The 54426-nt window shown below is 72.4% G+C and carries 54 protein-coding genes and 1 pseudogene (2 of these 55 running past the window's edge); 33 read left to right on the top strand and 22 right to left on the bottom strand.

All coding sequences use genetic code 11. The features are described from left to right. Nucleotides 1-800 carry the 3' portion of a hypothetical protein gene (locus ACIPSJ_RS45660; RefSeq protein WP_359226207.1) on the top strand. Its footprint begins 220 nt before the window's first position, so only the last 800 of its 1020 coding nucleotides appear in the window; its start codon lies beyond the left edge, outside the window; its stop codon occupies nt 798-800. Here the strand turns inward: ACIPSJ_RS45660 and ACIPSJ_RS45655 are convergent. After that, complete coding sequence (locus tag ACIPSJ_RS45655) at nt 763-1707, bottom strand: LysR family transcriptional regulator (RefSeq protein ID WP_401355215.1); 945 nt, start codon at nt 1705-1707, stop codon at nt 763-765. The genes ACIPSJ_RS45660 and ACIPSJ_RS45655 overlap by 38 nt on opposite strands. Before the next feature lie 137 nt (nt 1708-1844). On the opposite strand from ACIPSJ_RS45655, the gene ACIPSJ_RS45650 reads away from it, so the two are divergent. The 5 genes from ACIPSJ_RS45650 (at nt 1845) to ACIPSJ_RS45630 (ending at nt 6081) form a co-directional block, all read left to right on the top strand. Further along, entirely contained in the window at nt 1845-1928 is an 84-nt protein-coding gene (locus ACIPSJ_RS45650; RefSeq protein ID WP_350284076.1) for a putative leader peptide, read from the top strand. A 110-nt stretch (nt 1929-2038) separates the two neighbouring features. Beyond that, the gene (gene sfnG, locus ACIPSJ_RS45645; protein ID WP_359226211.1) at nt 2039-3139 is read left to right on the top strand and encodes a dimethylsulfone monooxygenase SfnG; all 1101 of its coding nucleotides are present in this window, start codon (nt 2039-2041) and stop codon (nt 3137-3139) included. 28 nt (nt 3140-3167) lie between these two features. Next, a complete protein-coding gene (gene ssuE, locus ACIPSJ_RS45640; RefSeq protein WP_359226213.1) occupies nt 3168-3722 on the top strand; it encodes an NADPH-dependent FMN reductase in 555 nt (184 codons plus the stop codon). Between the two features lie 4 nt (nt 3723-3726). Further along, nucleotides 3727-4911 (top strand): SfnB family sulfur acquisition oxidoreductase, encoded by a 1185-nt coding sequence (locus ACIPSJ_RS45635; RefSeq protein ID WP_401355212.1) that lies wholly within the window; start codon nt 3727-3729, stop codon nt 4909-4911. Between the two features lie 27 nt (nt 4912-4938). After that, complete coding sequence (locus tag ACIPSJ_RS45630; protein WP_401355209.1) at nt 4939-6081, top strand: LLM class flavin-dependent oxidoreductase; 1143 nt, start codon at nt 4939-4941, stop codon at nt 6079-6081. Here ACIPSJ_RS45630 and ACIPSJ_RS45625 read toward each other — a convergent pair whose 3' ends face one another. The 5 genes from ACIPSJ_RS45625 to ACIPSJ_RS45605 all read right to left on the bottom strand — a co-directional run bounded on the left by ACIPSJ_RS45625 (nt 6082) and on the right by ACIPSJ_RS45605 (nt 10817). Further along, nucleotides 6082-6801 carry an NADPH-dependent F420 reductase gene (locus ACIPSJ_RS45625; RefSeq protein WP_401355207.1) on the bottom strand — a complete coding sequence of 240 codons (720 nt, stop codon included), beginning with the start codon at nt 6799-6801 and terminating at the stop codon, nt 6082-6084. Nucleotides 6802-6805: 4 nt separating this feature from the next. Further along, a complete protein-coding gene (locus ACIPSJ_RS45620; protein WP_401355205.1) occupies nt 6806-7837 on the bottom strand; it encodes an LLM class flavin-dependent oxidoreductase in 1032 nt (343 codons plus the stop codon). 201 nt (nt 7838-8038) lie between these two features. Then, nucleotides 8039-8626 (bottom strand): hypothetical protein, encoded by a 588-nt coding sequence (locus ACIPSJ_RS45615; RefSeq protein WP_401355203.1) that lies wholly within the window; start codon nt 8624-8626, stop codon nt 8039-8041. Then, nucleotides 8623-10062, bottom strand: coding sequence for a sensor histidine kinase (locus ACIPSJ_RS45610; RefSeq protein WP_401355457.1), 1440 nt, complete (start codon nt 10060-10062; stop codon nt 8623-8625). The genes ACIPSJ_RS45615 and ACIPSJ_RS45610 overlap by 4 nt, the downstream gene beginning before the upstream one ends. Before the next feature lie 62 nt (nt 10063-10124). Beyond that, the gene (locus tag ACIPSJ_RS45605) at nt 10125-10817 is read right to left on the bottom strand and encodes a response regulator transcription factor (RefSeq protein WP_359226224.1); all 693 of its coding nucleotides are present in this window, start codon (nt 10815-10817) and stop codon (nt 10125-10127) included. Nucleotides 10818-10956: 139 nt separating this feature from the next. Here ACIPSJ_RS45605 and ACIPSJ_RS45600 point away from each other — a divergent pair, with 139 nt between their 5' ends. Continuing rightward, a complete protein-coding gene (locus tag ACIPSJ_RS45600) occupies nt 10957-11829 on the top strand; it encodes a DUF3152 domain-containing protein (RefSeq protein WP_401355201.1) in 873 nt (290 codons plus the stop codon). A gap of 94 nt (nt 11830-11923) precedes the next feature. Here the strand turns inward: ACIPSJ_RS45600 and ACIPSJ_RS45595 are convergent, their stop codons facing one another. After that, complete coding sequence (locus ACIPSJ_RS45595) at nt 11924-12313, bottom strand: cold shock domain-containing protein (RefSeq protein ID WP_355711605.1); 390 nt, start codon at nt 12311-12313, stop codon at nt 11924-11926. 211 nt (nt 12314-12524) lie between these two features. On the opposite strand from ACIPSJ_RS45595, the gene ACIPSJ_RS45590 reads away from it, so the two are divergent. Further along, a complete protein-coding gene (locus ACIPSJ_RS45590) occupies nt 12525-13325 on the top strand; it encodes an SAM-dependent methyltransferase (RefSeq protein WP_359226228.1) in 801 nt (266 codons plus the stop codon). 25 nt (nt 13326-13350) lie between these two features. On the opposite strand, the gene ACIPSJ_RS45585 is transcribed toward ACIPSJ_RS45590, so the two are convergent. The 4 genes from ACIPSJ_RS45585 to ACIPSJ_RS45570 form a co-directional block, all read right to left on the bottom strand. Beyond that, on the bottom strand, nt 13351-14604 hold the full coding sequence (locus ACIPSJ_RS45585; protein ID WP_401355196.1) for a hypothetical protein: 1254 nt from the start codon (nt 14602-14604) through the stop codon (nt 13351-13353). Beyond that, on the bottom strand, nt 14601-15737 hold the full coding sequence (locus ACIPSJ_RS45580) for a dolichyl-phosphate beta-glucosyltransferase (protein WP_401355193.1): 1137 nt from the start codon (nt 15735-15737) through the stop codon (nt 14601-14603). The genes ACIPSJ_RS45585 and ACIPSJ_RS45580 overlap by 4 nt, the downstream gene beginning before the upstream one ends. A gap of 82 nt (nt 15738-15819) precedes the next feature. After that, complete coding sequence (locus tag ACIPSJ_RS45575) at nt 15820-16377, bottom strand: hypothetical protein (RefSeq protein ID WP_401355190.1); 558 nt, start codon at nt 16375-16377, stop codon at nt 15820-15822. Between the two features lie 10 nt (nt 16378-16387). Next, the gene (locus ACIPSJ_RS45570; protein WP_355711597.1) at nt 16388-16894 is read right to left on the bottom strand and encodes a SigE family RNA polymerase sigma factor; all 507 of its coding nucleotides are present in this window, start codon (nt 16892-16894) and stop codon (nt 16388-16390) included. A 210-nt stretch (nt 16895-17104) separates the two neighbouring features. Here ACIPSJ_RS45570 and ACIPSJ_RS45565 point away from each other — a divergent pair, with 210 nt between their 5' ends. The 3 genes from ACIPSJ_RS45565 (at nt 17105) to ACIPSJ_RS45555 (ending at nt 21070) form a co-directional block, all read left to right on the top strand. Further along, nucleotides 17105-18430 (top strand): hypothetical protein, encoded by a 1326-nt coding sequence (locus ACIPSJ_RS45565; RefSeq protein WP_401355188.1) that lies wholly within the window; start codon nt 17105-17107, stop codon nt 18428-18430. A gap of 136 nt (nt 18431-18566) precedes the next feature. Next, nucleotides 18567-19832, top strand: a complete 1266-nt coding sequence (locus tag ACIPSJ_RS45560) for an AAA family ATPase (protein ID WP_401355185.1) — start codon at nt 18567-18569, stop codon at nt 19830-19832. Next, on the top strand, nt 19829-21070 hold the full coding sequence (locus tag ACIPSJ_RS45555) for a VWA-like domain-containing protein (protein WP_401355183.1): 1242 nt from the start codon (nt 19829-19831) through the stop codon (nt 21068-21070). The genes ACIPSJ_RS45560 and ACIPSJ_RS45555 overlap by 4 nt, the downstream gene beginning before the upstream one ends. Nucleotides 21071-21104: 34 nt before the next feature. Here ACIPSJ_RS45555 and ACIPSJ_RS45550 read toward each other — a convergent pair whose 3' ends face one another. Beyond that, complete coding sequence (locus tag ACIPSJ_RS45550; RefSeq protein ID WP_401355180.1) at nt 21105-21788, bottom strand: transcriptional regulator; 684 nt, start codon at nt 21786-21788, stop codon at nt 21105-21107. Between the two features lie 110 nt (nt 21789-21898). On the opposite strand from ACIPSJ_RS45550, the gene ACIPSJ_RS45545 reads away from it, so the two are divergent. Next, nucleotides 21899-22867, top strand: a complete 969-nt coding sequence (locus ACIPSJ_RS45545) for a threo-3-hydroxy-L-aspartate ammonia-lyase (protein WP_401355177.1) — start codon at nt 21899-21901, stop codon at nt 22865-22867. 382 nt (nt 22868-23249) lie between these two features. Here ACIPSJ_RS45545 and ACIPSJ_RS45540 read toward each other — a convergent pair whose 3' ends face one another. Together ACIPSJ_RS45540 and ACIPSJ_RS45535 are read right to left on the bottom strand one after the other, a co-directional pair. Next, complete coding sequence (locus ACIPSJ_RS45540) at nt 23250-23642, bottom strand: SCO5389 family protein (RefSeq protein WP_393658621.1); 393 nt, start codon at nt 23640-23642, stop codon at nt 23250-23252. A gap of 67 nt (nt 23643-23709) precedes the next feature. Beyond that, nucleotides 23710-24669: an ATP-binding protein gene (locus tag ACIPSJ_RS45535; protein ID WP_401355174.1), complete on the bottom strand. Its 960-nt coding sequence runs from the start codon at nt 24667-24669 to the stop codon at nt 23710-23712. A 246-nt stretch (nt 24670-24915) separates the two neighbouring features. On the opposite strand from ACIPSJ_RS45535, the gene ACIPSJ_RS45530 reads away from it, so the two are divergent. From ACIPSJ_RS45530 to ACIPSJ_RS45520, 3 genes are read left to right on the top strand one after another with little or no spacing between them, the layout of a single operon-like run. Then, nucleotides 24916-26391, top strand: coding sequence for a purine-cytosine permease family protein (locus ACIPSJ_RS45530; protein WP_401355171.1), 1476 nt, complete (start codon nt 24916-24918; stop codon nt 26389-26391). Next, a complete protein-coding gene (locus tag ACIPSJ_RS45525; RefSeq protein ID WP_401355168.1) occupies nt 26388-26954 on the top strand; it encodes a cysteine hydrolase family protein in 567 nt (188 codons plus the stop codon). Before ACIPSJ_RS45530 ends, ACIPSJ_RS45525 begins: the two co-directional genes overlap by 4 nt. Further along, the gene (locus ACIPSJ_RS45520) at nt 26951-27661 is read left to right on the top strand and encodes a Type 1 glutamine amidotransferase-like domain-containing protein (protein ID WP_401355165.1); all 711 of its coding nucleotides are present in this window, start codon (nt 26951-26953) and stop codon (nt 27659-27661) included. The genes ACIPSJ_RS45525 and ACIPSJ_RS45520 overlap by 4 nt, the downstream gene beginning before the upstream one ends. A 6-nt stretch (nt 27662-27667) precedes the next feature. Here the strand turns inward: ACIPSJ_RS45520 and ACIPSJ_RS45515 are convergent, their stop codons facing one another. Then, nucleotides 27668-29083: a family 2B encapsulin nanocompartment shell protein gene (locus tag ACIPSJ_RS45515; protein WP_401355163.1), complete on the bottom strand. Its 1416-nt coding sequence runs from the start codon at nt 29081-29083 to the stop codon at nt 27668-27670. A 337-nt stretch (nt 29084-29420) separates the two neighbouring features. Here ACIPSJ_RS45515 and ACIPSJ_RS45510 point away from each other — a divergent pair, with 337 nt between their 5' ends. From ACIPSJ_RS45510 to pqqB, 3 genes are all read left to right on the top strand, one after another. Next, nucleotides 29421-29822: an SseB family protein gene (locus ACIPSJ_RS45510; protein ID WP_359217349.1), complete on the top strand. Its 402-nt coding sequence runs from the start codon at nt 29421-29423 to the stop codon at nt 29820-29822. Between the two features lie 50 nt (nt 29823-29872). Continuing rightward, complete coding sequence (locus ACIPSJ_RS45505) at nt 29873-30985, top strand: hypothetical protein (RefSeq protein WP_401355160.1); 1113 nt, start codon at nt 29873-29875, stop codon at nt 30983-30985. A 62-nt stretch (nt 30986-31047) separates the two neighbouring features. After that, on the top strand, nt 31048-31938 hold the full coding sequence (gene pqqB, locus ACIPSJ_RS45500) for a pyrroloquinoline quinone biosynthesis protein PqqB (protein WP_359217354.1): 891 nt from the start codon (nt 31048-31050) through the stop codon (nt 31936-31938). A 7-nt stretch (nt 31939-31945) separates the two neighbouring features. On the opposite strand, the gene ACIPSJ_RS45495 is transcribed toward pqqB, so the two are convergent. The 6 genes from ACIPSJ_RS45495 to ACIPSJ_RS45470 form a co-directional block, all read right to left on the bottom strand. Then, a complete protein-coding gene (locus ACIPSJ_RS45495; protein ID WP_365689056.1) occupies nt 31946-32344 on the bottom strand; it encodes a MarR family transcriptional regulator in 399 nt (132 codons plus the stop codon). Nucleotides 32345-32428: 84 nt separating this feature from the next. Beyond that, on the bottom strand, nt 32429-32779 hold the full coding sequence (locus ACIPSJ_RS45490; RefSeq protein WP_359217360.1) for a VOC family protein: 351 nt from the start codon (nt 32777-32779) through the stop codon (nt 32429-32431). A gap of 217 nt (nt 32780-32996) precedes the next feature. After that, a complete protein-coding gene (locus ACIPSJ_RS45485; protein WP_359217363.1) occupies nt 32997-34031 on the bottom strand; it encodes a LacI family DNA-binding transcriptional regulator in 1035 nt (344 codons plus the stop codon). After that, a complete protein-coding gene (locus tag ACIPSJ_RS45480) occupies nt 34028-34933 on the bottom strand; it encodes a carbohydrate ABC transporter permease (protein WP_393798294.1) in 906 nt (301 codons plus the stop codon). Before ACIPSJ_RS45480 ends, ACIPSJ_RS45485 begins: the two co-directional genes overlap by 4 nt. Beyond that, the gene (locus tag ACIPSJ_RS45475) at nt 34930-35868 is read right to left on the bottom strand and encodes a carbohydrate ABC transporter permease (RefSeq protein ID WP_401355154.1); all 939 of its coding nucleotides are present in this window, start codon (nt 35866-35868) and stop codon (nt 34930-34932) included. Before ACIPSJ_RS45475 ends, ACIPSJ_RS45480 begins: the two co-directional genes overlap by 4 nt. Continuing rightward, nucleotides 35865-37181, bottom strand: coding sequence for an ABC transporter substrate-binding protein (locus tag ACIPSJ_RS45470; RefSeq protein ID WP_401355151.1), 1317 nt, complete (start codon nt 37179-37181; stop codon nt 35865-35867). Before ACIPSJ_RS45470 ends, ACIPSJ_RS45475 begins: the two co-directional genes overlap by 4 nt. Nucleotides 37182-37426: 245 nt before the next feature. On the opposite strand from ACIPSJ_RS45470, the gene ACIPSJ_RS45465 reads away from it, so the two are divergent. The 15 genes from ACIPSJ_RS45465 (at nt 37427) to ACIPSJ_RS45395 (ending at nt 53600) form a co-directional block, all read left to right on the top strand. Further along, a complete protein-coding gene (locus ACIPSJ_RS45465; RefSeq protein WP_401355148.1) occupies nt 37427-39448 on the top strand; it encodes a beta-galactosidase in 2022 nt (673 codons plus the stop codon). 137 nt (nt 39449-39585) lie between these two features. Then, nucleotides 39586-41145 (top strand): arabinogalactan endo-beta-1,4-galactanase, encoded by a 1560-nt coding sequence (locus ACIPSJ_RS45460; RefSeq protein WP_401355454.1) that lies wholly within the window; start codon nt 39586-39588, stop codon nt 41143-41145. Nucleotides 41146-41354: 209 nt separating this feature from the next. Then, a complete protein-coding gene (locus ACIPSJ_RS45455; protein WP_355711547.1) occupies nt 41355-41642 on the top strand; it encodes an ArsR family transcriptional regulator in 288 nt (95 codons plus the stop codon). Nucleotides 41643-41671: 29 nt separating this feature from the next. Continuing rightward, complete coding sequence (locus ACIPSJ_RS45450) at nt 41672-42625, top strand: SMP-30/gluconolactonase/LRE family protein (RefSeq protein ID WP_401355144.1); 954 nt, start codon at nt 41672-41674, stop codon at nt 42623-42625. 69 nt (nt 42626-42694) lie between these two features. Further along, nucleotides 42695-43156, top strand: a complete 462-nt coding sequence (gene crcB, locus ACIPSJ_RS45445) for a fluoride efflux transporter CrcB (RefSeq protein WP_401355142.1) — start codon at nt 42695-42697, stop codon at nt 43154-43156. Continuing rightward, nucleotides 43153-43533 (top strand): DUF190 domain-containing protein, encoded by a 381-nt coding sequence (locus ACIPSJ_RS45440; protein ID WP_359217385.1) that lies wholly within the window; start codon nt 43153-43155, stop codon nt 43531-43533. Before crcB (ACIPSJ_RS45445) ends, ACIPSJ_RS45440 begins: the two co-directional genes overlap by 4 nt. Then, nucleotides 43530-43904: a fluoride efflux transporter CrcB gene (gene crcB / locus ACIPSJ_RS45435; protein ID WP_401355139.1), complete on the top strand. Its 375-nt coding sequence runs from the start codon at nt 43530-43532 to the stop codon at nt 43902-43904. The genes ACIPSJ_RS45440 and crcB (ACIPSJ_RS45435) overlap by 4 nt, the downstream gene beginning before the upstream one ends. Before the next feature lie 72 nt (nt 43905-43976). After that, nucleotides 43977-44813, top strand: a complete 837-nt coding sequence (locus ACIPSJ_RS45430; RefSeq protein WP_359217391.1) for an undecaprenyl-diphosphate phosphatase — start codon at nt 43977-43979, stop codon at nt 44811-44813. Nucleotides 44814-45000: 187 nt separating this feature from the next. Beyond that, nucleotides 45001-45678, top strand: coding sequence for a FadR/GntR family transcriptional regulator (locus ACIPSJ_RS45425; protein WP_355711635.1), 678 nt, complete (start codon nt 45001-45003; stop codon nt 45676-45678). Further along, the gene (locus tag ACIPSJ_RS45420) at nt 45675-47114 is read left to right on the top strand and encodes an amino acid permease (protein ID WP_401355136.1); all 1440 of its coding nucleotides are present in this window, start codon (nt 45675-45677) and stop codon (nt 47112-47114) included. Before ACIPSJ_RS45425 ends, ACIPSJ_RS45420 begins: the two co-directional genes overlap by 4 nt. Before the next feature lie 43 nt (nt 47115-47157). Beyond that, nucleotides 47158-48174 (top strand): asparaginase, encoded by a 1017-nt coding sequence (locus ACIPSJ_RS45415; RefSeq protein ID WP_401355133.1) that lies wholly within the window; start codon nt 47158-47160, stop codon nt 48172-48174. A gap of 136 nt (nt 48175-48310) precedes the next feature. Then, a complete protein-coding gene (aspA, locus tag ACIPSJ_RS45410) occupies nt 48311-49714 on the top strand; it encodes an aspartate ammonia-lyase (protein ID WP_401355131.1) in 1404 nt (467 codons plus the stop codon). 45 nt (nt 49715-49759) lie between these two features. Then, on the top strand, nt 49760-50689 hold the full coding sequence (locus ACIPSJ_RS45405; RefSeq protein ID WP_401355128.1) for a glutaminase: 930 nt from the start codon (nt 49760-49762) through the stop codon (nt 50687-50689). Nucleotides 50690-50844: 155 nt separating this feature from the next. Then, nucleotides 50845-52239, top strand: coding sequence for a polyprenol phosphomannose-dependent alpha 1,6 mannosyltransferase MptB (gene mptB / locus ACIPSJ_RS45400; protein WP_355711527.1), 1395 nt, complete (start codon nt 50845-50847; stop codon nt 52237-52239). Next, nucleotides 52236-53600, top strand: a complete 1365-nt coding sequence (locus ACIPSJ_RS45395) for a glycosyltransferase family 87 protein (protein WP_401355125.1) — start codon at nt 52236-52238, stop codon at nt 53598-53600. Before mptB ends, ACIPSJ_RS45395 begins: the two co-directional genes overlap by 4 nt. 89 nt (nt 53601-53689) lie before the next feature. Here ACIPSJ_RS45395 and ACIPSJ_RS45390 read toward each other — a convergent pair. Then, nucleotides 53690-54426, bottom strand: a pseudogene (locus tag ACIPSJ_RS45390) (D-alanyl-D-alanine carboxypeptidase family protein) (its annotated part continues 109 nt past the right edge of the window); the annotation flags it as partial.

Raw genomic sequence — 54426 nt, 5'->3', positions numbered from 1 at the left:
ACGCGGGCCTGGACGCGAAGCTCCTGGCCACGGTCGAGGGCGGCCAGGCCTATGCGATGGACCAGGCCACCTACGCCCTCGCGCCGACATGGTCGGCCAAGGACAAGAAGGCCTACCGCACGCCGTTCCACTACCAGGACCGCCAGTACGTGATCCCGGCGAAGGGCAGCTGGTTCGCGGTCGGCGCCACGTCCAGCGAGGACGGCCACTCCTCGGTGCTGCTGGTCTTCGACAAGGTGGACGGCGCCTACAAGATGGTGATGTCCGTGTGGGCCGACGACGGGCAGCCCCTGCCGAAGCCCGCCCTCGACGCGCACGGCCTGGCCGAGGCCGTCGACCCCGCCGCCAAGGTCGGCGCGTTCGCCCCGGCCGGTGTCGGCGCCGCCTTCGACGACCTGTACGCGACCGGAGGCGCCAAGGCCGGCAAGAACCTCGCCACCACCAAGCTGGTCGACGAGGCCGCCAAGATCTACCGGGACAGCACCGCCCACGGTACGGCCGACGGCATCGCCACCAAGCGGTTCTTCACCAAGACCCCGGCCGACACCGGCGTGTACGCGCTGCGCACCGCCGACGGCGGCGTCCTCGCGCTGTTCCCGGTCGCGCACAACCAGGAGCAGCTGGTGAAGGAGGTCTACCGGTCCAGCCGTGAACTGGTGCCCACCGACGAGGAGTCCACGCTGGGAGCGCACCGGGGCCCGGTGATCACCGATGTGTTCCAGGGCCAGGGCGCGGCCGTACTGACGGCGAAGGCCACCAAGGTCACGGCGATGAGCTGGCAGCAGGTCGACTCCCACTGACCGGGCCGCCGCCCAGCTCGCCCGCCCGGCGCACGAACGTCTCGTGCAGGTCCCGCGCCGCCTGCGGGACCGACTCGGCCCGTCGCCGCTGGAGCATCAGCAGCACCCGGGTGGCGTCCCCGGCGAGCGGCCGGCACACCAGCGTGCCGGCGCGCTCCAGTGGGTCCCCGACCACGCTGAAGTCCGGCAGCACCGTCGCCCCGAGCCCCTCCGCGACCATCAGCTTGCCCATCTCGGCACCGTCGGTCGAGTACGAGAAGGCCGGGGCACGGCCCGCCAGCAGCCGGTGCACATAGCGGTGCATCACATAGCCCGTGCGCATCGCGATCAGCGGCACGGTGAGCAGATCGTCGGCCGACACCTCGTCCCGGCCGGCGAGCGGGCTGTCCGACCGTACGCACACCACCGGCCGCCCGCGCAGCAGTTCGGTGGCCTCGAACCCGGCGGGCACGTCGTCGCCGTCGAGCTGGTTCACCAGGCCCAGGTCGAAGCCGCCCTCGGTGAGACCCCGGTGGATCTCGGTCTGCTGCGCGCCCACCACCTCGACCTGGGTGACCGGATGCGCGGCCCGGAAGTCCCGCAGCACCGGGATGAGCAGCGGCACGGTCGCCGCGTTGACGGTGCCGACGCGCACCATCCGGCTGATGCGGTGCTGCTCGCCGGCCGCCACCCGCAGCCGGTCCACCGCCTCCAGCACATCGACGATGCGCGGCATCAGCTCCTGCCCGGCCGCGCTCATCGTCGCCCCGGTGCGTTTGCGCTCCAGCAGGTCGACGCCCAGCTCCCGCTCCAGGTTCCGCACGGTCTCGCTCAACGCGGGCTGCGACAGGCGCAGTTCGTCGGCCGCCCGGCGCAGTGAGCCGAGCCGGGTCACGGCTGCTATGTATTCCAGCTGTTCGGTCCGCACCCCGGCAGAATGCGCGGCTTATCGGGGTGCGTTCAAGGGTTTCCCTGTCACACGTTCGTGAAATCCCATGGTCCGCGATGCGAGAACGGTCGGGTTTTCCTTGACGGCTCTGAACGCCGACTGCGACCATCGACGACATGAAGATGCGACTGGACCTCACGCGGCGACGCCACGTCGACCTCGCGCGCGTCTCCAGCGCCTCCTGTCGCGCCGCGGCCTGATCATCCCCCTGGGATCCGCCGCGTTCCCTCCTTTTCCCGCCTGAATTCACCGTGCTCGCGCACCCCTTGAATTCGGCGCGCCCGAAAACATTCCGCAGCAGGAGTTCCGCATGCCCGCACCCGTGAAATTCGCCTATTGGGTCCCCAACGTCAGCGGAGGACTCGTCACCAGCAAGATCGAACAACGGACGGACTGGGGGTACGACTACAACCGCGAACTCGCCGTCCTCGCGGAGAACAACGGCTTCGAGTACGCGCTCAGCCAGGTCCGCTACATGGCCAGCTACGGCGCCGAGTACCAGCACGAGTCGACCAGCTTCAGCCTCGCGCTGCTGCTCGCCACCGAACGCCTGAAGGTCATCGCCGCCGTCCACCCCGGCCTGTGGCACCCCGGTGTCCTCGCCAAACTCGGCGCCACCGCCGACCACCTGTCGAACGGCCGCTTCGCCGTGAACGTCGTCTCCGGCTGGTTCAAGGGCGAGTTCACCGCACTCGGCGAGCCCTGGCTGGAGCACGACGAACGCTACCGCCGCGCCGAGGAGTTCATCACCGCGCTGCGCCGGATCTGGACCGAGGACCACACCGAACTCGCCGGTGACTTCTACCGGTTGCGGGACTTCTCGCTCAAGCCCAAGCCGCTGAACACCCCCGGGCGCCCGCACCCGGAGATCTTCCAGGGCGGCAACTCGACGGCCGCCCGGGCCATGGCCGGCCGGGTCTCCGACTGGTACTTCTCCAACGGCAAGGACTTCGACGGCGTCGTCGAGCAGCTCAACGACGTCCGCAAGTCCGCCGCCGAAGCGGGCCGCCCGGCACCGAAGTTCGGCCTCAACGGCTTCCTCATCGCCCGCGACACCGAGGCCGAGGCCCGCGACACCCTCCGCGAGATCATCGCCAAGGCCGACAGCGAGGCCGTCGAGGGCTTCGGCGCCGCCGTCAAGCAGGCCGGGCAGTCCGCCGCCGACGGCAGGGGCATGTGGCAGGACTCCACCTTCGAGGACCTCGTCCAGTACAACGACGGCTTCCGCACCGGCCTGATCGGTACCCCCGAGCAGATCGCCGAGCGGATCGTCGCCTACAAGAAGCTCGGCGTCGACCTCCTCCTGCTCGGTTTCCTCCACTACCACGAGGAGGTCGAGTACTTCGGCAAGCGCGTGCTGCCCCTGGTCCGGGAGCTGGAGGCCCGCGAGGCCGCCGGCGCGTCCGTCTGACCGACCCCTCACCACGAAAGAGGCACCCATGGCCACCGTTCTCTCCGTCTCCGGCAGCCCCTCCGCCTCCTCGCGGACCGGGAAGCTGCTGCGCCACCTGGACCAGTGGCTGACCGCCCAGGGGCACGAGGTCGTCCCGCTGGACGTGCGCACCATCCCGGCCGAGGCCCTGCTCGGCGCCGACTTCCGGCACCCGGCGATCGTCGAGGCGACCGAGCTGTTCGCGCGGGCCGACGGGGTCGTGGTCGGCACCCCGGTCTACAAGGCCTCCTACTCCGGCGTCCTCAAGGCCCTGCTGGACCTGCTCCCGCAGTACGCCCTCACCGGCAAGACCGTGCTGCCGCTGGCCACCGGCGGCACCACCGCGCATGTCCTCGCCATCGACTACGCGCTCCGCCCGGTCCTCAACTCCATGGGCGCCGCCCACATAGTCCAGGGCTGGTTCACCCTCGACAAGGACATCACCGTGCGGGAGGACGGCACGCTGGCCCTCGCACCGGCCGTCGTCGAGGCGCTCACCCCGGTCGTCGACCGGTTCTCCGCCGCGCTCGGCGGCACGCCCGTCCTCGCCGCGGCGAGCTGAACCGGTGACCGCCCACGTCATCGCCGACGACACGGAGGCCCTCGCCGTGGCGGCTGCCCTCGCCGACACGTTCCGCGCCGGGGCCGCCGTACGGGACACCGAACGCAGGCTGCCCCGCGCCGAGCTGGACCGGCTGTCGGCCTCCGGCCTGCTCGCCGTGACCGTGCCCGCCGAGCACGGCGGCGCCGACGTCAGCGCCCTGACCCTCGCGGAGATCTTCCGGCTGCTCGGCTCGGCCGACGCCAGCCTCGCCCAGATCCCGCAGAGCCATTTCGCGTACGTCAACGTGATTCGCCGTCAGGGCACCGAGGAGCAACGGAAGTTCTTCTACGCGGAGCTGCTCGCCGGCGCCCGGTTCGGGAACGCGCAGTCCGAGGCCGGCACCAAGCATGTCCAGGACATCCGGACCCGGCTGGAGCGGTCGGCGGACGGGTCGTACGTGCTGCGGGGCGTCAAGCACTACTGCACCGGCGCCCTGTTCGCCGACTGGATCCCGGTCCTGGCCCGCGCCGAGGACGACCACCTCCAGGTGGCCTACGTCCCCCGGGACGCCCCCGGCCTCACCGTCGACGACGACTGGGACGGCATGGGCCAGCGGACGACCGCCAGCGGAACGGTCCGCCTGGACGGGGTCCCGGTGCCCGCCGACCGGGTGCTGCCCCACTACCTCACCTTCCAGGGACCCCAACTGCACGGCGCTGTCGCCCAGTTGCTGCATGCCGCCATCGACGCGGGGATCGCCGGGGGAGCGCTGGCCGAGGCCGTGGAGTTCGTCCGCACCAGGAGCCGGCCCTGGTTCGAGAGCGAGGTGGAGACCGCAGCCGAGGACCCGCTGCTGATCCAGCGGTTCGGTGAACTCGCCCTGCGGGTCCGGGCGTCCGAGGCGCTGCTGCGGGAGGCCGCCCGCGCGGTCGACGCGGCCCGCGCGGACCTCACCGACGCGTCGGCCGCCGAGGCGTCCATCGCCGTGGCCGCCGCGAAGGTGACCGCGGCCGACGCCGCCGTCGAGGTGGCCGGGGCGCTGTTCGAGGTGTCCGGCACCCGCTCGGCCCTCAACTCCCTGAACCTGCACCGGCACTGGCGGGACGCCCGCACCCACACCCTGCACGATCCGACCCGCTGGAAGATCCAGCACATCGGCCGGTACGTACTGGGCGGCACTCCGCCGCCCCGCCACGGCCTGCTCTGACGGACACTCACGAACGGAGAGCCCCTCGTGTCCCTCACCTTCCACTGGTTCCTGCCCACCAACGGCGACAGCCGCCATGTCGTCGGCGGCGGCCACGGCACCCCGGCGACCGCCTCCGGACGGGACCGGCCGCCGACGGTCGCCTACCTGAGCCAGATCGCCAGGGCCGCCGAGGACCTCGGCTTCGTGGGCGCGCTCACCCCCACCGGCGCCTGGTGCGAGGACGCCTGGCTGACCACCGCCATGGTCAGCCAGCACACCGAACGGCTGAAGTTCCTGGTCGCCTTCCGGCCGGGCTTCGTCTCGCCCACGCTCGCCGCGCAGATGGCGTCCACCTTCCAGCGGCAGACCGGCGGACGGCTGCTCCTCAACGTGGTGACCGGGGGCGAGAGCCACGAACAGCGCGCCTACGGCGACTTCCTCGACAAGGACGCGCGATACCGTCGTACCGGTGAATTCCTCGACGTCGTACGGGGGTTGTGGGAGGGCAGGACCGTCGATCTGGCGGGGGAGCACCTCCGGGTCGAGGACGCCAGGCTGGCGCGGGTGCCGGAGCCGGTGCCCGAGGTGTACTTCGGCGGATCCTCGCCGGTCGCGGGGGAGATCGCGGCCCGGTACGTGGACGTGTATCTGACCTGGGGGGAGCCGCCGGCCCAGGTGGCGGAGAAGATCGCCTGGATCCGCGGGCTGGCGGCGAAGGAGGGGCGCACCCTCCGGTTCGGGATCCGGCTGCACGTCATCACCCGGGACACCTCCGAGCAGGCCTGGAGCGAGGCGAACCGGCTGCTGGACGGCTTCGACGCGGAGACCGTGCGGTCGGTGCAGGCGGGGCTCGGCCGGAGCGAGTCCGAGGGGCAGCAGCGGATGCTGGCCCTGCACGGCGGCCGGCGGGACGCGCTGGAGATCCACCCCAACCTGTGGGCGGGCATCGGGCTGGTACGGGGCGGCGCCGGGACCGCGCTGGTCGGCTCGCACGACGAGGTGGCCGCGCGGATCAAGGAGTACGCGGCGCTGGGGATCGAGGAGTTCGTCCTCTCCGGGTATCCGCACCTGGAGGAGGCGTACTGGTTCGGCGAGGGGGTGCTGCCCCGGCTGGCCGCCGAGGGGGTGTGGCGGCATCCCGCCGGGCGGGACGAGGCCCCGGCGGGTCTGGTGCCGTTCGCGTCCTGATCAGGCGGCGGGCTCGGCGGCCGCCCGGGCGGCGATCACCGTGCGGCCGCGGTCGGACTCCGGGAACCGGTCGAGCATCCCGCGCAGTTCCGCCGCGCCGGTGTTGGCGCCGAAGGGCTCGGTGCCCGGTTCCAGCCGCACCCCCGCGGCGAGCGGGCCCGCCACCACCGGGTCGAAGCCGAGCGCGTCGACGAGGTGCGCGACGGCGGCGAGGCCGTCCGGATCGTCGCCGGCGATCGCGATCGCCCTGCGCCCGGGCGTCCCCGCCGGCCGCGCCCCGTCCTCCAGGTCGTGGTAGCCCATGTGGTTGAACGCCTTGACCACACGCGCCCCGGGCAGGAACGCCCGCACGGTCTCGCTCGACGAGGTGAGCGGGTCGGTGAGGTCCTCGCGGACGCCGTCCACCTCCCACCAGTAGTTCATCGCGTCGACGACGAGCCTGCCCCGCAGCGCGTCGGCGGGCACGGTGCGGTACTTGCCGAGCGGCAGCGCCAGGACGACCAGGTCCGCCTCCGCCGCGGCCCGCGCGGCCGTGACCGGGACCGCGCCGGGGGTGAGCACCTCGACGGTGAGGGCGATCTCGGCGGGATCACCCGAACCGGCGATGAGCACCCGGTACCCGGCCGCCACCGCGAGCCGCGCCAGCACGGTGCCGACCTTGCCCGCGCCCAGGATGCCGACGGTGCGGACGCCGGTGGTCTCCCTGTCCTCTCCGTTCACGGCGTCAGTCCGCGAGGAGTTCGCGGACCATCGGGATCACCTTGGTGCCGTACAGCTCGACGGCGCGCAGGCGGGCGCTGATCGGCTGGTTCCCGCTGGTGTAGATGAGGTCGAAGCGGCCGACGCCGAGCGCCTTGACCGCGCGGGCGATCTTGCGGGCGACCGTCTCGGGCGAGCCGACGTAGAGGGAACCGTGCTCGATCTCCCTCGCGTACTCCTCCTCGCGCACCGGCGGCCAGCCGCGCTGCGCGCCGATCCGGTCCCGGATCACCCGGTAGTACGGCCAGTGCCGCTCCCGGGCCTCCTCGTCGGTGTCGGCGATGAAGCCGGGCGAGTGCATGCCGACCGGATGGGCGGTCGTACCGAACTGCTCGGCGGCGCGCTCGTACAGGTCGATGTACGGCGCGAACCGCTCCGGGCTGCCGCCGATGATGGCGATCATCAGCGGGAAGCCGTAGCGCGCGGTGCGGATGACCGACTGGGGTGTGCCGCCGACCCCGACCCAGGTGGTCAGGCGGCCGGACTCGGTCTTGGGGAAGACGTCGGCGTTCTCCAGCGGAGCCCGCTTGGTGCCGCTCCAGGTGACGGGTTTCTCCTCCAGCAGCTTGGCGAAGAGCTCGATCTTCTCCTCGAACAGCACGTCGTAGTCGGCGAGGTCGTAGCCGAAGAGCGGGAAGGACTCGGTGAACGAGCCGCGTCCGAGGATGACTTCGGCGCGGCCGCCGGAGAGCGCGTCCACGGTGGCGAAGCGCTGGAAGACCCGGACCGGGTCGTCGGAGCTGAGCACGGTCACGCCGGAGGCCAGCCGGATCCGGCTGGTGCGCGTGGCGATCCCGGCGAGGACGGTCTCCGGCGTCGAGATCGCGAACTCCGGGCGGTGGTGCTCCCCGAGGGCGATGACGTCCACGCCGGTCTCCTCCGCGAGCACCGCCTCGTCGACGACCTGCCGGATGGCCCGGGCGTCGGACACCCGTTTCCCCGAGTCGTCCCGCGGCACATCGCCGAAGGTGTCGAGGCCGAAGACGAGTTCAGACATGGAGGGGGCTCCTTGGTGAGCAGTTCCTGCACCCGCGGGGCGACTTCGCGGCCCAGCAGCTCGATGGTGCGGGCCATCGTGGCGATCTTACGGGCGACGGTCCCGGGCGATCCGACGAAGCGGGCGCCCGTGTCGGCTTCCCGCGGACGGCCGGGGAACCGCGCGCGTACGTCAAGGGCCAGGCCGCCGCCTACGGGCCGGTCAGGTGGCGGGGCAGCGCGCGGAGGCGCCCCCGATGCGCCGGCCGTCCGCCGCCGTGACCGTCACCGGATCGGGTTCGGCATCGGGGGCGGCCACCCGCTGTGCCGCCTCGGCCGTACAGACGAGCTGCGCCGCCGCGAGCCGGGGATCGTCCACCTCGCGTGCGGACACCGAAAGTTCGACGGAGATCCGGTGGTCGCGGACCGTCACCGTCACGGTGTCCGCCGAGCCGGTCGCCTCCGGTACGGCGGAGGCCGCGCCGCCGGTGACCGGGACCGCGGGGACCGCCGTCGGCAGTCCGGTACGCAGCGGCAGCCGGGTGGTCAGCCCCTTGCCCAGCTCCGCGTCGGTCGGGCCGCGCAGCAGGTCCCGCAGCGCCGACTCGACGTCACCCGGCGCGTCGGTCCCGCGCCGGACCCCGACCAGGGCACCGTCCCGCACGAAGTACAGCCGCGTCATCGGCACGACCCCCACGGCGGGACCGCCCGCCTGCACCACACCGGTCGTGGGGATCCCGCACGAGGTCAGGGCGCACACCGCCACCGCCGGCAACAGCAGTGCGGAGCGGGCCCCGCGTCGCAAGGTCACCACTGGTCCTCCAGAGGGGGCTCGTCGGCCGGCAGGGGCAGCCGTACGGTGAAGACGGCACCCCCCTCGGGCCGGTTCGCGGCGCGGACGGTGCCGCCGTGCACCCGGACGTTCTCCGCGGTGATCGCGAGGCCCAGCCCGCTGCCCTCGGTGCGGGTGCGGGCGGCGTCCGACTTGTAGAACCGCTCGAAGACGTAGGGCAGTACGTCGTCCGGGATGCCCGGTCCGCTGTCCAGCACCTCGATCACCGCGACCCGCGCCCCACCGGGCTCCCCGGCCTCGTACAGGCGCAGGGTCACGGGCCGGGCGCCGTGCCGCAGGGCGTTGCCGACCAGGTTGGCGACGACGACGTCCAGCCGGCGCGGGTCGACAAGGCCGCGCAGGGCGGCGGGGGCCGGCAGGTCGGCGCCGATCAGGCCGGTCCAGGCGCGGGCGTCGAGCGTGCGCCGCAGCGACTCGGCGAGATCGATCTCGTCCAGGTGCGGTACGGCGGCACCCGCGTCGAAACGGGAGATCTCCATGAGGTCGTCCACCAGCCGGGCCAGCTTCACGGTCTCCTCGCTGATCAGGCGGACGGCGGTGGCGGTGTCCGGGTCCAGGCCGGCGGCGTCCTCGTCGAGGACGTCGGTGACGGCGGACATCGCGGCGAGCGGGGTGCGCAGTTCGTGCGACACGTCGGCGGCGAACCGCCGGGCCCGGGCCTCCATGCCGCGCAGCTCGGCCACCGACTTCTCCAGCGCGGCGGCCGTCTCGTTGAACGTGTGGGACAGATCGGCGAGTTCGTCGGACCCGTCGACGGCGAGCCGGGTGTCGAGGTGCCCCTCGGCGATGCTGCGGGTGGCGCGGCGCAGGGCCCGTACCGGGCGCAGCACCCCGCGCGCGGCGAGCAGCGCCAGCAGCACGGCGAGCGTCAGCGCGGGCACGGCGGCCCGTTCGGCGGCGGTGACCAGGGCGTCGACGTAGGCGCGTTCCGTGGTCTGCGGCACCGTCAGGAAGACATGGATCCCCGAGGCGTACACGCCCGTGGCGGGGGCCTCGGCGAAGGTGACCGACATGCCGACGACGAGCGCGGTGCGGTCGCCGACGGCCACCCGCTGGAAGACGGTGGCCATGCTGGACTCCACGGACCCGCGCAGCGCGGGCGTCAGCTCCTGGAAGGGGTCGCCCTGGACGGAGGTGGCGCTCAGATCGCCGTACGTGACCAGGACCCGCCAGCTCCCGGAGGGGTCGGCGCGGGCCACGTCCGCCGCGAGCCGCCCCACTTCCCCCTGGCCGGGCGGGAAGACGACGTCCGGGGCGAGGCGGCCGACCTGGGCGCGCAGCTGCTGGATCACCGCGTCCTGGCTCTGCTGGAGCACGCCGGTGCGGGCCTCGCGGAAGGTCAGGGCGCCGGTGGTGGCCGCCGTGACGGCGGCGACGAGCGTGAAGGCGAGCACCAACCGGACCCGCAGACCGCGCAGTTGGGGGAGCCGGGGACGCCGGGGGAGCCGGGGGCCGCTCACCGCGCCGCGAACCGGTAGCCGAAGCCGCGCACGGTCTGGATGTACCGCGGCTCGCGCGGCGGCTCGCCCAGCTTTGCGCGCAGCCGCCGGACGCAGGCGTCCACCAGCCGGGCGTCCCCGTGGTAGCTGTGCTCCCAGACCGCCTCCAGCAACTGCTGACGGCTGAACACCTGGCCGGGTGAGGCGGACAGCAGGAGCAGCAGCCGGAGTTCGGACGGGGCGAGCGGGACCGGTTCGCCGCCGCGGGTGACCGAGAGCCCGGCCCGGTCGACGGTCAGGTCCCCGTAGGCGTCGATCTTCGGGATGCCGCCGTCCGCGGGCGGGCCGCCAGCGCGGCGCAGCACCGCGCGGATCCGGGCCTCCAGCACCCGCGCCCGCACGGGCTTGACCACATAGTCGTCGGCGCCCGCCTCCAGCCCGACGACGATGTCCTCGTCGTCGCCGCGCGCGGTCGCCATGACGATCGGCAGGGTCGGGTCGAGGGCGCGGATCCGTCGGCACACGTCCAGTCCCGGCAGCCCGGGCAGCATCAGGTCCAGCACCACGACGTCCGGCCGGAAGGACCGTACCCGCTCCAGCCCGTCCTCCCCGGTCGCGACGGCGGCGGCCTCGTGGCCCTGGCGGCGCAGGGCGAGGGCCACCCCCTCCCGCACGGCACGGTCGTCTTCGATCAGCAGAACGCGTGGCATGCGCTCAGTATCCGCAGGGGATCCGCACAGCTGTGCGTTTGTTACGGGATGATCATATAGTCGCGCGCCATCCTGTCCGTTATCTTTTCGTTATCATTTGCGCCAGGTCCGATCACATTCCGATCACAGCCTGACGGTCATGACCACGCGTACCGCACGTTCCTCCCGTGGCCGTCGCCGCGGCGGCTCCTCGCACGCCGTCGCCCGCGGACGGTCGTACAAGGGTCCGCTCTGGGGAGCCCTGGCCGCGCTGACCGTCCTGGGTGCCGCCGGGTTCGTGGCCGTGGACGCGGGCTCGTCCGGTACGGGCGTCCGGAGCGGGCCCACCGAGCGGGCCCGCGCCGGCCGTTTCGGCTCCACCGCGCCGACGTCCGCCCCGCCCACCGCCTCCGCCTCGGCCTCCGCCTCACCGAGCCCGCACACCTCGCCCACCCCCACACCCGACATCCCGGCCACGGGGCCCGGCACGTTCATCACCGCGGCCGGCGGCAGCGGTGCGGTCGGGTCGGGAACCGTCCTGCGCTACCGGGTGGACGTCGAGACCGGTATCAACCTGCCGCCCACGGACGTCGCCCGGCAGGTCGACCGGATCCTGGCCGACCCGCGCGGCTGGACCGCCGACGGCCGCTCGGCCTTCGAGCGGGTGTCGAGCGGTCCGGCCGACTTCGTGGTCCGGGTGGCCACCCCCGGGACGGTGGACAAGATCTGCGGACAGTACGGGCTGGACACCGGAGGCGAGGTCAACTGCGACGTGGCGAAGAACGTCATGGTGAACCTCCGGCGCTGGCTGCTGGCGACCCCCGTCTACGCCCACCGGGTCAAGGACTACCGGGCCCTGATCATCAACCACGAGGTCGGCCACTTCCTCGGCCACGGCCACGTCGGCTGCCCCGGCGCGGGGCGGCCGGCCCCCGTGATGATGCAGCAGATCAAGGGCATGCACGGCTGCCTGCCCAACGTCTGGCCGTACGACGACCGGGGACGGTACGTGACCGGGCCGGCCGTGTCCTGACCCCGGCCCTCCCGGGACGACCGCCCCGGAACGCTCACGGCACCGACGCCCAACGCCCGTACATCCGCGCTGTGTTGGGTGTGCTGTGGGCGGGTCAGCCCTCGATCCAGCCGTGGTTCTTCGCGAACTGGGCGAGCGCGCCCCGGACCCGCACGATCTCCTCGGCGGTGAGCGTGGGCGCCGACGCCAGCAGCGTCTCGGTGACCTCGCGGGTGAACTCCTCCGCGCTGAGCAGGTCGCACAGCGAGTCGTCGTCCGGGCCGAGCGTCCTGACGTCGGCGCCGCGGGCGAGCCGCACGCCGGACGCCTTCGGCCCGCGCTCACCGGCCTCGATCTCGAACTCCACCGCCACACCGGGGCGGACGTACGACTCCGACATCTGCATGTCGTTCACATGGAGGAAGACGTCCTCCCCGCCCCCGTCCGGAGCGATGAACCCGTACCCGCGCGAGCTGTCGAACCGCACCACACGACCAGTGACCATGCGAAACCCCCAACCAAACCAAACCGGGCCACCTGCCCGGACACCTGGGCCCGATGGTAGTCAAGACGGCCCCGGCCGGGCGACTCCCCCCACCGTCAGCGACTCGCGCGGCAGGGGAACTCGGTGCGCGGACACCGAAGTTGATGTGTAAAGCTGTCGCCAGCCGTCGGTGGGCCAAGGGGAGCCGGGGCGGTCGTTGAGAGGAGCGCACGTGACGCAGGACGGCATCGGGTCCGTGGAGATCGACACCAGCAAGCCGCATCCGGCCCGGATCTACGACTACCTGCTGGGCGGCAAGGACAACTACGAGGTGGACCGCAAGGCAGGCGACCAGCTCGCCTCCGTCGCCCCCGAGGTCTGGATCTCCGTACGGGCCAACCGCGGTTTCCTGCAGCGGGCGGTCCGGCATGTCATCCAGAGCGGCGTCCATCAGATCCTCGACGTCGGCACCGGGCTGCCCACCTCGCCGAACGTGCACGAGATCGCCCAGGAGCTGGCCGCGGACGTCCGCGTCGCCTACGTCGACAACGACCCGATCGTGAAGGCCCACGGCGACGCGCTGCTCAGCCGGGCCGGTACCACCAGCATCGTCCTCGCCGACCTGCGCGACCCGCGGTCCGTCGTGGACCACCCCGAGGTCCGCCGGATCATCGACTTCGGGCAGCCGGTGGCCCTGTTCCTGGTCGCCATCCTCCACTTCGTCCGGGACGAGGAGGAGCCCGAGCGGATCGTGGCCACCCTGCGCGACGCCCTCCCTCCCGGCAGCTTCCTGGTGCTCTCGCACGCCACGGACGACTTCGCCGACGACCGCAGCGACGCCCAGGCCGTCTACAACAACGCGACCGCGACGATGAACCTGCGCCCCCGCGCCCGCATCGAGGGGTTCTTCGAAGGGTTCGAGCTGGTCGAACCCGGCGTGACCCAGGTCCCGTTCTGGCGTCCGGACGCCACCCCGCCGGAGGGGTCCGAGCAGATCGGCTTCTACGGCGGCGTGGCGGTCAAGAAGGGCTGAGCCGTCGCTGGGCCGGGCGCGGCCGCTAGGGCACTCCGAGCTCGAACAGGGCGTAGCCCGCGTACGAGCCGGAGGCCAGTGCCGCCAGGCCCAGCACAAGGCACAGGCAGGGAAGGCTGATCCGGCGCAGCGCCACCGCGAGCGGCACGAACAGCGGGAAGGCGGGCAGCAGATAGCGCGAGACGTTCGCGAAGTACTGCTGGCTGCCCAGCACCAGGGCCAGGGTGAGCACCGTGTGGACGACCAGCACCGCCGGCGGCCGCAGCCGGAACAGCAGCGGCAGCAGCGCGAGGTCCAGCAGGACGACACCGACCCCGATGACGTCCGCGAAGGGGAGCGCGAAGAGATACGAGAAGTGGCCGACGGGGACGGACGTCAGGACGTCCAGGGTCTGCCTGCCGTAGTCGAACTCGTGCCCCCACGCGCCTGATTGCAGCCTGAAGTAGCCGCCGTAGTCGCCCATGCGGTGGCCCACCCAGCCCAGGTAGCCGAGCAGGCCCAGCGGGGCCACGAGCAGGGCGGTCAGCGGACGGGCGACGCCGTCCTCGCGGCGGCGCAGCGCGAGCAGCGCGGCCAGGGCGAGCGCGGCGATCAGCGCGACCGCGGTGGGCCGGTTGAGACCGGCGGCGAAGGCGAGGACACCTGCGGTGAGCCAGCGGCGGGTCAGCACGGCGTACAGGGCCCAGGCGGCGAGCGCCACGTACAGCGAGTCCGAGTACACCGCCCACTCCACGCCGGAGCCCGGCCACACGGCCCACAGCCCGGCCGCCGCCAGCCCCGCCCGCCCGCCCCCGAACCATTCGGCGACCGCGAAGATCCCCAGCGCCGCCGCGAACGAGGCCACCACCGACACCAGCAGTCCGGCGCCGAACGGGCCGAGCCCCGTGACCTCCATCGCCACCCGCATCAGCGCCGGGTAGAGCGGGAAGAACGCCGCCGAGTTGCCCTGCAGGGTGATCAGGCCGGTGGCGCCGGGGACCGGGACCAGCGCGGGGTGGTAGCCGTGCAGGGCGATCTGCTGGTACCACCAGCCGTCCCAGGTGCCCAGCACGTCCCAGACGTGCGCGCCGCCGCCGAAGCGCGGATGCTTCCTGCGGAAGTCGCCGGCCGAGTCCAGCAGATACATGAACGAACCGAAGCCGACGAGCTTCAGGGCGCCGTACATCGCGAGCGCCGGGCCGTAGCGGCGGATGCGCTCCCGGAAGCCGGGCACTTCCGGAATCCCGGGGGCGGGTGTCGCGGTCAGTGCCGGGAGCGGGGTGTCCAAGGGGGTCGTCATGGGGCCGTGCGCTCCGTCCGGTTCCGCCCGGACGCCGACCGCGCCAGGACGAGGGACAGGACGAGGGAGAGGACGAGGGACAGGTGGACGGCGGCGAGCACGGCGAGTTCGGTGCGGTGTCCGGTGGTGGGCACCGCGTGCCGCAGGGCGGCGAGCGCCCCGGCGGTGAGGGCCAGCCGGGTGGCCAGGGCGGGCGGCGGGAGCGGGCCGAACACCGTCTGCCCGGCGACCCAACAGGCCAGCAGCGCGAGGGCGTTGGCCACCTGCGCGCCGGCGGCCGGGCGCAGTGCCGCGTACAGGAGGAGGTGGGTGAACGCGATGAGGGCCGCCGGTGCCAGGAACGGCCGTCCCCGGCGGGGCAGCGCGCCCCGGGCCAGCTCGCGTCCCAGCCGCGCGATGCCGCGCAGGTCGGCGAGGGCCGTGGACAGCAGCGCGACCCGGCTGTCCGGGTCGTCCACCCAGTCGACCGGCACCTCGTGGATCCGCAGCCCGGCCCGCTCCGCGACCACCAGCAGCTCGGTGTCGAAGAACCACGCGGAGTCCCTTACCAGCGGCAGGAGTTGCTCCGCCGCCTCCCGTCGTACGGCCTTGAACCCGCACTGCGCGTCCGAGAAGCCCACGGACAGGGTGCAGCGCAGCAGGACGTTGTAGCAGCGGGAGATCACCTCCCGCCGGGGCCCGCGCACCACCCGGGAGCCGGGCGCCAGCCGGGTGCCGACGGCGAGGTCGGAGTGGCCCGAGAGCAGCGGGGCGACGAGCGGCAGCAGCGCCGTGAGCCCGGTCGACAGGTCCACGTCCAGATAGGCGACGACCGGCGCCGACGAGCCCGACCAGGCGGCCCGCAGCGCCCGGCCGCGCCCCTTCTCGGCCAGCCGGATGAACGCCACCTCGGGCAGCTCGGCCGCGAGCCGCGCCGCGATGTCCGGGGTGGTGTCGGTGCTGGCGTTGTCGGCGACGGTGATCCGGAAGGGGTACGGGAACGTGTCCCGCAGATGGGCGTGGAGCCGACGCACGCTCGGCGCCAGGTCCCGCTCCTCGTTGAACACCGGGACGCACAGGTCGAGGACCGGGTCGTCGGGGTGCGGGAGGGGCGTCGAGGCCGCGATCGGCAAGGTGACCTGAGGGTGCTTCATGGCGTTTTTTCGCATTCGTTCTCGATTTCGGGGCATGCCGAGGGCACGCCCGGCGAAGGGGTGGGGGACGGGGGACCGCCGGCTAGCCGGCCGAGCCGGTCGAGGCCGACGCCCCGCCCGACGGGTCGGATCCCTCGGTCACGGGCGCCGACGGCGGTGACGTGGTGGCGGTGTCGCTCCCGGACGTGCCCCGCGTGGCGCCCCCGGTCGTGCCCGGGTCCGGGGTCGTCGTCGCGGACGGGGTCGACGAGGAAACGGCCGTGTACCCGTGGGTGGCCGACGGGATGTCATCGGGCGTGGACGAGTTCGTGGGCGGTGGGGCCGAGGTCGTGGCGCCGGAGGACGGTGCGCCGGGGGAGGGGCCCGGCGCCGGAGCCGTGGTGGTGCCGGGACCGGGGCTGACGGCGGGCCGCGGGTGGGGCGCGCTCGGCTCGTCGCGGGCGTCCGCGTGGGGCCACAGGAAGAGCCCCAGGCCGAGCCCCGCGACCGCGAGGACACCGCCGGCCGCCCGCCGGGCCGCCCGGGCGCGGCGCCGCGCCCGCACCCCGGCCCGCAGCCGGTCCCGGTGCCGGGGCTGGAACGCCGTCGTCTCCCGGTCGTCCTGCATCAGCCGCGTCAACTGCCGTTCGAAGTGATCCATGACCTCCCCCTCAGCCGACCGGCTCGATGACGTCCGACAGCAGCTCCCGCAGCCGGGCCACTCCGCGCGCCGCGTGCGAGCGGGCGGTGCCCACCGGGCACCCCAGCACCTCGGCGACCTGCCGGTCCGGCAGGTCCTGGTAGTAGCGCAGGACGACCGCGGCCCGCTGACGCGGGGTCAGCAGCGCCAGCGCGGCCTCCAGCCGGGACCGCTCGGCGACGAGCGCCGACATGTCACCGGCCGCCGCGACCTCGGGCAGCTCCTCGACGGGGCGCTCGCCCCACCACCGCCGCCGCGCGGAGCGCGCCGCCGCCCGGGCCAGCACCTTGCGGACGTACGCCTCCGGCGCCTCGTCGGCGATCTTCGGCCAGACGAACCACAACCTGACCAAGGACTCCTGCAACAGATCCTCGGCCCGATGCCGATCGCCACCGGTGAGCAGACGGGCCAGATGGAACAACCCCGACCAGCGGGCCGCCACGAACTCGTCGTACTCACCGGCCCGAGCCTGCTCCATTCCCACGGTCCCCGCTCTCCCCGGCTGCCTACACCTGGGAAAAGGCCCTGGAGCCCGCGGAACGCTGCACTCGATGAGGGTGATCCGCATCACGCGCGGACCGGGGCCGTAATTGGCTCGCCGACGGGGGCGGGGACGTCGTACGCTCCCCGTGATGACCACTCACTCTGTTCACAGAATGGGGGTCCCGTCCGCGCAAGGTGAGTGCTGATGGCCACTCATCCCGCGCACGGGGACACCCGTCTCTCCCTCTGGCAGCGTGTACGCGAGTTCGCCGTACCGCCCGCCATGATCGATACCGCGACCGCCCGCCGGACCGCCGGGGACTGGGCGGGCGCCTGTGCCGCCGCCGGCTTCGACGTCGATCTCGACCTGCGCCTCCTGGCCCGCACTTGGGGCCGGGACGTGGTGCGGCGGATCCGGGCCGACCTGCGGGGGCTCGCTCCCGACCTGCTGCGCTGGCATCTGCCGAGGGTCGCCCCCGACGGGCTGCTGCGGCCCGGGCTGACCGTCGCGCTCGCCCGCCACGACGTCGGCGACAGCGCCCTGTTCTTCGTCGCCCGGACACCGCCGGCCTGGGCGGACGCCGGGCAGCGGATCAGCCTGGCGCTCTGGGACGGCACACCGGGCGGGCCCGCCGCCAGGGGGCATCCGCACCCGCGGCCCAGCCGGCGGTTCCGCTTCGACCTGCACCGCCACCTCTGGCACGCGGGCGCCGCCGGCGACCTGCGGACCCGCTCCGGCGCCGACCAGCCCTCCGACGGCGAACCGTCGCCGTGCGCCACCGGCCGCTGGGCGGACGAGGCCCGGATCGTGCTGCGCGCCGAAGGACGGGACAGCGGAGGCGTCGTCGTGCGCCTGGGCGGCAGGCAGCGGCTAGCTCTGCACGTCGCGGCGGACGGAACGACGACCACCGGCACCGGCGACAAGGACACCGGCGCGCTGCCCGTGCTGCCCGACGCGGCGACCTGGATCCTCCCCGATCTGGAACTGCTGCGCGCCGGACTGATCGACGCCGACCGACTGCACCCGCTGGTCGCCCCGGCACTCGTCCCCGGTCATGTTCCGGGTGCCCGCGACCGGAGCCCGGACCCGGCCGGGCAGGCCCGCCTCGTGAAGTGCCGGGGTGCCCGGCACCGGATCGGCCTGGTCGACGGGGTGCTGTCCCCGCTGGACCACTCCCCGGACGAACTGCGGCGCGAGGAACTGCTGTTGGCGTTCGGCGGCCCGCCGCTGCCCTGTCTGCGGGTCATCGACGCGGCACACCGCCGCCCGGACTGCCTCACCGGCGTCCGCGAACGCCTCGACCACGGGGACATCGCCGGCGCGCTCGCCGTCGTGGAAGGACTGCTCGGCCCCGAAGCCGTCCTGCGCGACGGCCCGTTGAAGGACGAACTGGAGTCGGCGGCGCGACGGCGCATCGACTACGGCCTCTACCGGGCGGGCCTCGCCGGTTCCCGCGACGCCCCCGTCCGCACCCGGCACCGCGAGCGCCACGACCCGCGGCTGGGCCCACGCCCCGCCGGCCGGCGCTGAACCACACCCCTTTGCTTTCTCGCACCCCTTTGCTTCCTCGCACCCCCTTGCTTCCTCGCACCCCCTTGTTTTCTCGCACCTCCATGCCTTGCCTTCTCGCACCCCTTTGCCTTCTCACACCCCAAGGTGATCAGACATGCCCACCCAGATGACCGACCAACTCGCCGTCGCGGACTCCCTGTTGACCCTGCTCGGCGACTCCTCCACCGAATCTCGCACCGACATCCAGCTGGAGGCGCTCACCCTCGCCGTCGCCGCTGACCTGCCCGTCCTGCTGTGGGGCGAGCCCGGCATCGGCAAGACCGCGGCCCTCACCCAGCTGGCCGAGACCCTCGAACTGCCGCTGACCACCGTGATCGCCAGCGTGCACGAGCCGTCCGACTTCTCCGGGCTGCCCGTCGTGGGGGACGACCCCGCCGTCCAGGGCGTCCCGATGGCCCCGCCGGACTGGGCGATCCGGCTGGTGAAGGCCGGCCGGGGCCTGCTGTTCCTCGACGAACTGTCCACCGCGCCACCGGCCGTCCAGGCCGCCCTCCTCCGGCTGGTCCTGGAGCGGCGCGTCGGCGCCCTGCGGCTGCCGCCCGGCGTACGGATCGTGGCCGCCGCCAACCCTCGTTCCTCCGCGGCCGACGGCTGGGAACTGAGCCCGCCGTTGGCTAACCGTTTCGTGCACCTGCAGTGGGCCCACGACCACGAGGTCGTCGTACGCGGCCTCGGCGGCACCTGGCCCCGGGCCGTCCTGCCCCGGCTCGACCCCGAACGGCTGCCCGCCGCCGTGGACTTCGCGCGCCGCGCGGTGTGCGGCCTGCTCGCCACCCGCCCCACCCTCGTGCACCGCCTGCCGAGCGGCGAGGTCCGCCGGGGCGGCGCCTGGCCGTCGCCCCGCAGCTGGGACATGACCCTGCGCCTGGTCGCCTTCGCGCACGCCGCCGGATCCTCCCGGGACGTGCTCTCCCTGCTGGTCAGGGGCACGGTCGGGGACGGCCCGGGGCTCGAACTCCTGGCGAGCGTCGACCGGTTGGAACTCCCCGACCCCGAGACCCTGCTCGCCGACCCCGGCGCCGCCGAGCTGCCCGAACGCGGCGACCTGCGCCAGGCCGTCCTCGACGGCGTGGTCGCCGCGGTCCGCGAACGGCCGGACCGGGCCCGCTGGGAGGCGGCCTGGGCGGTACTGGTCCGCGCGCTGGACACCGGAGCCCCCGACCTGGTGGTCGTCCCCGCCACCACCCTGGCCGCGCTCCGCCGCGACGACTGGGACGTCCCGGCGGAGATCGAGCGGCTGGCCGGGGCCGTGTCCGTGTCCCGGCGCGCCGACCGGGCCGCCGACCGGGTCACGGGCCGGGCCGCCGAGCGGGTCACGGGCCGGGCCGCCGAGCGGGTCACGGCGAAGGCGGGCCGATGACCGTGGACCCGACCCGGGCACTGGACCTCGACAAGCTCTACGCCGCCCGGCTGCAGGCCGCCCGGGCCCGCCCCTACCTGGCGACGGCCCTGTTCGCCCTGCACGTCGTGGAGTCGCGCCAGGTGCCGACCATGGCCGTCGACACCCACTGGCGGTGCTACGTCTCGCCCGCGTTCGTCGACCTGATGCCGGAGGAGGACCTGGCCGGGGTGTGGGTGCACGAGGTGTCGCACCTGCTGCGCGAGCACCACGCGCGCAGCGACCGGGTCGCCCGGGAACGCGGCCTGACCGGCGCCGGCGAACGGCTCCGGATGAACATCGCGGCGGACCTGGAGATCAACGACGACGCCTACGGCGACGGGCTCGTCCAGCCCCGGGGCGCCGTCCGGCCGCACATGCTGCGGCTGACCGAGGGGCAGCTGATGGAGGACTACCTGCGCGAGTTCCGGCTCGGACCGCTGACCCGGGACATCGCCTGGCTGGACTGCGGCAGCGGCGCCGACGGCCGGGCCCGGGAGTGGGACCTGGGTCCCGACGGCGCGCACGGCCTGAGCGACCAGGAACGCGACGGGGTCCGGTTCCGGGTGGCGCAGGCCATCACCGGCCGCCCGGGCAGCGCCCCGCAGGGCTGGCGGCGCTGGGCGGAGGAGGTTTTCCACCCACCCCAGCCCTGGCGGGAGCTGCTGGGCGCCGCCGTCCGCTCGGCGACCTCCGCCGCGGGCGCCGGCGACGACTACAGCTACGGCCGCCCCTCGCGCCGCTCGGCCGGCCTGCCCGGGGTGGTCCTGCCGAGCCTGCGCCGCCGCCCGCCCCGGGTCGCCGTCGTCATCGACACCTCCGGCTCGGTCAGCGACGCCGAACTGGGCGGCGCCCTGCTGGAGGTGGCCGCCATCGCCCGCGCCGTCGGCGGCCGTCGCGACCTGGTCAGCGTGGTGTCCTGCGACGCGGCCGCCCGGACCGCGCATCCGCTGTGCCGCGCGGAGGGGATACCCCTGGTGGGCGGCGGCGGTACCGACCTGCGCGCGGGCTTCGCCAGAGCGCTGCGCGGCCGGCCGGCACCGGACGTGGTGGTGGCCCTCACCGACGGGCAGACCCCCTGGCCCGAGGCCCAGCCCCCGTGCCGCACGGTGGTCGGGCTGTTTCCCCGGCCGTACACCGGCACGGCGCACCGCGAGTCCGACCCCGACTACGTACCGGACGCACCGCCCGCCTGGGCCCGGGTCGTAGAGATCGGGTGACGCCGCCGGTCGGTGTGACGGGCCCCGGGGGCGGTCAGTCGGTGCGGGTCGCGGACAGGTAGGTGTAGGCGGAGGCCCGGGAGATGCCGAGGCGGGCGGCGACCTGCTGGACCGCTCCGCGCACCGCGAAGACGCCCTGCCGGTCGAGGTCGTGGAAGAGCTCCAGGCGTTCGGCGCGGGTGAGTTGGTGCCAGGGCTTGTTCTGGCGGAGCTGGCGGGCGTCGACGATCGAGTCCAGTACGGCGGTGATGTCGTCGCCGAAGGTCGTGGTGGGCGCCGTCTCGGGAACAGTGGTGACCCCGGCGAGACCGCCGAGCAGGGTGTGCGCCTGGCTCACCGCCGTGACGTCGAGGTTGACGCACAGCGCTCCGAACGCCGTACCGGCCGAGTCGCGCAGCACCATCGTGGAGGACTTGACCAGCTTTCCGTCCCGGGTGCGGGTGAGGTAGTTCAGCTCGTCGGCCGCCTCGTCCCCGGCCGCCAGCAGCTTCATGCCGATCTCGCTCATCGACCCGCCGACCCCGCGGCCGGTGACCGACCCGGCGAGGGCGACCACGGACCGCTCCGGGCGCCGGAAGTCGTGGATCACGACCTCGCAGAAGGAGCCGAGAGTCGCCACGATGCCGTCGACGACCGGGGCCAGCGCCGCGATGATCGCGTCCTGCTCGGCGCGCGCGCTGGCCTCGCCGCCCGCCGCCGCTGCCGGTCCGTGTGCCATGGATACCCCCGCCAGGGTCGGGTCTGGACTTCCTGTCCAGATGATAGACAATAATTCCAGACGACCGACGCCCATCCGGTGCCCGCCGGCGCCCGGAACGGAGGACGAAGATGACCGACACCCCGCCCGTGACCCTCCAGGACGTGCGCGACGCGGCCGCGCGGATCGAGGGAGTGGCCCACCGCACCCCCGTGCTGCGTTCGCGCACCCTGGACGAGCTGGTCGGTGCCGAGGTCTTCCTGAAGTGCGAGAACCTCCAGCGCATCGGCGCGTTCAAGTTCCGGGGCGCCTACAACGCCGCGTCCCGGCTCTCCGCCGCGCAGCTGGCCAAGGGCATCGCCGCGTACTCCTCCGGCAACCACGCCCAGGCCGTCGCCCTCGCCGCCCGCGAACTCGGCACCACCGCCGTCATCGTGATGCCCGAGGACACCCCGCGCGCCAAGCTGGAGGCGACCGCCGGCTACGGCGCGGAGATCGTGACGTACGACCGCTACACCGGCGACCGGGTCGCGATCGGCGAGGCCCTCGCCGCCGACCGCGGACTCGCGCTCATCCCGCCGTACGAGCACCCGCACGTCATCGCCGGACAGGGCACGGCCGCTCTCGAACTCATCGAGGAGGTCGGCGAGTTGGATGCCCTGGTGGTGCCCGTCGGGGGCGGCGGGCTGATCGCGGGCAGCGCCACCGCCGCCAAGGGGCTGCTGCCCGGGATCCGGGTGGTCGGGGTGGAGCCGGAGGCCGGCGACGACACCCGGCGGTCGCTGGCGGCCGGGCACCGGGTGTCGATCCCGGTGCCGAGGACCATCGCCGACGGTCAGGCGGCCGACATCCCCGGCGAGCTGACCTTCTCCGTCAACCGGCGCCTGGTGGACGACATCTCGCTGGTGAGCGACGACCAGATCCGGGACGCGATGCGGTTCGCCTTCGAACGCCTGAAGACCGTCGTGGAGCCGAGCGGCGCCAGCGGCCTGGCCGCGCTGCTCGCCCACCACGTGACGCCGCTGCCGCGCCGGATCGGGGTCGTCCTGTCCGGCGGCAACGTGGGCGCGGAGCGGTTCGCCGAGATCATCGCGGGCTGACGGGCGCAGGAGGCGGGCACAGGAAAGGGTGGAGGCACCCCTGAAGGGGTGCCTCCACCCGGTGCCTCCTGCCGCGGGCCCTCGGCGCAGCCGTAGATCACAGACATCGTGCTCAGAACGGTGGTGTCGGCGCCGGACGCCTTGCCCGCGCCCTCCTTCTCGGCCACCGGGCCGAGGACCGCCACCGCCGCCGACCTTGTCCGTGATCGGGCCGGCCATCCGGGGCACGAACATCGGCGTCAGCGTCCAAACGGGGGCCCGGGGCATGGTCTGGAGGTACTGGGCGAGCAGCAGGGGTCACAGAGCTTCCCCCGCCGGCTCGTTGACCTGCTGGACGGTCCGCCGGGCCGCCCTCGTGCAGCCGCCCGGCGGCGCGGGCGGCTCAGCAGTCGCGGAACTCCGGTGACTGGTTGAGGATCTGCGAGCGCGCCGAGGTGAAGCGGGTGTGCGTCTCCCCACCCCGTGCCCCGGACGGGAACACCGCGACCCGGTGGCAGTTCTGGAAGGCGAGGGCGACTCCGAAGTGCCGTTCCAGACTGCCCCGGATCGCGTCGGAGGACAGCGCCCGCAGCAGCTGCCCGCGCTCCCGCTCCGAGGGCGGCGGGGTCTGGTTGTCGGCGAACTCGGCTGTCCCGCCCCGCAGTTCGGTGGTCAGCCGGGCGATGAGGTCGTACGCGTACGGCAGGGACGTACGGACGGTTTCCACGAAGTCCTCTTCCCGCACCGAGCCGTTCTCGGCTTCGGCGAGCAACTGCGGGGAGACGTCGAGCGACATGGGGCGATGGCCCTTTCTTGTTGGGGGGGGGGGGGATTCAGGCGCGGTCTGTAGGGGAGGTTCGGATTCAGGCGTAGGCGGGCAGCGCAGCGGGCCCGTGCCGGAACTCCGGGTCGACCTGGTCGGCCAGGTTCTGGCCGGTGGCGGCGTCGGCCCAGGCGGTGGCGTTGCGCAGATGGAACTCCACGGCATGCCGCTGGAAGACGTCCCAGTCCTTGCCGCGCGCGTCCACGGCGGCCCGCAGTCGGTCCAGGGCCCGGGAGTTGTCCGGCTCCAGCGCACCGCCCGCGCGGCCCTGCTCCTGGGCGCGGACGTGCGGCGACAGCCCGCAGTGGGCCAGCAGGTCGTCGCCGACCCGCTCGCGCAGGAAGGCGAGGTCGTCCGCGCCGGTCACCTTGTTGCCGACCACGGCGACCGGGATCCCGAACTCGGCCGCGTGGTCCCGGTACTGGCGGTACACGGACAGGCTCTTGCGGGTCGGCTCGACCACCAGGAACGTCATGTCGAAGCGGGTGAACAGACCGGAGGCGAAGGCGTCGGCGCCCGCCGTCATGTCGACGACCACGTACTCGCCCGGCCCGTCCACCAGATGGTTGAGATACAGCTCCACCGCGCCCAGCTTGGAGTGGTAGCAGGCCACCCCGAGGTCGCTCTCGGCGAACGCCCCGGTGACCATCACCGGCACCCCGCCAACCTCCTGGACGTGGTGGGAGTGCACCTCGTCCTCGCCCAGCAGGCGCAGCAGCCGGGAGCCGCGTCCGGGCGGGGTCGTCTTGACCATGGCCTCCCGGGACGTGATCCGCGGGTTGGTGCCGCGCAGGTAGTCCTTGATCTCGCCGGTCCGCGCGCTGAGTGGCGGCGCGCCGAACGCTTCGTCCTCGTCGAGGCCGAGGGCGTGGGCCAGGTGCTGGTTGATGTCGCCGTCGATCGCGACGACCGGCGCGCCGGAGAGCGCCAGATGCCGGGTGAACAGGGCCGACAGGGTGGTCTTGCCGCTGCCGCCCTTCCCGACGAAGGCCACGCGCATCGCTAGCCGCCCCTCCTGTTGAAAATGGATTTCATGACCATAGGTTGGAGCGGGGCCCGGGCGGTGTCAAATCGACGTGGGCCAATCGGGTTGCCCGCTCCCACCGTTGACGGAGCCGCGGCTCCCGGCGGATGCGCCGGCCGTGTCCGGGCCCGGCGCACCCCGCCGCCGCCTGATCAATTACCTTGACCCCCGAGATCGGCCGACCTAGCCTCCAGCCAACACACCTGGACGGATGGGCCGACGATGGCGGACACACGGGAACCCGGCAGACAGCTCCAGGTCGAGACCCACGGGCTCGACGTGATCGGCGACGCCGACCGCAAAGGCACCCCGCGCACCCTGTTCTGGCCGTGGTTCGGCGCCAATGTCTCCGTTTTGGGACTGAGCTACGGCGCCTTCGCGCTCGGCTTCGGCATCTCCTTCTGGCAGGCGCTGGCCGCCGGAGTCCTCGGCATCCTCGCCTCCTTCCTGCTCTGCGGCTTCATCGCGGTCGCCGGAAAACGCGGCTCGGCGCCCACGATGGTGCTCAGCCGCGCCGCCTACGGAGTCCGCGGCAACCGGCTGCCCTCGGTCGTCTCCTGGGTGCTCACCGTCGGCTGGGAGACCGTCCTCATCGCCCTCGCCACCATGGCCACCGCGACCGTCTTCACCCGGCTCGGCTGGGGCGGCGGCACCGAGACCGAGGTGGTCGCCCTCATAGTGGTCTGCGCCCTGACCGTGGTCGGCGGGGTGATGGGCTTCGACCTGATCATGCGGCTGCAGACCGTGATCACGGTGATCACCGGCGTGCTCACGATCGTCTACGTCGTCCTGGTCGCCGACCACATCCACTGGGCCACCGTCAGCGCCGTCCGGGCCGGCTCCGCCCAGGAGTTCATCGGCGCGCTGGTGTTCATGATGACCGGCTTCGGCCTCGGCTGGGTCAACGCGGCCGCCGACTACTCCCGCTACCTGCCCCGGACCTCCTCCAGCAGAGGCGTGATCGGCTGGACCACCTTCGGCGGCTCCGTCGCCCCGCTCCTCCTGCTGCTCTTCGGCCTCCTGCTCGCGGGCTCCTCCCCGGCCCTGGACAAGGCGATCGCCGCCGACCCCATCGGCGCGCTGACCACCATCCTCCCCACCTGGTTCCTGGTCCCCTTCGCGGTCGTCGCCGTCCTCGGCCTGGTGGGCGGCGCGGTCCTGGACATCTACTCCTCGGGCCTCGCCCTGCTCTCCGCGGGCCTGCCCGTGCCCCGCTACCTGGCCGCCCTGGTCGACGGCGTCCTGATGATCGCCGGCTCGGTCTACATCGTCTTCTTCGCCGACGACTTCCTCGGCCAGTTCATGGGCTTCCTGACCACCCTCGGCGTGCCGATCGCCGCCTGGTGCGGCGTCATGCTCGCCGACCTGACGCTGCGCCGCCGCGACTACGACGAGGCGGACCTCTACCGCCCCGCCGGCCGCTACGGCGACGTACCGCTCCCGCCGCTGCTCCTCACCCTCGCCGCCACCGCGCTCGGCTGGGGCCTGGTCACCAACACCGCCGCGAGCTGGCTGACCTGGCAGGGCTATCTGCTCGGCCCGCTCGGCCTCGGCGGCAAGTCCGGCGCCTGGGCGTACGCCAACCTGGGTGTCCTGGCCGCCCTGGCGCTCGGCTTCCTCGGCACCCTGGCCCTGGCCCGCGGCCGGGTCCGCGCCCAGGAGGCCGAGCCCGCGAGCGCACCGATCACGGCCGTATGACCGCCCCGCCCGCCCCGGCCGGCCTGCTGGCCGTCATCGACATGCAGCACGTCTTCGCCGACCCCGGCGGCCCCTGGGCCGCCCCGCGCTACGCCCAGGCTGCGGCGGGCGTACGACGCCTGCTCCCGGCCTTCGCGCACCGCACCGTCTTCACCCGCTTCGTCGCCCCCGAGCACCCCACCGGCGCCTGGCAGGCCTACTACGAGCAGTGGCCCTTCGCGCTCCAGCCCCCGGACGCCGAACTCTGGCGCCTCACCGACGACTTCGCCGAGCAGGCCGAAGTCGTCCTGGACGCCCCCACGTTCGGCAAGTGGACCCCCGGACTCGCCGCCCTCACCGCCCCGCACGGCCGACTGGTCCTCACCGGCGTCAGCACCGACTGCTGCGTCCTGTCCACCGCCCTCCCGGCCGCCGACGCCGGGATCGAGGTCGTGGTCGTCGCCGACGCCTGCGCGGGAGCGGACGACGACTCCCATGCGAAGGCGCTGCACCTGATGGACCTGTACCGCCCGTTGATCCGGGTGACGACGGTCGCCGACCTCCTCGGCGAGCCGGGCCCATGACCGGCCGGCTGATCCTGCTCGGCGGCGGCTTCTCCACGGACGACGACGGCCTCCTCGACGACTGGACCCTCGCCCACGCCCGTGTCCGCCGCCCCCGCGTCTGCTTCCTGCCCACCGCCGGCGGCGACGCCGAGGCCTACGTCGAGCGGTTCCGCGCCTGCTTCGGCCCGCGCACCGACTGCGAACCGTCCGTACTGCCCCTGTTCCGCAGAGAGTTGGACGACTCCGCGCTCCGCGACCACCTGCTGGCCCAGGACGTCGTGTACGTCGGCGGCGGCAACACCGCCAACCTGCTCGCCGTCTGGCGCGCGCACGGCGTGGACCGGTTGCTGCGCGAGGCCTACGCGGGCGGGACCCTGCTGTGCGGCATCAGCGCGGGCGCCAACTGCTGGGCCGAGGGCTCGCACACCGACTCCTTCGGACCGCTCACCCACCTGCCCGACGGACTCGGGCTGCTGCCCGGCTCCGTCTGCCCGCACTACGACGGCGAGCCGGGCCGACGGCCGTCCTACCGGCAGGCCGTGGCCCGGGGACGGCTGCCCGCCGGGTGGGCCCTGGACGACGGGGCGGCCGCGCTCTTCACCGACGGGGAGCTCACCGAGACGGTGAGCCGGGTGCCCGGCGCCCGCCTGTACCGGGTGTCGCCGGACGGCTCGGGCGGGGTCCGGGAGCGGCCCGAGCCGAGCCGGCTGCTCGCCCCGGGGTGAACCGGCTCAGTCCCGGCGCGACACCTCCACGTTCTCCAGCACACCGAGGGCGTCCGGGACCAGGACGGCGGCCGAGTAGTAGGTGCTGACCAGGTAGGAGATGACCGCCTGCTCGTTGATGCCCATGAAACGGACGTTCAGGCCCGGCTCCACCTCGTCCGGCAGACCCGTCTGGAAGAGGCCGACCACACCCTGGTTCTCCTCGCCGACACGCATCGCGATGATGGAGGAGGTACGGGCCCGCGAGACCGGGATCTTGCCGCAGGGCAGCAGCGGGACACCGCGCCAGGCCGGCAGATGGTGGCCGTTGAAGTCCACACCGCCGAAGTACAGGCCGCGCTTGTTGCACTCCCGGCCGAACGCGGCGATCGCCCGCGGATGCGCGAACAGGTGGGTCGTGTCGCGGCGCATGCCGAGCAGTTCGTCCAGGTCGTCAGGGGTCGGCGGACCCGAGTGGGTGGAGATCCGCTGGTCGTAGTCGGCGTTGTGGAGCAGCCCGAAGTCCCGGTTGTTGACCAGCTCGTGCTCCTGGCGCTCCCGCAGCACCTGCACGGTGAGCCGGAGTTGCTGCTCCGTCTGGTTCATCGGCTTGTTGTAGAGGTCGGCCACCCGGGAGTGCACCCGCAACACGGTCTGGGCCACGCTCAGTTCGTACTCGCGCGGATCGAGCTCGTAGTCCACGAAGGTGTGCGGGATGTCCGGCTCGCCGACATGGCCCGCGCTCAGCGCGACCTCCGCCTCGCCGAAGGCGTTGGTGCCCCGGTGCCCGTCCAGACCCGCCAGCTCCACGTGCGCCCGCAGATCGGCGTGCTGTCCCGCCACCTCCAGGTACGCGGTGTGCGGCAGCGCCAGCACGGTCGTGGCCGTCGCCGCGCGGGCCGTGAAGTCCCAGGCGCCGTAGGGCCCGGCGAGCACATGGCCGCCGAAGGCGTCGCCGTCCGCGAGGAGTCCGACGACCGCCTCGTCGCCGTACGGGCCCTCGCCGATCTGCTCCACCTTGCCGTGCGCGATCAGATACACATGGTCGGCAGGCCGCCCGGCCGACACGATCACCTGCCCCGGCGTGTACTCCCGCTGCTCGAACCGGGCCGCCAGCGCCTGCAGCGCGGTGCCGTCCTCGAACCCCCGCAGCAACGGCAGTTCGCCCAGCTCGGCGGGGATCACGCCGACCTGCGACCCGGTCCGTACGAAGGTCACCCGGCCGTCGCCGACCAGGTACGACAGCCGGCGGTTGACCCGGTACGTGCCGCCGGGCACGTCCACCCAGGGCAGGGTGCGGGTCAGCCACCGGGAGCTGATCTCCTGCATCTGGGGTTCGGACTTGGTCGTCGTCGTGAGGTTCCGCGCCGCGGCGGTACCGAGGCTCTGCTGCTCCCGCTCCTCGGCGTCCGCCGCGGGTGCCGTACCGGTCTCGACCGACATGACTTTCCTTCTCTCCTGTCGCACGGGTGACGGAACGCATGCGGACCGTCACCTTCCGCGGCTACCCCTACCCCCGGACACGCGCGGGGAGTGCCGCCCGGGGACGGAGCGCGAGGCACGTGCCACCGGGAACTGCCTCCGCACCACCCCCCGTTCCGCCACGGCCACCCGGTCGGGCGGTTTCCGGCCGGGACACCGCCGCGACCGCCCTCGTAAGCCCCCGAGGGCCCCGGTGGTCCCGGCGCATGCCCCGGCCCGGACCGGGTACGCGTGCCGTGGCCGCCCGGCGCCCTGCCGGACCCCGCGGCCCGTACCACCACCTACCTGGGGATCTGCCATGGAGACACCCGCACACGACGACATCCCGACGCCGGCCCAGCGGGCGCTCGACACGCTGGCCGTGAACGCCGAGGACCGCACCGCCCTGGACACGCTCGCGCACAGCGACGTGCTGGTCCCGGTGCCGGACGACGCCGGGGAGACCGCCGACCCCGCGATGATCGCGCTGCCCGTCCTGGAACGGTCCGACGGCGACCCCGTCGTCCCCGTGTTCACCTCGGAGGGGGAGCTGACCGGCCTGCTGCCGACGGTCTCCCGGTACCGGATCGTCCCGCTCGGCGCGCTCGCCTCGCAGTGGCCCGAGGAGAACCTCTCCCTCGCCATCGACGGCAGCTCGGCGCACGCCCTGACGCTCACCTCGGAGGGAGTGCGCACCCTGCTCGCCCGGCCGGCGGGCTGACCCACGGTCTCCGGTCACCGGAAGTCCGCCGTGCGGGCCAGAATGGCGCCATGGAATGGATCTCCGGGGTGGCCGGAGGACTGGTACTGATCGCGGTCCTGCGCAGCATCCTGCGCACCCTCGTGGTCCCCAGGGGCCTGTACTCCGTGCTGGTGTACCGGCTGTGGTCGACCCTGCGCCGGATGCTCTGCCTGGTCGCGCACCGGGGCGGCTACCGCGCCATCGACCGGGCCCAGACCTGGCTCGCCCCGCTGATGCTGATCGGCATGCTCGCCGCCTGGCTGGGCGGGGCGTTCCTCGGCTTCGGGATGCTGCTGTACGCGTTCTCCCCGCTGTCCTGGAGCACCGCGTTCCGGGAGGCCGGCTCCAGCCTGTTCACCCTGGGCTTCGCCAGCGGCGCCCGGCTGCGGCTGTCCGTGCTGGACTTCGTGGCCGCCGCCACCGGCCCCGTCGTCATCGCCCTGCAGATCGCCTACCTGCCGACCCTGTACGCCGCGTACAACCGCCGCGAACTGGAGGTCACCCTCCTGCAGTCCCGGGCCGGCGAGCCCGCCTGGGGCCCGGAGATCCTCGCCCGGCAGTGGCTGGTCGACACCGAGACGGCGCTGCCCGAGCTGTACCGGTCCTGGGAGCGGCTGGCCGCGGACATGGGGGAGAGCCATGCCACCTACCCGGTGCTGCTGGCCTTCCGCTCGCCCCGCCCCTACCGCAGCTGGCTGGTCGGCCTGATCGCCGTCATGGACGCGGCCGCCCTCCAGCTGGCGCTCGCCCCGCGCACCGCCCCGCCGGAGGCCCGGCTGGTGCTGCGCGCCGGCTTCACCGCGCTGCGCGACATCGCCGCCTCCGTCCGGGCGGCCTACGACACCGACCCGGCCCCGGACACCCCCATCCAGCTGACCTACGAGGAGTTCGAGGCGGCCGTGGCCATGCTGGAGAAGACCGGCTTCCACGCCGAGCGCGCCACCGCGGACGCCTGGCCGCACTTCCGCGGCTGGCGGGTCAACTACGAGGCCGTCGCCTACGACCTGTGCCGCCGCTGCGACGCCGTACCGGCGATGTGGACCGGACCGCGCGACTTCGCGTCGCAGCCGATCCCGCCACTGCGCCCGGTGGACCGGCAGCCTTCCGAAGGACGGCCGGAAGTTCCCCCCACCCGCGGGTAGCGCGGGCCGTCCTGAGGGAAGATCCCAGCAGGGACCGGGGAGACCGAGAGGGGCGGATCGTCGTGAGGGTCGTCCTGCTGGGCACCGCCGCAGGCGGCGGTTTTCCGCAGTGGAACTGCGCCTGCGGGCTGTGCGCCGCCGCCCGGGACGGCAAGCTGCCCTCCCGCGGCCAGGAGTGCGTCGCCCTGACCGGCAACGGCCGGGACTGGTGGCTACTGAACGCCTCCCCGGACATCCACGCCCAGCTCACCGCCACCGCCGCCCTGTGGCCGGGACCGGGCGCCCGGGACACCCCGCTGCGCGGTGTGCTGCTCACCGACGCCGAGGCCGACCACGTCACCGGCCTGACCGTGCTGCGCGGGGCGCCGGACCTCAAGGTCTACGCGGCACCGCCGGTCCTGACGGTCCTGGCCCCGGTCCGCGCCGCCCTCGACCGCTACGCCCCCTGGCAGTGGGCCGACAGCATGGCGGACGGCGGCTTCGTACTGGCCGGCGGCCTGGTCGTCACCGCCCACCCGGTCGGCGCCAAGACCCCCAAGTACGTCCCGGCCGCGCTCGCCGAGGCCGACGGCCGCTGGGTCACCGCCTACCGCATCGAGGACCTGGCCACCGGGGGAGTCCTGCTCTACGCCCCCTGCGTCGGCGCCTGGAGCGACACCCTGGACGAGCTGTGCGCGGAGGCCGACTGCGTCCTGCTGGACGGCACCTTCTTCAGCGCCGACGAGATGGGCACGGCGGTCCGCTCGGGTCCCGGCCAGGCGGCCATGGGCCATCTCCCGGTCTCCGGCCCGCACGGCAGCCTGGCCGCGCTGGCCAGGCATCCCCGAACCCGCCGGATCTACACCCACCTCAACAACACGAACCCGCTGGTCGACCCGGCCTCCCGGGCCCGCGCCCAGGTGGCGCGGGAAGGCGTCGAGGTCCCCCCGGACGGCATCGAGTTCCTGCTCTAGCCGGCCCTCAGCCGACCGGACCCGCCAGCATCCGCTCCAGCGCGGCCCGCTGCAGCGGCCGTACCTCGGCGTGCAGGCCGCGCCCCTTCGCCGTCAGCGCCACCCACACGCCCCGCCGGTCCTCGACACAGACCGACCGCTCCACCAGGCCGTCCTTCTCCAGTCGCCCGATCAGGCGGGACAGCGCGCTCTGGCTCAGATGGACCCGTCCCACCAGGTTCTGCACCCGGCAGTGGTCCCCCTCGGCGGGCGACTCGGTGGCCAGCAGATCGAGCACCTCGAAGTCGCTCGCACCCAGCCCGTAGGGATGCAGCACCCGGTCGATCTCGCACATCGTGCGCGCGTGCACCGACAGGATGTCCCGCCACTGTTCCTCGAGCCGGGCCTCGGCCGTCTTGACTGCCATACCCGCACCGTAGCACCGATCCAGCCAATCGTTGAGTGTGCAACTAGTGCGGGTGCAAGCAGTCTTCCGGCGGCGGTACGACGCTCAGGCCACCGGGTCCTGGAGCAGCCCCACCATGTTGCCGTCGGCGTCCTTCACCGACGCGACCAGCCGCCCGTTGCCGACGTCCCGCGCGTCCTGCACCAGCTCCGCCCCCGCCGCCACCAGCGCCGCGAGCCGCTCCCGCAGATCCGTCACATGCCAGAACGGCGTCGGCCCCGTCAGCCCCTGCGCATGCCCGTTCGGGTCCAGCCCGACATCCTGCCCGGCGGCCTTGTACCCGATGTAGTAGGGGGTGTCGGCGTACGGCTCGACGCCCAGCAGCGCACCGAACACGGCCTTGGCCTGCTCCGCGTCCTTCACGGGGTAGATGATCGTCTGGATGCCTGCGGTCATGGGACCTTCTCCTTGTGCCGAGCCGGGTCCGACGGTTTCCTCGTCGGTGATCCCACGCTAGGCCGGGGCAGTCGCCGGCGGCTTCTCCAATCCTGACCGGTTGCGCCCCGAAGGGGCGCGGGGCCCTGTTGGATTTGCGGCTCCGCCGCGTGGGCGCGCTCAGCCCCCACGCACCCGCAGACCACGAACGACCTGCCACGGCCCCCTCAGCGGAGCGTCACGCCGAGTCGCGCACCACCAGCTCCGTCGGCAGGATCACCGCCGCCGGGTCCTCGCCCCCGATCTGCGCGAGCAGCAACCGCACCATCTCGGCGCTGATGCGGTCGTAGGGCTGGCGGATCGTGGTGAGGGCGGGGACCGCCTCCGTCGCCGCGACCGAGTCGTCGAAGCCGCCGACAGCGATGTCATCCGGCACCCGGCGGCCCGCCCGGCGCAGCGCCGTCAGGGCGCCCTGCGCCATCAGGTCGGAGGCCACGAACAGGGCGTCCAGGTCGGGGGCGCCGGCGAGCAGCCGGTCGGCGCCCGCCTCGCCGCTGGCCCGGCTGTAGTCGCCGGAGACGACCAGCCGCTCGTCGAACTCGACGCCCGCCTCCGTGAGCACCTCGCGGTAGCCGGCCAGACGGTCGACACCGCCCGGGGTGTCCAGCGGGCCGGTGATCATGCCGATGCGGCGGCGGCCTGTGTCCAGCAGGTGCCGGACCATGTCCCGGGCGCCGTCCCGGTCGTCCGCCGCCACGTAACTCACCTTGGAGCCGGGCCCCATGGGCTTGCCGCACTGGACGAGCGGTACCCCGGCCTCGCGCAGCTCCTCGGCGACCCGGTCGCCCGAGTGGCTGGAGACCAGCAGCACCCCGTCGACGTGCCCGGCGGTGATGTACCGCGTGATCCGCCGCCGTTCGTCCTTCGTGCCCGCCAGCATCAGCAGCAGCGGGATGTCGTGCCCGGCCAGCGCCTGCGTGCAACCACTGAGCAGCACATTGAAGTTGGGGTCCTCGAAGAACCGCTCCTGGGGCTCGGTCAGCAGGAAGCCGATGGAGTCCGAACGCCCGGTGATCAGCGACCGGGCGTGCCGGTTCACGACGTACCCGGTCCGGCGGATCGCGTCGTTGACCGCCTCCTGCGCGGCGGGGCTGACGTAGTGCCCGCCGTTGAGCACGCGCGAGACGGTCCCTCGTGAGACACCTGCCTCGCGCGCCACGTCGTGGATCGTCGGCGGTCTGCGCCGGCCCCCCGCATTGCTGCTCATGGTCATGACTTTACGGCCCCGGACAGCAGGTCAAGGCTCCAGAAGCGCTGAATGACCAGGAAGAGCGCGATCAGCGGCAGCACGGCCAGGAAGGCGCCGGTGATCACCAGGGTGTACAGGGCCGGGGTGTTGGCGCCCTGCATGAGGAGCGTGTACAGACCGAGGGTGAGCGGGAACCGCTCGTCGTTGCTCAGCATGATGTACGGCAGCAGGAAGTTGTTCCAGATCGCCACGAACTGGAACAGGAACACCGTCACCATGCCGGGGATCATCATCGGCAGCGCGATCCGGGTGAAGATCCGCCACTCGCTCGCCCCGTCCATCCGCCCGGCCTCCACCACGTCGGTGGGGACGGCCGCGGCCGCGTAGATCCGCGAGAGGTAGACCCCGTACGGGGCGAGGATCTGGGGGAGCAGCACGGACAGGTAGGAGTCCGTGAGGTTCGCCTTGGCCAGCAGCAGGTACTGCGGGATGGCCAGGATGACCGGGGGCATCAGGACGCCCGCGAGCAGCACGTTGAAGATCGCCTCGCGGCCCCTGAACCGGTAGGTGGCGAGGGCGTAGCCGCTGAACGCCGACACACACGTCGAGACCAGGGCACCGAGACCGGCGTACAGACCGGAGTTGAGCATCCACTGCCAGTAGATGCCGTCCCGGTAGGCGCTGAGGTCCTTGAGGTTCTGGGTGAAGCCGGAGCCGGGCAGGAAGGTGAACGTGGAGAACAGCTCGCTGCCGGACTTGGTGGACGCGATCACCACCCAGGCCACCGGCAGCAGCGTGTAGACCGCGCCCAGCAGCAGGGTGATCGTCGGGATCAGGGCGACCCGGCGGCGGGGCGACGGCCCCTTGGCCGTACCGGGTGTCGTACCGGCCGCCGGGGCGACCTTGTGGACGGCGACAGAACTCACTGCGCGGCTCCTTGACTGGCGTCCTGCCTGTTGCGGCGGTTCGCGGCCCGCAGGAACCCGAAGGACAACGCCAGCGTGGCGAGGGCGATCAGCGTCGCCTCGGCCGACGCCGAGTAGATGTCCCCCTTGGCGAAGGCGTCGACGTACACCTTCATCAGCGGACTCCAGGTCGTGCTGACCGAGTTGGTGAGGGGCTTGAGGGTCATCGGCTCGTTGAACACCTGGAGCGTGGCGATGATGGAGAAGAAGAAGGTCAGCACCAGCGAGGGCGCCACCATCGGGATCTTGATCCGCAGGGCGATCTGCAGCGGGGTGGCGCCGTCCAGCTTGGCCGCCTCGTACACCTCGACCGGGATGGACCGCAGCGAGGTGTAGATGACGATCATGTTGAAGCCGGTGCCGCCCCAGACCGCGATGTTGGAGAGGGCCAGGTACAGGGGCCCGCCGTCCAGCAGGTTCGGCTGCGCCAGGTGCAGCTTCCCCAGCACGTAGTAGAAGGGGCTGACGTCCGGCAGGTACAGGAAGCCCCACAGCAGCGCGGCCACCACGCCGGGGATGGCGTAGGGCAGGAAGATCGCGAGCCGGGTGAACGGGGCGAGGCGGACCCGCTCGGAGTCGAGCATCAGGGCGAACAGGAGGGCGAGGCCCAGCATCACCGGGACGACGATGCAGCCGTAGCCGAGGACGCGCAGCGCACCCTGGTAGAACTCGTTGTCGGTGAGGGCGTCGCGGTAGTTCTCCAGGCCGGCCCAGACCTCGCTGCGGGCGCCGGCGCCCAGGCCGAGGCCGGAGACGTGCACCTTGCGGAAGCTGAGCCAGACCGCGTACCCGATGGGCAGCGCGAAGAACAGGGCGAAGAGGACGGTCGCGGGGAGAAGGAAGGCGTACGGGGCCCCCTTGACCCCGTACGACTTCCGGCCGGTGGGGCTGGTCACTGAGAGACCTCGAAGCCCTGCTTCTTCATGTCGGCGACCGTGGCGTCCTGCATGGTGTTCAGGGCGGTCACGAAGTCCGACTTGTTCTTCGCGGCGGTGCCGAACGCGTCGTTGAAGGACGTGTAGGCGACGTTCACGTTCGGGCCCCAGGCGGAGGGCGCCGTGGTCTTCGCGATCTTGGCGGCATCGGTGTAGAAGTCGGCCTGGTTCGAGAAGTACTCCGGCGGGTTGGAGAAGGCGCCGCTGAGCTGGGCCGAGCTGGACGCCGGGTAGATGCCGCTCTCCTTGGCGAGGGCGTTGAGCGCGTCGCCGTCGGTGTTCAGCCAGGCGGCGAACTTGGCGGCGGCCTCCTGGTGCTTGGAGTCGGTGGTGACGGCGGTGGAGGAGCCGCCCCAGCTGCCGGTGACGTCCTCGGACGCGGACCACTGGGGGAGCGGGGCCATCGCCCACTTGCCCTTGGTGTCCGGCGCCGCCGTGGTCAGGGTGCCGGGCGCCCACACGGCGGAGACCCAGGCGATCTGCTTGCCGGTGTTCAGCGCCTTGTTCCAGGCCGGGGTGTACATCGGCTGGTTGTCGATGGCGCCCTCCTTGACCAGGCCGCCCCAGAACTTGGCGACCTTCTGGGTGGCCGCGTCGTTGATGGCGACCTTCCACTTGTCGCCGGAGGTGGTCCACCACTTGGCGCCGGCCTGCTGGGCGAGGCCCGCGAAGAGACCGGAGTCGTTGGCGGAGAACGTGGTCAGGTCGGTGTCCGGCGCCTTCTTCTTCAGCGCGCGGGCGGTCGAGGCGAACTCGTCCCAGGTGGTGGGGACCGTCAGGCCGTACTTCTTGAAGAGGTCCGCGCGGTAGTAGAACATCATCGGGCCGATGTCCTGCGGCACCGCGTACACCGCGTCCGTGCCCAGCGTGACCTGCTGCCAGACGCCGTCGGCGAACTTGCTCTTCGCGTCACCGACGTTCTTCGATATGTCGGCCACGGCGTCGTTGCTGACCAGCGTCGGCAGCGCCTGGTACTCGGCCTGCACCAGGTCGGGGCCGTTCTTCGCCTTGTGCGCGGTGAGGATCTTGGTGACCAGCGTGTCGCCGGACGCCTGCTTCTTCACCGTGACGGTGATCTGGTCCTTCTTGCCCTCGCCCTTGTTCCACAGGTCCACGACCTTGTCCATACCGGGCGCCCAGGCCCAGTACGTCAGCGAGACCGGACCGGAGTCGGCCTTGCTGTCGTCGGACGAGCCGCAGGCGGCGAGGGCGGTGGCGCCGAGCGAGACGGCGACGACGGTTGTCACGAGGCGACGGCGCTTCGTGTGCGGCATGGATCTCTCCCCTGGCCTGGGTCCCCGCCCGTCGCGGGAACCTGCCGTGCATATGTGTGGGCTTTCCAGACAGCACAGACCCGGATCATCGCCTGCCGCGAGTCCGTGTCATGCTCTGTGAGCGTTCACAGTAGAGAAACATCCCGGACACTTGTCAATGGTTGTTGCTGTGCGGTTATGTTGGGCTCACGCCACGATCGATGTGTGTGCACGTTCCCAAATGATCGATTAAACGGGAGAGATCCATGCCGGACACCACCCCCAGGGGCCTCACCAGGCTCGCCTTCGGCGGGGACTACAACCCCGAGCAGTGGCCGGAAAGCGTCTGGCACGAGGACGTCCGGCTGATGCGCGAGGCCGGGGTCACCATGGTGAGCGTCGGGATCTTCTCCTGGGCCCTGCTGGAGCCGGCGCCGGGGGAGTACGACTTCGGCTGGCTCGACCGCGTGCTCGACCTGCTGCACGAGAACGGCATCCGCGTCGACCTGGGCACCCCCACCGTCGTACCGCCCGCCTGGTTCTACCGCGCGCACCCCGAGGCCCTGCCGCTGACCGCGGAGGGCGTGCGGTACGAGTTCGGCTCGCGCGGCGCCATCTGCCACTCCAACGCCGACTACCGCGCGGCCGCCGCGAACATCACCACCAGGCTGGCCGAGCGCTACGGCGACCACCCGGCGCTCGCCCTGTGGCACGTCCACAACGAGTACGGCGTCCCGGTCTCGGCCTGCTACTGCGACTCCTGCGCCGCCCACTTCCGCCGCTGGCTCGCGGACACGTACGGCACGGTCGACGGGGTCAACGAGGCCTGGGGCACGGCCTTCTGGGGCCAGCACTACACGGACCTGGCGCAGATCAACCCGCCGCGCGCCACCCCCACGGTGGGCAACCCGGGCCAGGCCCTGGACTACAAGCGGTTCGCCGACGCCACCGTCCGCGAGAACTTCGTGGCCGAGCGGGACATCCTGCACCGCCTCTCGCCCGGCGTCCCGGTCACCACCAACTTCATGACCGCCCTCAGCCAGTGCGACTCCATGGACTACTGGGCCTGGGGCCGCGAGGTCGACCTGGTCACCAACGACCACTACCTGATCACCGACGGCCGCCGCACCCACGTCAACCTCGCGATGGCCGCCGACCTGACCCGCTCCGTCGCCGGCGGCGCCCCCTGGCTGCTCCTGGAGCACTCCACCTCGGGTGTCAACTGGCAGCCGCGCAATCCGGCCAAGGCGCCCGGCCAGATGGCCCGCAACTCCCTCGCGCACGTGGCCCGCGGCTCCGACGGCGCGATGTTCTTCCAGTGGCGCCAGTCCCGGCGCGGCGCCGAGAAGTTCCACTCGGCGATGCTCCCGCACGGCGGCACCGAGACCCGGGTGTGGCGCGAGGTCGTCGAACTGGGCGCCTCCCTCGACTCGTTGAGCCAGATCCGGGGCAGCCGCACCCGGGCCGACGTGGCCGTGCTGTGGGACTGGCAGTCCTGGTGGGCGCAGAACCTCCAGTGGCGCCCCAGCGAGGACCACGACCCGCGCGAGCGCGCCGACGCCTTCTACGAGGCCCTCTACGACCGCCACCTCACCGTCGACTTCGCCCACCCGGAAAGCGACTTGTCGGCCTATCCCCTTGTCGTCGTACCGGCCTTGTACCTGATGACGGAGGCGGCCGGGAACAACCTCCGGGAGTACGTCGAGAACGGCGGCACGCTGGTCGTCTCGTACTTCTCCGGCATCGTCGACGAGCACGACGCCGTGCACGAGGGCGCCTACCCCGGCCCCCTGCGCGACGTCCTCGGCCTGGACGTGGAGGAGTTCTCGCCGCTCCTGAAGGACGGACGGGTGCGCCTGACCGGCCCCGACGGCTCCGAGCTGACCGGCGACGTGTGGACCGAGTTCGTCCTCCCGCGCGGCGCCGAGACCGTCTGGACCTACGCCGACGGCCTCACCGCGGGCCACCCGGCGGTCACCCGGCACCAGCTGGGGGAGGGCACCGCCTGGTACGTGTCGACCCGCCTCGACGCCCACGGCCTGGACGCGCTGCTCGGCTGGGCCGCCGAGGACGCCCGGATCGCGCCCCGCGCCGAACTGCCCCGCGATGTCGAGGTCGTCCGCCGCACCGGCGAGTCCGGCACCTTCCTGTTCGCGATCAACCACACCGCCACCGACGCCAAGGTGCCCCTGGAGGCGCACGGCACCGAACTGCTGACGGGCGAACGCGCCGCGGGCCGGCTGGCGGTCCCCGCGGGGACCGTCCGGGTCGTACGACTCGACGGCTGAGCACCGGCACCGGGCCCCGGCCCGCCGATACTCCCCTCCGTCCGCGCGTGCCACGAGAGCCGCGGGCGGAGGGGCTCTCCTCCGGCCCCGCCGGAGGACACCCCTCCCCAGTCACGTCGAAGGGACGACGGACGATGATGTTCCATCCCAGACGCACCATCAGAGCCCTGCTGCTGCCGCTCCTGGCCGGGCTCGCCCTCACCGCCCTTCCCGCGCAGACCGCCCAGGCGGCGTCCACCCTCACCAACGGCGGCTTCGAGTCGGACGGCGCGGGCGTGGCCGGCCCCGCCGGCTGGTCGGAGTACGGCGACACGGGCGCCTCGTACACCGAGTCCGGCGGCCACAGCGGCAGTTACCGCCTCAGCCACTACTCGGCCTCGGCCTACAAGGTGGAGACCTACCAGTACCTGTCGGGGCTGACCAACGGGAACTACACGCTCACCGCCTGGACCCGCTCCAGCGGCGGTCAGAACTCCGCGTACATATCGCTGAAGAACTGCGGGAGTTCGGAGCAGCGGACCGACCTGCCCGTCTCCACCAGCAGCTGGGTGCGGATCGTCACCTCGATCGCGGTCACCAACAACCAGTGCACGATCAGCGTCTACTCCGACGCCAACGCGGGCAACTGGATCAACGTCGACGACGTGACGTTCGCCTCCGGCTCGACGGGCCTCGCCATCAAGGGCGCCGACATATCGTCACTCGCCAAGAGCGAGGCCAAGGGCGGCGTCTACAAGACCAGTTCCGGCACCACCGGGGACGCGGTCACCATCCTCAAGAACGCCGGCATGAACTACGCGCGGCTGAAGGTCTGGGTCAACCCGGCCGACGGCTACAACGACAAGGCGCACGTGCTGGCCATGGCCAAGCGGATCAAGGCCGCCGGCATGAAGCTGCTGGTCGACTTCCACTACTCGGACAGCTGGGCCGACCCGGGCAAGCAGACCAAGCCCGCCGCCTGGTCCGGCCACTCCTACAGCCAGCTGAAGACCGACGTGTACAACCACACGTACGACGTCCTGAACGCGCTGAAGTCCCAGGGCACCACCGCCGACATGGTCCAGATCGGCAACGAGATCAACGGCGGCATGCTCTGGTCCGAGGGCTCCACGGACAACTGGTCACAGCTCGCCGGCCTGATCAACTCCGGCTACAGCGCGGCCAAGGCGGTCTCCTCCTCCACCCAGGTCGCCCTGCACCTGGCCAACGCGGGCGACGACGCCACGGTCCGCTGGTGGTTCGACAACGCCAAGACCTACGGCATCAACTACGACGTGATCGGGCTGTCGTACTACGGCTACTGGCACGGCTCGCTGGCCGCCGCCCAGACCACCCTGGACGACGTGGCCTCCCGCTACTCCAAGCCGGTCTTCGTCGCCGAGACCGCCTACCCGTTCACCCTCGCCCAGGACGACTCGCTGGAGAACCAGATCGACACCAGCGGTGAACTGGTCACCGGCTACCCGGCCACCGCGGCCGGCCAGCTGGCCTGGATGAACGCCGTCGCGAACATCGTCGAGGCAGTCCCGAACGGCCGGGGTCTCGGCGTCTTCTACTGGGAGGCGACCTGGACCGCCGTCACCGGAAACGGCTGGGACCCGACCGACGCCACCTCGGGCAACGGCTGGGAGAACCAGGCCCTGTTCGGCTACGACGACAAGGCGCTCTCCTCCATGGCGTGGTTCAGCCACCGCTGAACCACCACTGACGGGGGGCCCGGCCGTTAAGGGGACGGCCGGGCCCCTCCGCCGTGTCCCGGGCGCGTCACGCGTCACGTCCCCAACCGGCCGATCTCGTACGGCCGTTCGGTCTCGGACAACGCGCACCGAGTCCCTGACGTGGGGGCTTCGGCTGCGGGACAGTGGGGCACACGAACTACGAGGAGGCAGGGACGGAGGCCGGTCGGATGCTGAGGAACCCCACGAGCGCGCATCGCCTGGACATTCTGGACTGGCTCAAGGATCCGGCGGCCCACTTCCCGCCCCAGCGCCACACCGACCTCACCGAGGACGGCGTCACCGCCCGGGCCGTCGCCGCCAAGCTCGGCGTCTCCCGCAGGGTCGCCGGCACCCATCTGGCCCTGCTGACCCGGCTCGGGCTGCTGCGCACCAAGCGCATCCGGCACCGCACCTACTACCGGCGCGACGAGATGCGGATCGCGGAAGTGGCCCGGATGTTCGAGAAAGGCTGGTGAGAACCGTTCCGCCTGCCACCATGGGGCTCATGGACCGACCCACGCGCCTCGTCCCCCTCCACTACGTCGCCGTCGGCGGCCGGGGCCCGGAGGACGTGGTGACGGATCCGGACGGCCGGGTCCTCACCGGCGTCGAGGACGGCCGCATCCTGCGCCTGGACGGCCTCGGCGACCCGGACACCCCCCGGGTCCGGGAGCTCGCCCGGACCGGCGGCCGCCCGCTCGGGCTCGAACTGCTGCCCGACGGCGACCTGCTGGTGTGCGACGCGGAGCGCGGGCTGCTGCGCGTCGGCCTCGCCGACGGCACCGTCCAGGTCCTCGCCGACACGGTCGAGGGGGAGCCGCTGCGGTTCGCCAGCAACGTGGTCGCCCTGCCCGACGGCACCCTCTACTTCACCGTCTCCAGCCGCCGCTTCCCGCTGGACCACTGGATCGGCGACATCGTCGAGCACAGCGGCACCGGCCGCCTGCTGCGCCTCGCGCCCGGCGCCCGTACGCCCGAAGTCGCCTGCGACGGGCTCCAGTTCGCCAACGGGCTGGCCGTCAGCGGCGACGGCACCTTCCTGATCGTCGCCGAGACCGGCGCGTACCGCCTGACCCGGTACTGGCTCACCGGCCCGCGGGCCGGCCGCGCCGAGTTCTTCGCCGAACTCCCCGGCATGCCGGACAACCTCTGGCGCGACGGCGATCTCACCTGGGTCGCCCTGGCCGGACCGCGCAACCCCCCGCTGGACCTCTTCCACCGCACCCCGGCCGCCGTGCGCCGGGCGGCCGCCCGGGCCGCCGTGCACGCCCCCTACCGCCCGGCCGGGACGGTCGCCGTCGTCGCCCTGGACGACCACGGCAGGGTCGTGCACCACCTGGCCCGCCGGCCCTCCGGCTTCCGCATGGCGACCAGCGTCTGCCGCACCGGGCGCCTGCTGGTCCTCGGCAGTGTGTGGGAGCCCGGCGTCGCGGTCTGCGCGGCCCCCACCGCGAAGTGACCGCCGGGTACGCCCGGCGGTACCCTGTTGCACCCGTCGGGGCGGTGCCGAACAGGAGACGTACGACCGATGACAGCCCCGGAAGCCGAGAGCCTCCGAGTCCAGCCGAGCCCGCGGCGGCGGCCCGAGTGGCGCACCCAGGCGCCGGTCGTCGCGGTGGTCGCCGCCGGCGGCGCGATCGGCGCCGTGGCCCGCTACGGCCTCGCCCTCGCCCTGCCCACCGCGGCCGGCGGATTCCCCTGGGCGACCTTCTGGACCAATGTGATCGGCTGCGCCGTGATCGGCGCCTTCCTGGTCCTGATCACCGAAGGACTCCCCGCGCACCGCCTGGTCCGCCCGTTCTTCGGCACCGGCGTCCTCGGCGGCTTCACTACCTTCTCCACGTACGCCGTCGACATCCAGAAACTGGTCGACCACGGCCGCCCCGCCACGGGCCTGGCCTACCTCGCCGCGACCCTGTGCGCGGCCATGGCGGCGGTGTGGTGCGCGGCCGCCGCGACCCGCCGTGTCCTCACCCGGAGGCAGCGATGACCAGACTGACCGGCCGCGCCCTGCGCCTGACCGTCCACATCGGCGAGGACGACATCTGGCACCACAAGCCCCTCTACACGGAGATCGTGCACCGCGCCCACCGGGCGGGCCTCGCGGGCGCCAGCGTGTTCCGGGGCATCGAGGGCTTCGGCGCCTCCTCCCGCATCCACACCTCCCGGCTGCTGTCCCTGAGCGAGGACCTGCCGGTCGCGGTCGTGATCGTGGACACCGAGGAGCGGGTCCGGGCGTTCCTGCCGCAGCTCGACGAACTGGTGACCGAGGGTCTGGTCACGCTGGACGACTGCGAGGTCATCCGGTATGTCGGCCGCACGGACGACACGGGCAAAACGGACGCGGAAGGTAAGAAGTCGTTGTGAACTGGCTGTTGGTCGTCGCCGGCGCCGTCGTGGGTGCTCCGCTGCGCTATCTCACCGACCGCGCCGTCCAGGCCAGGCACGACTCCGTCTTCCCCTGGGGCACCTTCGTGGTCAACGTCACGGGCTGCCTGATCCTGGGCCTGCTCACCGGCGCGGCCTCGGCCGGCGCCGCGGGCCCGCATCTCCAGCTGTTGCTGGGCACCGGGCTGTGCGGGGCGCTGACGACGTACTCGACGTTCTCGTACGAGACCCTCCGGCTGACCGAGACCGGCGCCGGGCTCTACGCTGCCGCCAACGTCGTCGCGAGCCTCGTCGCGGGGCTCGGGGCGGCCTTCGCCGGGGTGGCGATCGCCCAGGCGGTCTGGTCCTAGGACTTGCTTCACACCACCGCGCTGTAAGACTGTCTACAGCACTGTCGACCAAACTCTGCAGAACTGGATCCCATGAGCGCCATCTCAGTCGGCCAGGCCGCCATCCTCGGGGTAGTCGAGGGGGTGACCGAGTTCCTCCCGGTGTCCTCCACCGGCCACCTCAAGATCACCGAGGGGCTCATGAACATCCCCGTCGACGACCAGTCCGTCGTCGGGTTCTCCGCCGTCATCCAGGTCGGCGCCATCGCCGCCGTGCTCGTGTACTTCTTCAAGGACATCAAGCGCATCGTCTCGGCCTGGTTCCGCGGTCTGACCAACAAGGAAGAGCGCTACCACCACGACTACAAGTTCGCCTGGTGGGTGATCGCCGCGACCGTCCCGATCGTCCTGGTCGGTCTCGCCGCCAAGCCGCTCATCGACGGCGCGCTCGGCTCCCTGTGGGTGGTCGGCGGCTCGCTGATCGTCGGCTCCGGCGTGATGTGGGCGGCCGACCAGATGGGCCGCCACAAGCGCGGTGAGGACGACACCTCCTTCAAGGACGCGATGCTGGTCGGCTGCTCGCAGATCCTCGCCCTGCTCTTCCCGGGCTTCTCCCGCTCCGGCGCCACCATGTCCACCGCGCTCATCCTCGACCTGGACCGCGTCGCCGCCACCCGGCTCTCCTTCTTCCTCGGCATCCCGGCCCTGACCGGCGCCGGCATCTACGAGCTCAAGGACGCCCTGGGCGCGGGCGTGGGCGCCGCCCCGCTCGCGGTCGGCACGATCGTCTCCTTCGTGGTGGCCTACGCCTCCATCGCCTGGCTGCTGAAGTTCGTCGCCAAGCACTCCTTCAACGCGTTCGTGATCTACCGGATCGTGATCGGCCTGGCGCTCTTCGGCCTCCTCGCCACCGGCACCATCAACGCCTGACCGATTCACCCGTCCCACGAGTCACCGCTCCGCCACGGGGTGTGACGCCTGCGCATTCAGGTGTCGCACCCCGTGAATGTTTCCTTTCGCGACACCTTGACAGTCTCGTCCCGCAACCCGGAACATCTCACCCGTGAACCTGTCAGACAGCCCGACAGCCGGACAGCCCCCGCGACGCGTGAGCGCCATGGAGGCGGTGCTGGCGCACCTGCGCGGTGCCATCGAGCGCGGCGAGTACGCGATCGGCGACAAGCTCCCCTCCGAGGCGGAGCTCTGCCGCACCCTGGAGGTCAGCAGGCCCGTCCTGCGCGAGGCCCTGCGGGCCCTGCAGACGATGGGCCTGACCGTCTCCAAGACCGGCAAGGGCACCTTCGTCGTGGCCAGCGCCGTCGAGGACCCCACCTTCGGCGACTACGCGGCGAGCGACCTGCTCGAAGTCCGCCGGCACATCGAGATCCCGGTCGCCGGGTACGCGGCGCTGCGCCGCAGCCCCGAGAACCTGGACCACCTGGCCCATCTGCTCGACCGCATGGAGCGGGAGACGGACACCACCGCGTGGGTCGCGATGGACACCCTCTTCCACCTCGCCGTGGCCGAGGCCGCCCAGAACCCGGTCTTCCGCCGGGTCATCGAGGAGATCCGGGACGCACTGGCGCGTCAGTCGGCCTTCCTCAACGAACTGGGCGGCCGCCGGGAGCAGTCCAACCGGGAGCACCGGGCCATCGTCGAGGCCCTGATCGACGGTTCCGAACCCGACGCCGTGGAGGCCATGAGCCACCACCTCGACCGCGTCGAGACCACCCTCACCCACATCGTGCGCCCCGCGCGCACGGACCAGCACCAGGAAGGCGGAACCGAGGCGTGAGCGAACAGCACCTCAAAGACGAGACGCGCCCCTCGTCCCGTCACGTCGACGCCGGAGACCACGGCTACAGCAAGTCGCTGAAGCACCGGCACGTCAACATGATCGCCATCGGCGGCGCCATCGGCACCGGCCTCTTCCTCGGCGCCGGCGGCCGCCTCGCCGACGCCGGCCCCTCCCTCTTCGTCGCGTACGCGGTCTGCGGGATCTTCGCGTTCCTCGTCGTGCGCGCCCTCGGCGAACTCGTCCTGTACCGCCCGTCGTCCGGCGCCTTCGTCTCGTACGCCCGTGAGTTCCTGGGCGAGAAGGGCGCCTACACGGCCGGCTGGATGTACTTCCTGAACTGGGCGACCACCGGCATCGCCGACATCACCGCGGTCGCCACCTACACCCACTACTGGGGGATGTTCTCCGACATCCCGCAGTGGGTGATCGCCCTGATAGCCCTGGCCGTGGTCCTCACCGTGAACCTGATCTCGGTGAAGATCTTCGGCGAACTGGAGTTCTGGTTCGCGATCGTCAAGGTCAGCGCCCTGGTGATCTTCATGGTCATCGGCATCTTCCTGCTGGTCACCCAGCACCCCGTCGACGGCGCGACCCCCGGCCCGTCCCTGATCACCGACAACGGCGGCGTCTTCCCCAACGGCCTGCTGCCCATGCTGCTGATCATCCAGGGCGTCGTCTTCGCCTACGCCTCGGTCGAACTGGTCGGTGTCGCCGCCGGCGAGACCGAGAACCCCGAGAAGATCATGCCCAAGGCGATCAACTCGATCATGTGGCGGGTCGGCCTGTTCTACGTCGGCTCGGTCGTCCTGCTCTCGATGCTGCTGCCCTGGAACAAGTACACGGCGGGCCAGAGCCCCTTCGTCACCGTGCTCTCGCACATCGGCGTCCCGGCGGCCGGCGGTGTGATGAACCTCGTCGTCCTCACCGCGGCCATGTCCTCGCTCAACTCCGGCCTCTACTCGACCGGCCGCATCCTGCGCTCCATGGCCGTCAACGGCTCCGCCCCGAAGTTCACCGGGAAGATGAGCCGCACCCAGGTGCCGTACGGCGGGATTCTGCTCACCAGCGGTATCTGTGTCCTCGGCGTGGGCCTCAACTTCGTCGTCCCCGCCGACGCGTTCGAGATCGTCCTCAACTTCGCGGCGATCGGCATCATCTCCACCTGGGGCATGATCATGCTCTGCCACCTGCTCTTCTGGCGCAAGACCCAGAACGGCGAACTCATCCGTCCCGGCTACCGACTGCCGGGTTCCCCCTGGACCGAGATCGTGACGCTGGCGTTCCTCGCCTCCGTCCTGGTCCTGATGTACGCCGACGGCGGCGCCGGACGCACCACCGTGCTCTGTGTGCCGTTGATCGTCGCAGCGCTCGTCGCCGGCTGGTACGCCGTCCGCCGGCGCGTGGCGCGCCCGTCCGCCGGAACCGACGCGTGAACCGCGTAACGGTCCCTCCCACCTCACCCGAGACCAGGCAGTGATGTACAGCAGTTCCCCCGCGGACGCACCCATCGTCCGTGAACCCCTCCACGCCCCCGTCGCCCACCTCATACGCGACGGGGTCGTCGAGGGCATCCACTACGGTTCCGTCGTCGTCCTCGGCGCCGACGGAGAGGTCCAGTTCCAGCTCGGCGACATCGAGGCCGCGTTCTACCCGCGCTCGGCCCTCAAGCCCGTCCAGGCCGTCGCCATGCTGCGGGCCGGGCTGCCCCTCGACGGCGACCTGCTCTCGCTGGCCGCCGCCAGCCACTCCGGCGAGGAGCGGCACCTCGCCGGGACCCGGCGCATCCTCGACCTCGCCGGACTGACGGAGGACGACCTGCGCAACGTCCCGGACATGCCGTACGACCCCGGCGTGCGGGACAGCTGGGTCCGGGACGGTCGGCCGCCGTCGCGGCTCGCCCAGAACTGCTCGGGCAAGCACGCGGCGATGCTGTGGACCGCGAAGCTGAACGGCTGGTCGCTGGCGGACTACCTCGATCCGGGCCATCCGCTGCAGCAGGCGATCGCCGAGATCGTCGAGGACCTGACCGGACAGCGCATCGCCCGTACGTCCGTGGACGGCTGCGGGGCCCCGCTGTTCTCCATCTCCCTGCACGGGCTGGCGCGGGCGGCGTCGCGGATCGCCGCCGCCGTGCCGGGTACGCCCGAGGCACGGGTCGCCGACGCGATGCGGGAGCACGCGGAGATGGCGTCCGGGGCGGGGCGGGACGTGGCCGCGCTGATGCGGGCCGTGCCGGGGCTGCTCGCCAAGGACGGCTTCGAGGGCGTTGAGGTCGCGGCGCTGCCGGACGGGCGGGCCGTCGCCGTGAAGATCGCGGACGGGGCGAACCGGGCGCGGGTGCCGGTGGCCGCGGCGGCGTTGGCGCGGGCCGGGGTTGATCCGTCGCTGCTCACCGAGTTCGCCGGTGAGGCGTTGCTCGGGGGCGGGCGGCCGGTCGGGTGTGTGCGGCCCGTTCGGTCGCTGGAGCCGGTTGCTGTTTCGGCTTGCGCCTAGTCGGCCGCGTGGACTTGTCGTTGGGCGGCTGCGGGCCGGTTGTGGCTGGTCGCGCCCACGCGGCGGTAGCCGCAAATTGATAACGCCCCGCGCCCCTTTCGGGGCGCTTCACCCTCACTCTTTTGAAACAGGACCCATGACTGTTCGTAGCGAACACGATCTGCTCGGCGACCGTGACGTGCCGGTCGACGCGTACTGGGGTGTGCACACCCTGCGCGCGACCGAGAACTTCCCGATCACCGGTACGCCGATCTCCGCCTACCCGCATCTGATCGACGCGCTGGCCGCCGTGAAGGAGGCCGCGGCGCTCGCCAACGAGGAGCTGGGGCTGCTGGCGCCCGAGAAGGCGGCGGCGATCGTCGCCGCGTGCCGGGAGATCCGGGGCGGCAAGCTGCACGACCAGTTCGTGGTCGACGTCATCCAGGGCGGTGCCGGGACCTCGACGAACATGAACGCCAACGAGGTCGTGGCGAACCGGGCGCTGGAGCTGCTCGGGCACGAGAAGGGGCAGTACCGGTACCTGCACCCCAACGAGGACGTCAACCTCGGCCAGTCCACCAACGACGTGTACCCGACCGCCGTCAAGGTCGCGACCGTCTTCGCGGTGCGCGGGCTGCTCAGGGCGATGGCGGTGCTCCAGGACTCCTTCGGGCGCAAGGCCGTCGAGTTCCGTGACGTGCTGAAGATGGGCCGTACGCAGTTGCAGGACGCGGTGCCCATGACGCTCGGGCAGGAGTTCTCGACATTCGCCGTGATGCTCGACGAGGACCGGAGCCGGCTCGCCGAGGCCGTCGAGCTGATCCACGAGATCAACCTCGGTGCCACGGCCATCGGGACCGGGCTCAACGCGCCCGCCGGATACGCCGAGTCGGCGCGCCGGCACCTCGCCGAGATCACCGGGCTGCCCCTGGTCACCGCCGCCAACCTGGTGGAGGCGACCCAGGACTGCGGTGCGTTCGTCCAGATGTCGGGCGTGCTCAAGCGGATCGCGGTCAAGCTGAGCAAGAGCTGCAACGACCTGCGGCTGCTGTCCTCCGGGCCGCGGGCCGGGCTCGGTGAGATCAACCTGCCGCCCGTGCAGGCCGGTTCGTCGATCATGCCCGGCAAGGTCAACCCGGTCATCCCCGAGGTGGTCAACCAGGTCGCCTTCGAGGTCATCGGCAACGACGTCGCCATCACCATGGCCGCCGAGGCCGGACAGCTCCAGCTGAACGCGTTCGAGCCGATCATCCTGCACTCCCTGTCGGAGAGCATCACGCACCTGCGGAACGGCTGCCTGACCCTGGCCGAGCGCTGCGTGGACGGCATCACCGCCAACACCGAGGTGCTGCGGGCCACCGTCGAGAACTCCATCGGCCTGGTCACCGCACTCAACCCGCACATCGGGTACACGGCGGCCACCGACATCGCCAAGGAGGCCCTCGCCACCGGCCGCGGGGTGGCCGAACTCGTCCTGGAGAAGGGCCTGCTGCCCGCGGAGCGGCTCGCCGACCTGCTGCGTCCCGAGGTCGTCGCCGGCAGCGGATCGCCCCTCGCCTGACCTGCGCGTACGCACCAGGACCGGCACGGAGGCACAATAGTGATCATGACAGTGACGTCGTCGCCCGCCTTCCTGCCGGTCCTGGAGCGCATCGCCGAGGAGATAGGCCGCACGCCCGGGCGCGGCCGTCCCGCCGACTACATCCCGGCGCTCGCCGCCTGCGATCCGCGCAGCTTCGGCATGGCGGTCGCCGAGCTGGACGGCACGGTCTACGGCGTGGGGGAGTGGCGGCAGCCGTTCTCCACGCAGTCCCTCACCAAGGTCTTCACCCTCGCCCTGGACCTCGCCCGCGAGGGCGACGAACTCTGGGAGCACGTCGGCCGCGAACCCTCCGGCAACCCCTTCAACTCCCTGGTCCAGCTGGAGTACGAGCAGGGCATCCCGCGCAACCCGTTCATCAACGCGGGCGCCCTCGTCGTCACCGACCGCCTGCACACCCGTACCTCGGACGCGGCCGGCGAACTGCTGGCCTTCCTGCGCGCCGAAAGCGGCAACGCCGGCCTGGACTTCGACCGGGAGGTGGCCGCCTCCGAGTCCCAGCACGGCGACCGCAACGCCGCCCTGGCCCATTTCATGGCCTCCTACGGCAACATCGACAACGAGGTCCCGGTCCTCCTCGACCAGTACTTCCGCCAGTGCTCCGTCGCCGCCTCCTGCGCCGACCTCGCCCTCGCCACCACCTTCCTCGCCCGCCACGGCATCCGCGCCGACGGCACCCGCCTGCTCACCCGGAGCCAGGCGAAACAGGTCAACGCCGTGATGCTGACCTGCGGAACGTACGACGCGGCAGGCGACTTCGCGTACCGGGTGGGGCTGCCCGGGAAGAGCGGGGTCGGGGGTGGGATCATCGCCGTGGTGCCGGGGCGATGTGCGTTGTGCGTGTGGAGCCCGGGCCTGGACGAACGGGGCAACTCGGTGGCGGGAGTCGCGGCGCTGGATCGCTTCACCACTTTGACGGGCCTGTCGGTGTTCTAGCGCCCCGAAGGGGCGCGGGGAACTGCGCGACCAGCCCCCACCGGACCCGCACCCAACCCCCCGACCCACTGGCCAGTCACAGCCAGGTCTCTCGCAGGAAAACACCCCGTCGCTTTCCGGCCACCCACCATTGACACGCTGACCCAGTGTTGGCCATGGCTTTTCCCGTCGATCTACGCCGCTGTCAGGTTCTCGGCCTGGCCGGCACCGCCTTCCTTGCCCTGGGAGGTGAGACTGCCGGCGCCCTGCCCGTGGAGGATCTGCTCGCCCCCAGCTCGGTACAGGCGGCGTTCGGCCTGGTCGGGGTCTACTTCGGCGTCGTCCTGCTGATAGCGGCCTGGCTGCTGCTCGGTCGCCTCGTGCGCAGCGGCGCCCCGCCCACCCCGCGCCAGCTGATGCTGGTGCTCGTCGTGTGGGCGGCCCCGCTGCTGCTCGCGCCGCCGTTGTTCAGCCGCGACGTATACAGCTACCTGGCGCAGGGCGCGATGGTCGACGCGCACATGGACGTCTACACCTCGGGCCCCGCCCAGCTCGGCGGCCCGCTGGCCGACGAGGTGGCGCCGGTGTGGCAGAACACCGCCGCCCCGTACGGTCCCGCGTTCATGGGCGTGGCCTCGCTGCTGTCCGGGCTGACCCGGGGCGAACTCCCGGCCGGGCTCTTCGGGATGCGGCTGGTCGCCCTGCTCGGCGTCGGCCTGATGGCGGTCGCGCTGCCCCGGCTGGCCCGGCACAGCGGCGCCGACCCGGCCGCCGCGCTCTGGCTGGGCGCCCTCAACCCGCTGGTGCTGCTGCACCTGGTCGCGGGCGCCCACAACGACGCGATCATGCTCGGTCTGCTCGGCCTCGGCCTGGTCGCGGCGCTCGGCCGCTGGCCGGTCCTGGGGGCGGTGCTGGTCACCCTCGCGGCGCTGGTGAAGGCGCCCGCCGCGCTCGGACTGCTGGCGATCGTCGTCGTACAGGCGCGCAGGGGCCGCAGCCCGGTGCGCGCCACCCTGCTGACGGCCGCGGCCTCCGGGGTCACCACGGTGGTGGCGACCGCAGTCGCGGGCACGGGGTACGGGTGGATAAGGGCGCTGGACACGCCCGTCTCGGCGCACAACTGGGCGCTCAGCAGCCTGCTGGGCCGGGCCACCGGCGCGCTCCTCGAACACCTCGGCAGCGACCTGGCGCCACTGGCCGTGCCCGCCTGGCATCTGCTCGGGATGGCGCTGACCGCGGTGACCGTGCTGCTGATATGGGTCCGGCTGCGGCCCCGCCCGGTCTACGCGCTCGGCCTGAGCCTGGCCGCGGTCGCCGCCTTCGGGCCGGCGATCCGGCCCTGGTACGCGATCTGGGGCCTGTTCCTGATAGCGGCGGCGGCGCCCAGCACCTCGGTACGGCACCGGGTGGCCGCGGTCACCGGAGTGCTCGCGCTCGCCGTGCTGCCCAGCGGCGGCCCCGCCGACGTGGGCCAGCTGGTCCTCGCCGTCTCCGGCGGGGTGCTCGGCGTGGTCGTGCTGTGGCAGGCCCACCAAGCGGCGCAGGCCCCGGTCGTGGGACGTACGGCATGAGAGGACCGCAGACCGTGCGGGGAAGGCTGCTGCTCGTCCTGGCCCTCGTCGCCGCCGTGACCGTGTTCACGGCCACCGTGCCGCTGCTGCGCGACTGGTTCGACCTGCGGGTCTACTACGGGACCGTGCACACCTGGGTGCACCACGGCGGCCGGATCTACGACTACCGGGTGCCGGGGACGGAGTACGGCTTCACCTATCCGCCGTTCGCCGCCGTCGGCATGCTGCCCATGGCGCTGGTGGGGCTGCCGCTGGCCATCGCGGCCTCGCTGCTCGTCAACCTGACCGCGCTGGCGTTCGTGCTGCGCGTCCTGGCCGGGCCGGGCTGGCGGCGCTGGGGCTGGTACCGGTGGGCGCTGGCGCTGTGCGCGCTGGCCCTGTTCGAGCCGCTGCGGGACACCTTCAGCTTCGGCCAGGTGAACCTGATACTGCTCGCCCTGGTGCTGGGCGACTGCTGCCTGCTGCGCAGCGGCCGGGGCCGCTGGGCCGGGGTCGGGATCGGGCTCGCCGCCGCGATCAAGCTCACACCGGCGCTGTTCATCGCCATGCTGCTGATCGGCCGCAGGTGGCGTGCGGCGGGGGTGGCCACGGCCGTGGCGCTCGCGGCGACCGGGCTGGCGGCCTGGACCGATCCGAAGGCGTCCCGGTTCTACTGGACGCAGGCGCTCTGGGACACCAGCCGGGTCGGCCGGCTCGACTACGTGTCGAACCAGTCGCTGCAGGGTGTCCTGGCCCGGCTCGGCCATCCGGACAAGCCGCTGTGGGCGATCGTCGTGCTGCTCACGCTGGCCGTGTGGGCGTGGCGGACCCGCCGGGCCGTGGCGGCCGGCGACTGGACGGCCGCGTTCGCGCTCACCGGTCTCGCCGCCTGCCTGGTCAGCCCGATCACCTGGGTGCACCACCTGGTGTGGGTGCTGCCCTCGTTCGCGCTGCTGGCCCGTGCGGGGTACCCGCGGATCGCGGGCGCTCTGTACGCGGTGATGTGCACCAGCGTGGTGTGGCTGTGGTTCGACGACGCGTCCGGCGTCGACGGTTTCCTCGGCAGCAACCTCTACACCTGGATCACGCTGGGTCTGCTGTTCGGGCTGCCGGCCGGTCAGTCCCGTACGGGCGGGTCGGAGGGGTCAGACCGGTCCGAGCGTTCGCCCTTGAGCCGCATCGCCAGGGTCACCGCGCCCACCCCGAGACCGGCGAAGGCCGCGGCGATGGCGGTGTCCGACCAGACGGAGTCGTCCTCCGGCGCCGCGGCGGCCGCGATCGGTACGGTGCTCGGTCCCGGCCGCGGGGCCGGCCGCAGGGCGTCCAGCGAGCCCACCGGATCGACCCGTCCGGCCGCCTCGAAACCCCAGTCGAGCAGCTGACGGGCCTCGTCGTACACGCCGCCGTCCTGGGGGTTCATCACCGTCACGAGGAGGGTGCGCCCGCCCCGCCGGGCGGCGGCGACGAGGGTGTTGCCGGCGTTGCTGGTGTAGCCGTTCTTGATGCCGATCAGCCCGGGGTAGCGCGCCACCCCGTCCTCGCCGGTCAGCAGCCGGTTGGTGTTCTCGATGCCGAAGGTCCAGCCGTCGCCGGCCGGGAAGCGGGCCTGGGCGGTGGAGCAGTAGCCGGCGAATTCGGGGTTGTGGAGTCCGGCCCGGCCGAACACCGCGAGGTCGTAGGCCGAGGAGACCTGCCCGGGTGCGTCGTAGCCGTCGGGGGACTCGACATGGGTGTCCAGGGCGCCCAGGGAGCGGGCCTTGGCCTGCATCCGGGTGACGGTGCGGCTCCAGCCGCCGTCGAGCGCGGCCAGGACGTGCACGGCGTCGTTGCCGGAGCTGAGGAAGACCCCGCGCCACAGATCGGACACCTGGTAGGTGTGTCCCTCCTCGACCCCGACCAGGCTGCTGCCCTCGCCGACGTCCGCCAGCTCCGCGTGGGTCACCCGGTGCTTGAGACCGGGGGGCAGGGTGGGCATCACGGTGAGCGCGAACAGGGTCTTCAGCGTGCTGGCCGGCGGCAGTCCGAGATGCGCCCCGTTCGCCGCCAGCACCTGGCCGCTGTCGGCGTCGGCGACCACCCAGGAGAGCGCGGATACGTCCGGCAGTCCGGGGGCCCCGACGTGCGGACGCACCTGGGCGCCGGAGCGGTAGAGCAGCGCCGGCCCCGGCACCACCGCCCTCGGCGGCGGGGCCGGGTCCAGCGTCCTGG

It is taken from the genome of Streptomyces sp. NPDC090088 (assembly GCF_044747345.1).
Classification (GTDB): Bacteria; Actinomycetota; Actinomycetes; order Streptomycetales; family Streptomycetaceae; genus Streptomyces.
Note: the sequence above shows the minus strand (reverse complement) of the source record. Positions and strands in the feature narration are given on the sequence as shown.

What these genes read in the sequence shown, in the direction of transcription:
- ACIPSJ_RS45580 (WP_401355193.1), bottom strand. Translation starts at nt 15,737, where the DNA reads ATGAAGCACCCTCAGGTCACCTTGCCGATCGCGGCCTCGACGCCCCTC.
- ACIPSJ_RS45585 (WP_401355196.1), bottom strand. Translation starts at nt 14,604, where the DNA reads ATGACGACCCCCTTGGACACCCCGCTCCCGGCACTGACCGCGACACCC.
- ACIPSJ_RS45570 (WP_355711597.1), bottom strand. Translation starts at nt 16,894, where the DNA reads ATGGAGCAGGCTCGGGCCGGTGAGTACGACGAGTTCGTGGCGGCCCGC.
- ACIPSJ_RS45520 (WP_401355165.1), top strand. Translation starts at nt 26,951, where the DNA reads ATGACCGGCCGGCTGATCCTGCTCGGCGGCGGCTTCTCCACGGACGAC.
- crcB (WP_401355142.1), top strand. Translation starts at nt 42,695, where the DNA reads ATGACAGCCCCGGAAGCCGAGAGCCTCCGAGTCCAGCCGAGCCCGCGG.
- ACIPSJ_RS45505 (WP_401355160.1), top strand. Translation starts at nt 29,873, where the DNA reads ATGGAATGGATCTCCGGGGTGGCCGGAGGACTGGTACTGATCGCGGTC.
- aspA (WP_401355131.1), top strand. Translation starts at nt 48,311, where the DNA reads ATGACTGTTCGTAGCGAACACGATCTGCTCGGCGACCGTGACGTGCCG.
- ACIPSJ_RS45465 (WP_401355148.1), top strand. Translation starts at nt 37,427, where the DNA reads ATGCCGGACACCACCCCCAGGGGCCTCACCAGGCTCGCCTTCGGCGGG.
- ACIPSJ_RS45650 (WP_350284076.1), top strand. Translation starts at nt 1,845, where the DNA reads ATGAAGATGCGACTGGACCTCACGCGGCGACGCCACGTCGACCTCGCG.
- ACIPSJ_RS45440 (WP_359217385.1), top strand. Translation starts at nt 43,153, where the DNA reads ATGACCAGACTGACCGGCCGCGCCCTGCGCCTGACCGTCCACATCGGC.
- ACIPSJ_RS45495 (WP_365689056.1), bottom strand. Translation starts at nt 32,344, where the DNA reads ATGGCAGTCAAGACGGCCGAGGCCCGGCTCGAGGAACAGTGGCGGGAC.
- ACIPSJ_RS45430 (WP_359217391.1), top strand. Translation starts at nt 43,977, where the DNA reads ATGAGCGCCATCTCAGTCGGCCAGGCCGCCATCCTCGGGGTAGTCGAG.
- ACIPSJ_RS45515 (WP_401355163.1), bottom strand. Translation starts at nt 29,083, where the DNA reads ATGTCGGTCGAGACCGGTACGGCACCCGCGGCGGACGCCGAGGAGCGG.
- ACIPSJ_RS45620 (WP_401355205.1), bottom strand. Translation starts at nt 7,837, where the DNA reads ATGTCTGAACTCGTCTTCGGCCTCGACACCTTCGGCGATGTGCCGCGG.
- ACIPSJ_RS45535 (WP_401355174.1), bottom strand. Translation starts at nt 24,669, where the DNA reads ATGCGCGTGGCCTTCGTCGGGAAGGGCGGCAGCGGCAAGACCACCCTG.
- ACIPSJ_RS45565 (WP_401355188.1), top strand. Translation starts at nt 17,105, where the DNA reads ATGGCCACTCATCCCGCGCACGGGGACACCCGTCTCTCCCTCTGGCAG.
- ACIPSJ_RS45560 (WP_401355185.1), top strand. Translation starts at nt 18,567, where the DNA reads ATGCCCACCCAGATGACCGACCAACTCGCCGTCGCGGACTCCCTGTTG.
- sfnG (WP_359226211.1), top strand. Translation starts at nt 2,039, where the DNA reads ATGCCCGCACCCGTGAAATTCGCCTATTGGGTCCCCAACGTCAGCGGA.
- ACIPSJ_RS45415 (WP_401355133.1), top strand. Translation starts at nt 47,158, where the DNA reads ATGTACAGCAGTTCCCCCGCGGACGCACCCATCGTCCGTGAACCCCTC.
- ACIPSJ_RS45470 (WP_401355151.1), bottom strand. Translation starts at nt 37,181, where the DNA reads ATGCCGCACACGAAGCGCCGTCGCCTCGTGACAACCGTCGTCGCCGTC.
- ACIPSJ_RS45555 (WP_401355183.1), top strand. Translation starts at nt 19,829, where the DNA reads ATGACCGTGGACCCGACCCGGGCACTGGACCTCGACAAGCTCTACGCC.
- ACIPSJ_RS45485 (WP_359217363.1), bottom strand. Translation starts at nt 34,031, where the DNA reads ATGACCATGAGCAGCAATGCGGGGGGCCGGCGCAGACCGCCGACGATC.
- ACIPSJ_RS45405 (WP_401355128.1), top strand. Translation starts at nt 49,760, where the DNA reads ATGACAGTGACGTCGTCGCCCGCCTTCCTGCCGGTCCTGGAGCGCATC.
- ACIPSJ_RS45525 (WP_401355168.1), top strand. Translation starts at nt 26,388, where the DNA reads ATGACCGCCCCGCCCGCCCCGGCCGGCCTGCTGGCCGTCATCGACATG.
- ssuE (WP_359226213.1), top strand. Translation starts at nt 3,168, where the DNA reads ATGGCCACCGTTCTCTCCGTCTCCGGCAGCCCCTCCGCCTCCTCGCGG.
- ACIPSJ_RS45510 (WP_359217349.1), top strand. Translation starts at nt 29,421, where the DNA reads ATGGAGACACCCGCACACGACGACATCCCGACGCCGGCCCAGCGGGCG.
- ACIPSJ_RS45450 (WP_401355144.1), top strand. Translation starts at nt 41,672, where the DNA reads ATGGACCGACCCACGCGCCTCGTCCCCCTCCACTACGTCGCCGTCGGC.
- ACIPSJ_RS45395 (WP_401355125.1), top strand. Translation starts at nt 52,236, where the DNA reads ATGAGAGGACCGCAGACCGTGCGGGGAAGGCTGCTGCTCGTCCTGGCC.
- ACIPSJ_RS45595 (WP_355711605.1), bottom strand. Translation starts at nt 12,313, where the DNA reads ATGGTCACTGGTCGTGTGGTGCGGTTCGACAGCTCGCGCGGGTACGGG.
- ACIPSJ_RS45545 (WP_401355177.1), top strand. Translation starts at nt 21,899, where the DNA reads ATGACCGACACCCCGCCCGTGACCCTCCAGGACGTGCGCGACGCGGCC.
- ACIPSJ_RS45530 (WP_401355171.1), top strand. Translation starts at nt 24,916, where the DNA reads ATGGCGGACACACGGGAACCCGGCAGACAGCTCCAGGTCGAGACCCAC.
- ACIPSJ_RS45550 (WP_401355180.1), bottom strand. Translation starts at nt 21,788, where the DNA reads ATGGCACACGGACCGGCAGCGGCGGCGGGCGGCGAGGCCAGCGCGCGC.
- ACIPSJ_RS45455 (WP_355711547.1), top strand. Translation starts at nt 41,355, where the DNA reads ATGCTGAGGAACCCCACGAGCGCGCATCGCCTGGACATTCTGGACTGG.
- ACIPSJ_RS45605 (WP_359226224.1), bottom strand. Translation starts at nt 10,817, where the DNA reads ATGCCACGCGTTCTGCTGATCGAAGACGACCGTGCCGTGCGGGAGGGG.
- ACIPSJ_RS45490 (WP_359217360.1), bottom strand. Translation starts at nt 32,779, where the DNA reads ATGACCGCAGGCATCCAGACGATCATCTACCCCGTGAAGGACGCGGAG.
- ACIPSJ_RS45460 (WP_401355454.1), top strand. Translation starts at nt 39,586, where the DNA reads ATGTTCCATCCCAGACGCACCATCAGAGCCCTGCTGCTGCCGCTCCTG.
- mptB (WP_355711527.1), top strand. Translation starts at nt 50,845, where the DNA reads ATGGCTTTTCCCGTCGATCTACGCCGCTGTCAGGTTCTCGGCCTGGCC.
- ACIPSJ_RS45425 (WP_355711635.1), top strand. Translation starts at nt 45,001, where the DNA reads ATGGAGGCGGTGCTGGCGCACCTGCGCGGTGCCATCGAGCGCGGCGAG.
- ACIPSJ_RS45540 (WP_393658621.1), bottom strand. Translation starts at nt 23,642, where the DNA reads ATGTCGCTCGACGTCTCCCCGCAGTTGCTCGCCGAAGCCGAGAACGGC.
- ACIPSJ_RS45575 (WP_401355190.1), bottom strand. Translation starts at nt 16,377, where the DNA reads ATGGATCACTTCGAACGGCAGTTGACGCGGCTGATGCAGGACGACCGG.
- ACIPSJ_RS45600 (WP_401355201.1), top strand. Translation starts at nt 10,957, where the DNA reads ATGACCACGCGTACCGCACGTTCCTCCCGTGGCCGTCGCCGCGGCGGC.